Origin of the sequence: Streptomyces halobius, from assembly GCF_023277745.1 — a bacterium.
In the GTDB taxonomy this organism is placed as follows: domain Bacteria; phylum Actinomycetota; class Actinomycetes; order Streptomycetales; family Streptomycetaceae; genus Streptomyces; species Streptomyces halobius.
The window spans coordinates 4,427,823-4,485,112 of record NZ_CP086322.1; the positions used below are offsets into that span (position 1 = coordinate 4,427,823).

General features: G+C 71.6%; 48 protein-coding genes and 2 pseudogenes (2 of these 50 cut by a window edge). 20 read left to right on the top strand and 30 right to left on the bottom strand.

All coding sequences use genetic code 11. The features are described 5' to 3' along the window. Nucleotides 1–276, bottom strand: partial view of a pyrroline-5-carboxylate reductase gene (gene proC / locus K9S39_RS20150; protein WP_248864763.1) — the start only. It extends 534 nt beyond the left edge of the window; the window shows 276 of its 810 coding nt (coding positions 1–276); it begins with the start codon at nt 274–276; its stop codon lies beyond the left edge, outside the window. A 97-nt stretch (nt 277–373) separates the two neighbouring features. Continuing rightward, the gene (locus K9S39_RS20155; protein WP_248864764.1) at nt 374–550 is read right to left on the bottom strand and encodes a hypothetical protein; all 177 of its coding nucleotides are present in this window, start codon (nt 548–550) and stop codon (nt 374–376) included. A gap of 251 nt (nt 551–801) precedes the next feature. Between K9S39_RS20155 and K9S39_RS20160 the strand changes: the two genes are divergently transcribed. The 3 genes from K9S39_RS20160 to K9S39_RS20170 all read left to right on the top strand — a co-directional run bounded on the left by K9S39_RS20160 (nt 802) and on the right by K9S39_RS20170 (nt 4,755). After that, nucleotides 802–1,224: a hypothetical protein gene (locus K9S39_RS20160; protein ID WP_248864765.1), complete on the top strand. Its 423-nt coding sequence runs from the start codon at nt 802–804 to the stop codon at nt 1,222–1,224. Between the two features lie 273 nt (nt 1,225–1,497). Continuing rightward, nucleotides 1,498–3,108 carry a SulP family inorganic anion transporter gene (locus K9S39_RS20165; RefSeq protein WP_248864766.1) on the top strand — a complete coding sequence of 537 codons (1,611 nt, stop codon included), beginning with the start codon at nt 1,498–1,500 and terminating at the stop codon, nt 3,106–3,108. A gap of 204 nt (nt 3,109–3,312) precedes the next feature. Then, nucleotides 3,313–4,755: a M1 family metallopeptidase gene (locus tag K9S39_RS20170; RefSeq protein WP_248864767.1), complete on the top strand. Its 1,443-nt coding sequence runs from the start codon at nt 3,313–3,315 to the stop codon at nt 4,753–4,755. 97 nt (nt 4,756–4,852) lie between these two features. On the opposite strand, the gene K9S39_RS20175 is transcribed toward K9S39_RS20170, so the two are convergent. Both K9S39_RS20175 and K9S39_RS20180 read right to left on the bottom strand, forming a co-directional pair. Further along, nucleotides 4,853–5,383, bottom strand: a complete 531-nt coding sequence (locus K9S39_RS20175; RefSeq protein WP_248864768.1) for a hypothetical protein — start codon at nt 5,381–5,383, stop codon at nt 4,853–4,855. A gap of 202 nt (nt 5,384–5,585) precedes the next feature. Beyond that, on the bottom strand, nt 5,586–5,885 hold the full coding sequence (locus tag K9S39_RS20180; protein ID WP_248864769.1) for a peptidase: 300 nt from the start codon (nt 5,883–5,885) through the stop codon (nt 5,586–5,588). 311 nt (nt 5,886–6,196) lie between these two features. On the opposite strand from K9S39_RS20180, the gene K9S39_RS20185 reads away from it, so the two are divergent. After that, complete coding sequence (locus K9S39_RS20185; RefSeq protein WP_248864770.1) at nt 6,197–8,740, top strand: protein kinase domain-containing protein; 2,544 nt, start codon at nt 6,197–6,199, stop codon at nt 8,738–8,740. A 197-nt stretch (nt 8,741–8,937) separates the two neighbouring features. Here the strand turns inward: K9S39_RS20185 and ilvD are convergent, their stop codons facing one another. From ilvD to K9S39_RS20205, 4 genes and pseudogenes are all read right to left on the bottom strand, one after another. Continuing rightward, a complete protein-coding gene (ilvD, locus tag K9S39_RS20190; protein ID WP_248864771.1) occupies nt 8,938–10,788 on the bottom strand; it encodes a dihydroxy-acid dehydratase in 1,851 nt (616 codons plus the stop codon). Between the two features lie 212 nt (nt 10,789–11,000). Further along, nucleotides 11,001–11,177: pseudogene (locus K9S39_RS20195) on the bottom strand (helix-turn-helix domain-containing protein); the annotation flags it as partial. A gap of 34 nt (nt 11,178–11,211) precedes the next feature. After that, on the bottom strand, nt 11,212–12,024 hold the full coding sequence (locus K9S39_RS20200; protein ID WP_248868868.1) for a sugar phosphate isomerase/epimerase family protein: 813 nt from the start codon (nt 12,022–12,024) through the stop codon (nt 11,212–11,214). Nucleotides 12,025–12,218: 194 nt separating this feature from the next. Continuing rightward, on the bottom strand, nt 12,219–13,157 hold the full coding sequence (locus tag K9S39_RS20205; RefSeq protein ID WP_248864772.1) for a Ppx/GppA phosphatase family protein: 939 nt from the start codon (nt 13,155–13,157) through the stop codon (nt 12,219–12,221). Nucleotides 13,158–13,214: 57 nt separating this feature from the next. Between K9S39_RS20205 and K9S39_RS20210 the strand changes: the two genes are divergently transcribed. Continuing rightward, nucleotides 13,215–14,126 carry a hypothetical protein gene (locus K9S39_RS20210; RefSeq protein ID WP_248864773.1) on the top strand — a complete coding sequence of 304 codons (912 nt, stop codon included), beginning with the start codon at nt 13,215–13,217 and terminating at the stop codon, nt 14,124–14,126. 134 nt (nt 14,127–14,260) lie between these two features. Here K9S39_RS20210 and K9S39_RS20215 read toward each other — a convergent pair whose 3' ends face one another. Beyond that, on the bottom strand, nt 14,261–16,099 hold the full coding sequence (locus K9S39_RS20215; protein ID WP_248864774.1) for a sigma-70 RNA polymerase sigma factor region 4 domain-containing protein: 1,839 nt from the start codon (nt 16,097–16,099) through the stop codon (nt 14,261–14,263). Between the two features lie 251 nt (nt 16,100–16,350). Between K9S39_RS20215 and radA the strand changes: the two genes are divergently transcribed. Together radA and disA are read left to right on the top strand one after the other, a co-directional pair. Further along, complete coding sequence (gene radA / locus K9S39_RS20220) at nt 16,351–17,763, top strand: DNA repair protein RadA (RefSeq protein WP_248864775.1); 1,413 nt, start codon at nt 16,351–16,353, stop codon at nt 17,761–17,763. Nucleotides 17,764–17,885: 122 nt separating this feature from the next. Continuing rightward, a complete protein-coding gene (gene disA, locus K9S39_RS20225; RefSeq protein WP_248864776.1) occupies nt 17,886–19,010 on the top strand; it encodes a DNA integrity scanning diadenylate cyclase DisA in 1,125 nt (374 codons plus the stop codon). Nucleotides 19,011–19,192: 182 nt separating this feature from the next. Here disA and K9S39_RS20230 read toward each other — a convergent pair. The 3 genes and pseudogenes from K9S39_RS20230 to K9S39_RS20240 form a co-directional block, all read right to left on the bottom strand. Beyond that, nucleotides 19,193–20,166 (bottom strand): annotated as a pseudogene (locus tag K9S39_RS20230) (NAD-dependent epimerase/dehydratase family protein). 362 nt (nt 20,167–20,528) lie between these two features. Beyond that, nucleotides 20,529–21,344: a hypothetical protein gene (locus K9S39_RS20235; RefSeq protein ID WP_248864777.1), complete on the bottom strand. Its 816-nt coding sequence runs from the start codon at nt 21,342–21,344 to the stop codon at nt 20,529–20,531. Between the two features lie 398 nt (nt 21,345–21,742). Next, entirely contained in the window at nt 21,743–22,489 is a 747-nt protein-coding gene (locus K9S39_RS20240) for a hypothetical protein (RefSeq protein WP_248864778.1), read from the bottom strand. Between the two features lie 672 nt (nt 22,490–23,161). On the opposite strand from K9S39_RS20240, the gene K9S39_RS20245 reads away from it, so the two are divergent. From K9S39_RS20245 to K9S39_RS20270, 6 genes are all read left to right on the top strand, one after another. Continuing rightward, the gene (locus tag K9S39_RS20245) at nt 23,162–24,118 is read left to right on the top strand and encodes an HhH-GPD family protein (RefSeq protein WP_248864779.1); all 957 of its coding nucleotides are present in this window, start codon (nt 23,162–23,164) and stop codon (nt 24,116–24,118) included. Between the two features lie 481 nt (nt 24,119–24,599). Beyond that, the gene (locus K9S39_RS20250; protein WP_406707975.1) at nt 24,600–25,205 is read left to right on the top strand and encodes a SigE family RNA polymerase sigma factor; all 606 of its coding nucleotides are present in this window, start codon (nt 24,600–24,602) and stop codon (nt 25,203–25,205) included. 370 nt (nt 25,206–25,575) lie between these two features. After that, a complete protein-coding gene (locus tag K9S39_RS20255; RefSeq protein ID WP_248864780.1) occupies nt 25,576–26,214 on the top strand; it encodes an LppP/LprE family lipoprotein in 639 nt (212 codons plus the stop codon). Nucleotides 26,215–26,223: 9 nt separating this feature from the next. Then, the gene (cseB, locus tag K9S39_RS20260) at nt 26,224–26,934 is read left to right on the top strand and encodes a two-component system response regulator CseB (RefSeq protein ID WP_248864781.1); all 711 of its coding nucleotides are present in this window, start codon (nt 26,224–26,226) and stop codon (nt 26,932–26,934) included. Nucleotides 26,935–26,942: 8 nt separating this feature from the next. After that, nucleotides 26,943–28,244: a two-component system sensor histidine kinase CseC gene (gene cseC, locus K9S39_RS20265; RefSeq protein WP_248864782.1), complete on the top strand. Its 1,302-nt coding sequence runs from the start codon at nt 26,943–26,945 to the stop codon at nt 28,242–28,244. Nucleotides 28,245–28,643: 399 nt separating this feature from the next. Next, nucleotides 28,644–28,835: a hypothetical protein gene (locus K9S39_RS20270; RefSeq protein ID WP_406707976.1), complete on the top strand. Its 192-nt coding sequence runs from the start codon at nt 28,644–28,646 to the stop codon at nt 28,833–28,835. Here K9S39_RS20270 and K9S39_RS20275 read toward each other — a convergent pair. Beyond that, a complete protein-coding gene (locus K9S39_RS20275) occupies nt 28,817–29,506 on the bottom strand; it encodes a M23 family metallopeptidase (RefSeq protein ID WP_248864783.1) in 690 nt (229 codons plus the stop codon). The two genes, K9S39_RS20270 and K9S39_RS20275, sit on opposite strands and share 19 nt — an antisense overlap. A gap of 512 nt (nt 29,507–30,018) precedes the next feature. Between K9S39_RS20275 and K9S39_RS20280 the strand changes: the two genes are divergently transcribed. Next, nucleotides 30,019–32,643, top strand: coding sequence for an NACHT domain-containing protein (locus tag K9S39_RS20280; protein WP_248864784.1), 2,625 nt, complete (start codon nt 30,019–30,021; stop codon nt 32,641–32,643). A 123-nt stretch (nt 32,644–32,766) separates the two neighbouring features. Here the strand turns inward: K9S39_RS20280 and K9S39_RS20285 are convergent, their stop codons facing one another. Further along, nucleotides 32,767–35,292 (bottom strand): ATP-dependent Clp protease ATP-binding subunit, encoded by a 2,526-nt coding sequence (locus K9S39_RS20285; RefSeq protein WP_248864785.1) that lies wholly within the window; start codon nt 35,290–35,292, stop codon nt 32,767–32,769. Between the two features lie 502 nt (nt 35,293–35,794). On the opposite strand from K9S39_RS20285, the gene K9S39_RS20290 reads away from it, so the two are divergent. Further along, a complete protein-coding gene (locus K9S39_RS20290; RefSeq protein WP_248864786.1) occupies nt 35,795–36,523 on the top strand; it encodes an SCO3374 family protein in 729 nt (242 codons plus the stop codon). On the opposite strand, the gene K9S39_RS20295 is transcribed toward K9S39_RS20290, so the two are convergent. The 10 genes from K9S39_RS20295 to K9S39_RS20340 all read right to left on the bottom strand — a co-directional run bounded on the left by K9S39_RS20295 (nt 36,454) and on the right by K9S39_RS20340 (nt 44,992). After that, a complete protein-coding gene (locus K9S39_RS20295) occupies nt 36,454–36,789 on the bottom strand; it encodes a histone-like nucleoid-structuring protein Lsr2 (RefSeq protein ID WP_248864787.1) in 336 nt (111 codons plus the stop codon). The two genes, K9S39_RS20290 and K9S39_RS20295, sit on opposite strands and share 70 nt — an antisense overlap. A 156-nt stretch (nt 36,790–36,945) precedes the next feature. Then, a complete protein-coding gene (locus K9S39_RS20300; protein WP_248864788.1) occupies nt 36,946–37,464 on the bottom strand; it encodes an amino-acid N-acetyltransferase in 519 nt (172 codons plus the stop codon). Between the two features lie 9 nt (nt 37,465–37,473). After that, nucleotides 37,474–37,929 carry a BlaI/MecI/CopY family transcriptional regulator gene (locus K9S39_RS20305; RefSeq protein WP_248868869.1) on the bottom strand — a complete coding sequence of 152 codons (456 nt, stop codon included), beginning with the start codon at nt 37,927–37,929 and terminating at the stop codon, nt 37,474–37,476. Between the two features lie 173 nt (nt 37,930–38,102). Next, the gene (locus K9S39_RS20310) at nt 38,103–38,288 is read right to left on the bottom strand and encodes a hypothetical protein (protein WP_248864789.1); all 186 of its coding nucleotides are present in this window, start codon (nt 38,286–38,288) and stop codon (nt 38,103–38,105) included. Between the two features lie 64 nt (nt 38,289–38,352). Then, nucleotides 38,353–39,006: a hypothetical protein gene (locus K9S39_RS20315; protein WP_248864790.1), complete on the bottom strand. Its 654-nt coding sequence runs from the start codon at nt 39,004–39,006 to the stop codon at nt 38,353–38,355. A gap of 153 nt (nt 39,007–39,159) precedes the next feature. Then, entirely contained in the window at nt 39,160–39,957 is a 798-nt protein-coding gene (locus K9S39_RS20320) for a type III pantothenate kinase (protein WP_248864791.1), read from the bottom strand. Nucleotides 39,958–39,961: 4 nt separating this feature from the next. Further along, nucleotides 39,962–41,041: a carboxylating nicotinate-nucleotide diphosphorylase gene (gene nadC / locus K9S39_RS20325; RefSeq protein ID WP_248864792.1), complete on the bottom strand. Its 1,080-nt coding sequence runs from the start codon at nt 41,039–41,041 to the stop codon at nt 39,962–39,964. Continuing rightward, nucleotides 41,038–42,891, bottom strand: a complete 1,854-nt coding sequence (locus K9S39_RS20330) for an L-aspartate oxidase (RefSeq protein ID WP_248864793.1) — start codon at nt 42,889–42,891, stop codon at nt 41,038–41,040. The genes nadC and K9S39_RS20330 overlap by 4 nt, the downstream gene beginning before the upstream one ends. Further along, nucleotides 42,888–44,051 (bottom strand): pantoate--beta-alanine ligase, encoded by a 1,164-nt coding sequence (gene panC, locus K9S39_RS20335; RefSeq protein WP_406707977.1) that lies wholly within the window; start codon nt 44,049–44,051, stop codon nt 42,888–42,890. Before panC ends, K9S39_RS20330 begins: the two co-directional genes overlap by 4 nt. Then, nucleotides 44,048–44,992, bottom strand: coding sequence for a Rossmann-like and DUF2520 domain-containing protein (locus K9S39_RS20340; protein WP_248864794.1), 945 nt, complete (start codon nt 44,990–44,992; stop codon nt 44,048–44,050). The genes panC and K9S39_RS20340 overlap by 4 nt, the downstream gene beginning before the upstream one ends. Before the next feature lie 302 nt (nt 44,993–45,294). On the opposite strand from K9S39_RS20340, the gene K9S39_RS20345 reads away from it, so the two are divergent. After that, nucleotides 45,295–46,563, top strand: a complete 1,269-nt coding sequence (locus K9S39_RS20345; protein ID WP_406707978.1) for a threonine aldolase family protein — start codon at nt 45,295–45,297, stop codon at nt 46,561–46,563. Nucleotides 46,564–46,594: 31 nt separating this feature from the next. Then, nucleotides 46,595–47,347 (top strand): helix-turn-helix domain-containing protein, encoded by a 753-nt coding sequence (locus tag K9S39_RS20350; RefSeq protein ID WP_248864795.1) that lies wholly within the window; start codon nt 46,595–46,597, stop codon nt 47,345–47,347. Between the two features lie 62 nt (nt 47,348–47,409). Here the strand turns inward: K9S39_RS20350 and K9S39_RS20355 are convergent, their stop codons facing one another. Then, nucleotides 47,410–47,649: a hypothetical protein gene (locus K9S39_RS20355; RefSeq protein ID WP_248864796.1), complete on the bottom strand. Its 240-nt coding sequence runs from the start codon at nt 47,647–47,649 to the stop codon at nt 47,410–47,412. 148 nt (nt 47,650–47,797) lie between these two features. Here K9S39_RS20355 and K9S39_RS20360 point away from each other — a divergent pair, with 148 nt between their 5' ends. Continuing rightward, nucleotides 47,798–48,916, top strand: a complete 1,119-nt coding sequence (locus K9S39_RS20360; protein WP_248864797.1) for a DUF5937 family protein — start codon at nt 47,798–47,800, stop codon at nt 48,914–48,916. Between the two features lie 362 nt (nt 48,917–49,278). On the opposite strand, the gene K9S39_RS20365 is transcribed toward K9S39_RS20360, so the two are convergent. Beyond that, on the bottom strand, nt 49,279–49,962 hold the full coding sequence (locus K9S39_RS20365) for a response regulator (protein ID WP_248864798.1): 684 nt from the start codon (nt 49,960–49,962) through the stop codon (nt 49,279–49,281). Between the two features lie 185 nt (nt 49,963–50,147). Then, nucleotides 50,148–51,344 (bottom strand): sensor histidine kinase, encoded by a 1,197-nt coding sequence (locus K9S39_RS20370; RefSeq protein WP_248864799.1) that lies wholly within the window; start codon nt 51,342–51,344, stop codon nt 50,148–50,150. 209 nt (nt 51,345–51,553) lie between these two features. On the opposite strand from K9S39_RS20370, the gene K9S39_RS20375 reads away from it, so the two are divergent. Together K9S39_RS20375 and K9S39_RS20380 are read left to right on the top strand one after the other, a co-directional pair. Beyond that, nucleotides 51,554–52,642 carry an SAM-dependent methyltransferase gene (locus K9S39_RS20375; protein WP_248864800.1) on the top strand — a complete coding sequence of 363 codons (1,089 nt, stop codon included), beginning with the start codon at nt 51,554–51,556 and terminating at the stop codon, nt 52,640–52,642. A gap of 160 nt (nt 52,643–52,802) precedes the next feature. Continuing rightward, a complete protein-coding gene (locus K9S39_RS20380; RefSeq protein ID WP_406708149.1) occupies nt 52,803–53,945 on the top strand; it encodes an NADH-quinone oxidoreductase subunit D in 1,143 nt (380 codons plus the stop codon). Nucleotides 53,946–54,203: 258 nt separating this feature from the next. On the opposite strand, the gene K9S39_RS20385 is transcribed toward K9S39_RS20380, so the two are convergent. The 3 genes from K9S39_RS20385 to K9S39_RS20395 form a co-directional block, all read right to left on the bottom strand. Further along, nucleotides 54,204–55,367 carry a coiled-coil domain-containing protein gene (locus K9S39_RS20385; RefSeq protein ID WP_248864802.1) on the bottom strand — a complete coding sequence of 388 codons (1,164 nt, stop codon included), beginning with the start codon at nt 55,365–55,367 and terminating at the stop codon, nt 54,204–54,206. 64 nt (nt 55,368–55,431) lie between these two features. Further along, nucleotides 55,432–56,394, bottom strand: a complete 963-nt coding sequence (locus K9S39_RS20390) for an ABC transporter substrate-binding protein (RefSeq protein ID WP_248864803.1) — start codon at nt 56,392–56,394, stop codon at nt 55,432–55,434. Between the two features lie 196 nt (nt 56,395–56,590). Next, a protein-coding gene (locus K9S39_RS20395; RefSeq protein WP_248864804.1) for an ABC transporter permease crosses the window boundary here: on the bottom strand, nt 56,591–57,290 show its 3' portion. Its footprint extends 71 nt past the window's final position; the window shows 700 of its 771 coding nt (coding positions 72–771); the start codon falls outside the window, past its right edge; the stop codon is at nt 56,591–56,593.

Consider the following 57,290-nt stretch of genomic DNA (forward strand, 5'->3'; position numbering starts at 1 on the left):
GATGACCAGGCGGTCGGCGGGGACGTGCGGGGCCAGCTCGGTGAGGAGGGCGTCCATGTCCTGGGGCTTGACCGTGAGGATCAGGGTGTCGGCGGACTTGGCGGCCTCGGGGTTGCCGACCGTTTCGACGCCGTAGCGGGTGCGCAGGGTTTCGGCGCGCTCGGGGCGGCGGGCGGTGACCAGGAGGTCGGAGGGGGCCCAGCCGCCTCGGATCATTCCGCTGAGCAGGGCTTCGCCGATCTTTCCGGTGCCGAGGACTGCGACCTTCTGGGTCATCGTGCGGGTTCGCCTTTCCGCTGTGCCGGTCCGTTTCCCGCCATCCTCGCACTTGGGCGGGGTGCGGCGCGGTGGCGTTCCGAGGGCCGGGACGGTCTCACGCCGGACGGCGGCGGGTGGCCGCGCCGAGGGCGAGGACGAGGGCGGCGCAGCCGGTGACGATGAGGGGGTCGCGGACGACGGTGAGGTCGTGGGCGTGGATGGGCGGCAGCCGGGCCGTCGGTCGGGTCGCCTCCAGGGGTGAGCTCAAGGCCGGTGGCGGGGTCGCGTCCACCGTAGGAGGTGAAGGCGGCGACTCAAGAGGTGCGGTCGCCGACGCAGGGGACAAGGCCGACGACTCCGGGGCGGGGCGGCGGCGCGCGATGACTTGCTCTGCGCCCTCAGCGCCCGCCGGAGCGATCGGAATTGATCATTCTTAATCCGATAACTCCACTTTTACGAGACAGTCACGCATTGGGTTGCCCTTGACCAGGCCCGCTTGGACACAATGGGGTCGACTGTCCAGCCACGCCGGAGGGGGCGACGATGGCGAAGATCCAGGTCGGCGTCTTCTGCCGGCTTGTGGCCCTCGCCGCGGCCGTCATCCTGGGCCTCCCCACCGTCGTCCATGGCGTACGCGGCGGCTTCTCGGCACTGACACCGTCCGCCTTCGCCGCCGTCGGCACCTCCCCCGCCTGCCACTGGGAGACGGCCCCGGGCCAACGCGTCGGCCACCCCGCCCGCGCGGCCGATGAGCACCACGGCACCGTCCACTGCCGGCCCCGGCACGGCGGGCGGGCGCTGGCCACGGTGTCCGTGCCGGGCCCGCTGTCCACACCGCTGTCAACGTCCGCGCCGGTACCGGAGGTCGGCGGCCTCGCCGTGACCGCTCCGCTGACCGGCCGTCAGGCCGTACCCCTGTCGAGATCAGGCGAACTACCCGTCCATCACAGCGTTTTCCGCTGCTGAGAGCCTCCCCCAGGGCGTTCCCCGACCCTCGCCCATGTCCTGAGGGCATGGCAGCTCATCCCCATTCGACGGATCCAGCCGTCCCTTCCCCTGGCGCCCGCACGGCGCGGCATCGGTAGCAGACGCGGCATCGGCAGCACCTGCCCGCGTCACTTCACGCGGTCCGCGGACGCATGCACCGCTCTGTCCGCATGCGTCGGCGCGTCCGCTCCCGTGTCCGCGTCCGCGTCCGTGTGCGCACCGCCGTATCCGCATACCACTGGAGGCATCATCATGCAGAGATTCCCCGACCTGACCCGTCGTCTCTCCCCCACCCGCCTCTCCGTCCCCTTCCGGCAATCCCTCCCCCACTGGCGCGCCGATGTCACCGCTTCCCTAGTCGTCTTCCTCGTCGCGGTCCCGTTGTGTGTCGGGATCGCCGTCGCGTCCGGGGTGCCGGCCGAGCTCGGGCTCGTCACCGGCATCGTCGGCGGTCTGCTCACCGGGCTGCTCCCGGGCAGCAGTCTGCAGGTCAGCGGGCCGGCGGCCGGGCTGACGGTGCTGGTCTACGAGGCCGTGAAGGAGTACGGGCTCGGCTCGCTGGGCGTGCTGGTGCTCGCCGCCGGGGTGCTGCAGCTGACCATGGGGATGCTGCGGCTCGGGCGGTGGTTCCGGGCCATCTCCGTCGCGGTCGTCCAGGGCATGCTCGCGGGCATCGGACTGCTGCTGATCGCCGGGCAGCTCTACAAGCTCACGGACGCCGAGGCGCCCGGCAGCGGGCTGTCCAACCTGGGCGGGCTGCCGTCCCTGGTGATCGACACCATCGGATCGGACGCGGCGCTGACGGCGTTCGCCGTGGGGGCCGGGACGATCGCGGTCCTGATGCTGTGGCCGCGCTGGAGGCGGGCGGCGCGGGTGCTGCCGGCGCCGCTGGTGGCGGTGGCGCTGGCGACCCTGGCGGTGTTCGTACTGGACCTTCCGGTGGCCCGGGTCGAAGTGCGGGGCCTGCTGGGTGTCGTACAGCCACCGGGCGGTGCGGACTTCGCACGGCTCACGGAGGCGGGGGCCATCGCCGGAGCGCTGGGCACACTCCTCGCCTTCGCCCTCATCGCGTCCGCGGAGTCGCTGTTCAGCGCGGCCGCGGTGGACCGGCTGCACGAGGGGCCGCGTACCGACTACGACAAGGAGCTGATCGCGCAGGGCGCGGGCAACACGGTGTGCGGGGTGCTCGGCGCGCTGCCGATGACCGCGGTGATCGTACGCAGCGCGGCCAATGTGCACGCCGGAGCGCGGACCAAGGCGTCGCGGGTGCTGCACGGCGTCTGGCTGCTGGCCTTCGCGGCGGCGTTCCCGGCCGCGCTGGGTGTGGTGCCGGTCGCGTCGCTGGCCGGTGTGCTGGTGTTCGCGGGCTGGAAGCTGATCCCGCACAAGGAGCTGGTGCCGCTATGGCGGGATCATCGCGGTGAGGCGGTGGTGCTGGTGACGACGGCGGTGGCCATCCTGGCGACCAATATGTTCGAAGGGGTGCTGCTGGGGCTGCTGATGGCCATCGCCAAGTCGGCGTGGGAGACCTCGCACGTCCACCTGGAGATCGTGGGGCTGGAGGAGCCGGAGGGGTGTGGTGCGGCGGACGTGCCGGCCGGCGCCGATCCGGGAAGCCCGGCGAGGGCTGTCGCCCGGCGTCCCGTTCGAGTACGGGCCGTCGGCCATGCGACGTTCCTGCGGCTGCCGAAACTGCTCGACCAGCTGGAGGCACTGCCCCGGAACCGGGAGATCGAGCTGGATCTTTCCGGGCTGCGGCATCTCGACCACGCCTGTGCGGCGGCGCTCGGCAACTGGGCCGAGCAGCGGCGCCGGGCCGGGAAGGAGGCCGGGGCGCCGCAACCGGCACGCAAGGGTGGTTAGCCATCTGGTGCCGGGCACCGGATCACGTCCGCCACCGTCGCGTTGCCGACTTCCGGCCGTTGCTGACGTTCGGCTGTTGCCGCCGTTCGACCGTTGCCGCCTTCCCGGCCGCTCCAGTAGCACCTTCTGACCGGAAGTGACCGGCGATACAGCGGAAATGACCGTAGGGTCGGACATCCTGTGATCGCCGACCCTGGGAGTCCTGTGAACCGCCGGCCCCTCCGCTGTTGCGGTGCGACCGCCGCCCTGTCCGTCGCCCTGCTGCTGTCCTCCTGCACCGGCGGGACCGCAGTCGAGGGGGCGGACGGCGCGGGCGGGGTCGGCGATCCGCTGTTCCCGGCGCTCGGCAACGGCGGCTATCAGGTCACCCACTACGGGCTCACACTCGACTACGACGTTCCGAAGAAGCGGTTGGACGCGACCGCGGAGATCACCGCGAAGGCCGAGAAGGATCTGCGGTCGTTCAAGCTCGACCTCCAGGGGCTGAAGGTGTCCGGCGTCCGGGTCGACGGCGAGGACGCCCCCTTCACCCGTAAGGGGCACAAGCTGACGGTCCGGCCGGCGGCCGGGCTCACGAAGGGCGCCACGTTCCGTACCACCGTGACATACGGCGGCACACCCCAGGAGATGACGGACCCGGACGGCGCCCACGAGGGGTGGGTCAAGACCCGGGACGGCGCGTTCGTGGCCGGTGAGCCCGCCGGGGCGATGACCTGGTTCCCCGGCAACAACCACCCCGGCGACAAAGCCACCTACGACTTCAGGATCACCGTGCCGCGGCGCTACACCGCCGTCGCCAACGGGGAGCTGCGGTCGCAGAAGACCGCCGACGGCAGGACGACATACGCGTGGCACAACGGCGAGCCGATGGCCAGCTACCTCGCCACCGCCACCATCGGAACGTTCGACATCAGCACCTCCCGTATGCGCGACGGGCTGCCGCTGTATGTCGCGGTGGACCCGGCGGTGGCCGAGGAGAGCACGCCCGCGCTCGACCGGCTGCCGGAGATCATCACGTGGGAACGCGGGCTCTTCGGCGCCTACCCGTTCTCCTCCGCGGGCGCGATCGTCGACAACACGCCCGACCGCATCAACTGGGGCGCCCTGGAGAGCCAGACCAAACCGGTATACGCCGGGGCGACGGACACCGAGACGGTGGTGCACGAGACGGCGCACCAGTGGTTCGGCAACTCGGTCACGCCCAAGACCTGGAAGGACACCTGGCTCAACGAGGGCTTCGCGACCTACGCCGAATGGCTGTGGGAGGAGCGCGAGGGCGGCAGGACGCCCCAGCAGCAGTTCGACGCGCTCTTCGCGGATGACGCGGATCATACGGACGATAAGGACGGTGCGGACGGCGAGGACGACGACCGCTGGGCCTTCCCTCCGGGCAATCCGGGCAAGCCGGAGAACGTCACGGGGACACCCGTCTACGAGCGTGGCGCGATGGTGCTCCAGCAGCTGCGCAATGCCGTCGGCGACAAGACGTTCTTCAAGATCCTCAAGGAGTGGCCCGCCACATACCGCCACGCCAACGCCGATTCGCAGGACTTCATCGACTTCTGCCAGGAACGGACGGACGTGGACCTGACGGATCTCTTCGACGACTGGCTGTACGGCGAGGGCAAGCCGGACTGGGAGTACTGAGGACGGGGAACAGCAAGGGACGCGGGGGGACCAGGGCCGGTCCGGTGGGTCGTCAGAGCCGGTCCGGTGGATGAGGGCCTAGCGGATGGGTCAGGGCCTAGCGGCGCTTCTTGCCCTTCGGCTTGGCCTTTCGTGTCGCCGGGTTGCCCGCGCGGGCGCTGCGGCGGCGGGCGTGGCGCTCGCGGGCCGCCTCGTATTCGGCGCGGCGCAGCTTCTCGCCCGGGGCCTCCACGAGGCTGCGGCAGAAGTAGGCGAGCAGGGAGCCGATGAAGCCGATCAGCATCAGGCTCTGCGCGGACCGGTCGGCCGCGCTCTCGGCGGCCGGGTCCGGGCGGCGGACGAAGCCGTCCCAGGTGCGGCGGAAGGCGAGCGCGCTGCAGATCGCGAAGCCCGCGACGACGAGGATGCCGACGAACCCGCCGACGTCGGCAACCTCCAGCCCCTGGAAGGCGAGGCGCAGTACGGCCGCGCCGGCCGCGGCCAGGACCAGCGAACCGACCGCGACGCCGGTCCGGCGCAGGCCGTAGCCGCCGTCGTGGTGGACCCAGGTGGTACCGAAGAACCGGATCTCCTCCGGCACGGGGCCGCCCCGCTCCGCGCCGCCGGGCGTCGTCTGCTCGTCGCTCATGGAGTCGATTATCCCTGGGGCGGGGATGCCCGGCGGCGTGGGTGGGCGGGTTGTGGGGCCGCTCCTGCCCGCACCTCAGGTCTTGCAGCGCTCGCCCTTGCTGCGTATCAGCTCCGGCAGCGCTTGTCTCTGCCGCGTATCAGCTCCCGCAACGCTTACCTCTGCTGCATCTCAGCTCCCGCAGCGCTTGTCGCGCCCCGCGTCAGCTCGTGCAAGGCGGCGCGACCCGCCCGTCGCTGCCCGTCCACACATAGGCGTCCGAGACATACTGCCCGGGGGCGATGTTGTCCCAGATGTCCGAGGTGCCGTACGGGCCGCTGACCCGCTGGCCGCGCCGCTGGCATCGGATCTGGACGTGCGCGCCCTCTGCCAGCTGCCGGACGATCGGGGTGTCGGTGCCGGGCCCCTGGCGGACGTTGACCTGGTATCCGGGCGCGATCGGGAAGGTGCGGCGGTGGCCGGCGGCCTGGACGGTGGCCGACTGTTCGTCCTGGGTGGTCATTTCGTGTTCCCCCGTTGAATCCTGCGGTGAAATCGTCTGGTGACACTGTGTGTTGCGGCCTGCGTGTTGTGACGTCGCGTGTGGTGGCACGCGTGTCGCGATGCTGCGTTTGTGGTACTACGCGGTGAACCGTGAGGAACCGTGCCGTGGAAAGCACGGTCCCGACACGGCCCCGTACGGGCGTTGCCATAGTGCAACCCGCACGCTAGCAAGCCTCATTCATCTCGTACGCGCCATCGACTAGGCTCCGCGCGTCGCACCTGCGACCGAACGGCACAGGAAATCACAGGGAATGACACGGGGGTGCATCCATGCCGTCGCTGCGCGATCCCGGGGCCGGCCCGGAAGCGGAGCGTCCGGACTACGCTGGGCAATATCGCCTTGAGACGCGTCTGGGCTCCGGTGGTATGGGCGTGGTCCATCTGGCGCGTTCGTCCTCGGGCCTGCTGCTCGCGGTCAAGGTCATTCACGCCGAATTCGCCCAGGACCCGGAATTCCGGGGACGGTTCAGGCAGGAAGTGGCGGCCGCGCGACGGGTCAGCGGGACCTTTACCGCACCGGTCGTGGACGCCGATCCGGATGCCGAGCGACCCTGGATGGCCACCCTCCACATCGCCGGCCCGCCCCTTTCCGAGCATGTGAAGCGGAATGGTCCGCTGCCCCCGGCCGAGGTGCGGCGGCTGGCCTCCGGTCTGGCGGAGGCGCTGCGTGACATCCACCGGGCCGGGGTCGTGCACCGCGATCTCAAGCCGGGAAATGTGCTGCTGGCCACCGACGGCCCGAAAGTCATCGATTTCGGCATTTCGCGGCCGAACGACAGCGAAATGCGTACCGAGACCGGCAAGTTGATCGGCACCCCGCCTTTCATGGCGCCCGAGCAGTTCCAGCGGCCGCGCGAGGTGGGACCGGCGGCGGATGTCTTCGCGCTGGGCTCGGTGCTGGTGCACGCCGCCACCGGAAGCGGGCCGTTCGACTCGGAGAGCCCCTACCTCGTCGCCTATCAGGTGGTACACGACGACGCGGATCTGGCCGGTGTGCCGGAGGAGTTGGCGCCGCTGATCGAGAGCTGCCTGGCGAAGCATCCGGAGGACCGGCCGACACCGGACGCCCTGATGAAGCTGCTGCAGACGGATGTGCCGACAGCGGCGCAGCACCCGTTGCCGCAGGTGCTGCAGCAGTGGCCGGGAGCGGACGGCGTCGATGCGCCGGGAAGCGGGGAAAGCGGTGGGGAGGACGGTGCGGGGGCCGTCTCCGGTGCGGGGGACGGCTCCGGTTCGGGGGACGGCTCCGGTCCCGGTTCCCGTCCCAGCCCCGTGTCCGGCACGCGGATACCGGGCCAGCGGCGGCCGGTAGGCCCCGAGTCCACGCCCATACGCACCCAGCCCACGCCCATACGCACCCAGCCCACGCCCATACGCGCCGAGCCCACGCCGGTACGTGCCGAGCCCGCCCCTTCGCGGGCCGGGGCCACCCATGTCCGTGTCGTGACACCCCGGTCGGCGGGACCCGACACCCCCGCGCCCCCGGCTTCCGGCCCACGTCGCCGTCCCCGTCGCCCCCGCCGCCGGCCCGTCTGGGCCGCCGTGGCGCTGGTCCTCTCCGGGGCCGGGGCTTTCGTGGGCGTCCGGGCGCTGTCTTCCGGGGAGGCGGAAGGGGATCCGGCGCTGCAGACCCGTCCGTCGCGCGCCGCCGCAGGCGACTTCCGCCCATGGCGGACCACTCTCCTTGAGCGCCCCGATGGCCATGCCGCCGAGATGCCGTTCTGCACGACGGGCGACGGCACCCACACGGGCGGCACCACCGGAACGCCCACCGGCAACACCAAGACGTCCCGTACCGACGCCCCCTCAACTCGCTCCGCCCTCTTCTGCGTTCAGTCCGGTATACGGGCCGCCCGCGTAGACCCCGATACCGGCCGGGTGGTGTGGCGCCGTCCGGCCGGCCCGGCCACGAAGTCCGCCGCGCCGCCCACCGCCCCGGTGCTCTCCGGCGGGCTGTTGTACGTCTTCTCCCCCGACGGCAAGCGGTTGGAGGCGCTCGACCCGTCCATCGGCGGGAAGGGCGCCACCCGTTGGACCAAGGACCTCTCCGGGTACGAGGGCGGGGCCACGATCGTCGGCGACCGCGTCCTCCTGGCATCCGGCGACGGTACGGTCACCGCGCTCGACAGCGCCACCCACCAGCAGCGGTGGCGCAAGCGCTACCCCCAGCACAAGCGCGCGTCCTTCAAGTCGTACGGCGACGCCCGCACCGCGTATGCCGTCGGCGGCTCGGTCGACGGCCCCGACACACCGGTCACCGCCATCGATCCCAAGGACGGCGAGGTCCGCTGGACGCGGCGGCTGCCCGGCTCGCTCACCCTGGCCGGCACCGGCACCTCCGGCGCGCTCTATTTCACCGTCGCCGACCCGATGTCCAGCTTCACCACCACCGCCGTCCTCCGCTACGACCCGGACACCGGGCGCACCCGGCGCATCCCGCCGGCCACACCGCTGGACGGCGTCCTGGCCGTGGTGCGCGAGGAGACGGTCTATCTGCTGGCGGAGGGCGGCGGGCTGCACGCCGTCGGGGAGCGGAAGTGGGATCTGGAGACGTCGGTCAGCCGGGCCTCGGCGCCGGTGGTGGCCGGCGACCGGCTGTATGTCACCGCGGCGGACGGGCGGCTGCTGGCCGTCGACACCCGGTCCGGCACGCTGCTCGGGCAGACCCGGGCCCGGCTGGCCGCCGACCGGCACAACGGCTTCCTGGAGACGCTGCCCGCCCCGCTGGTGGACGGGCCCCGGGGACGGATCTACGCTGCGGCGCCGGACGGCACGGTGTTCGTGGCGGAGACGAAGGACCCCGCCCACTGGTGACGGCCGGCCCGCTCGTCATCGTGACAGCGGCAGGCGCAGGCTTCGCGCCAGACGCCCGGGACCACGGTGCTCTCGGGCTCCGGCATGCCCTCGTCGCACGACGTGTGGAAGCGGATATGACACGCCGGCGAAATGTACGGAGTCGGCACGTAGGGCCGTAACGGGCCCGGGGAGCTGCCCCGCACCTGACGCCAGGCTCAGCCCAGCCCGCTCACATCCCGCACCGCACCCTTGTCCGCGCTGGTCGCCATCGCCGCGTACGCCCGCAGCGCCGCCGACACCTTGCGTTCGCGCGACTTGGGCGCGTACGCCCCGCCCAGCGCATCCCGCCGGGCCGCCAACTCCTCCTCGTCCACGAGGAGTTCGATCGAACGGTTCGGGATGTCGATACGGATCCGGTCGCCGTCCTCGACGAGGGCGATGGTGCCGCCGGACGCCGCCTCGGGCGAGGCGTGGCCGATGGACAGGCCGGACGTACCACCGGAGAAGCGGCCGTCGGTGACCAGCGCGCATGCCTTGCCCAGGCCGCGGCCCTTGAGGAACGACGTCGGGTAGAGCATTTCCTGCATGCCGGGCCCGCCCTTGGGGCCCTCGTAGCGGATGACGACGACGTCGCCCTCCTTGACCTGCTTGGACAGGATCTTGTCGACGGCTTCATCCTGCGATTCGCAGACGACGGCCGGGCCCTCGAACGTCCAGATGGACTCGTCGACGCCCGCGGTCTTCACGACGCAGCCGTCCTCGGCGATATTGCCCTTGAGGACCGCCAGACCGCCGTCCTTGGAGTAGGCGTGCTCGACGGAGCGGATGCAGCCGCCCTCGGCGTCCACGTCCAGGGACTCCCAGCGCTCGGACTGGGAGAAGGCGGTCGCCGAGCGCTTGCAGCCGGGGGCGGCGTGCCACAGCTCGACGGACTCGGCGGACGGCGAACCCCCGCGCACGTCCCAGGTCTTGAGCCACTCGTCGAGCGACGCGGAGTGGACGGTGTGGACGTCCTCGTTGAGCAGGCCGCCCCGGTAGAGCTCGCCGAGGATGGCGGGGATGCCGCCGGCGCGGTGCACGTCCTCCATGTAGTACGTGCCGCCGGGGGCCACGTTCGGGGCGACCTTGGCCAGGCAGGGGACGCGGCGCGAGACGGCGTCGATGTCCGTGAGGTCGTAGTCGAGCGCGGCCTCCTGGGCGGCGGCGAGCAGATGCAGGATCGTGTTGGTGGAGCCACCCATGGCGATGTCCAGCGCCATGGCGTTCTCGAAGGCGGCGCGGGTGGCGATGTTGCGCGGCAGGACCGACTCGTCGCCGTCCTCGTAGTAGCGCTTGGTGATCTCCACGACCGTGCGCCCGGCGTTCTCGTACAGCGCGCGGCGGGCGGTGTGGGTGGCGAGCACCGAGCCGTTGCCCGGGAGGGAGAGGCCGATGGCCTCGGTGAGGCAGTTCATCGAGTTGGCGGTGAACATGCCGGAGCAGGAGCCGCAGGTGGGGCAGGCGTTCTCCTCGATGCGCAGGACGTCCTCGTCGGAGACCTGGTCGTTGACGGAGTCGACGATGGCGTTGATCAGGTCGAGCTTGCGGACGGTGCCGTCCACCAGCGTGGCCTGGCCGGCCTCCATCGGGCCGCCGGAGACGAAGACGACCGGGATGTTGAGGCGCATCGCGGCCATCAGCATGCCGGGGGTGATCTTGTCGCAGTTGGAGATGCAGATCAGCGCGTCCGCGCAGTGCGCCTCGACCATGTACTCGACGGAGTCGGCGATCAGGTCGCGGGACGGGAGCGAGTACAGCATGCCGCCGTGGCCCATGGCGATGCCGTCGTCGACGGCGATGGTGTTGAACTCGCGCGGGATCGCGCCCGCGGCCCGGATCGCGTCGGAGACGATCCGGCCGACCGGCGCGAGGTGGGTGTGTCCGGGCACGAACTCGGTGAAGGAGTTCGCCACCGCGATGACCGGCTTGCCGATGTCCTCGCTCGCCACGCCCGAGGCCCGCATAAGGGCGCGGGCGCCCGCCATGTTGCGGCCATGGGTAACGGTGCGGGACCTCAGCTCGGGCACGATGGTCACTCCCTCGGGATGAATAGCGGCTGCAGCCGAGATTACGCGCTTGATCCAAGATCTGGACGGTGACTCCGGTATGTGAGATGGCTGACCGGAGTGCGGACACCGTCGTGGACGGTCGGCCGCCGTGGCCCGTCGGCTCCCATGAACGGCCGACTCCTATTCTATGGACGACGGGCCGGGGTCCGGCCCGCTTACGGCTGGGTCAGATGCACCAGCGCCGGGTCCACCCCGGCCGCCTTGGCGATCCCGCGTACCGACGTCTTGTCGTAGCCGCGCTCGGCGAACTCCGTACGGGCCGCGGCCAGGATCCGCTCCCGGGCGCCGGGACCACCCTCGGCCTCGGCGCGGGCGGGGCGGCCGCGGCGGCGCGGGGGGGGACGGATTCCCCGGGCCGGTTGACGGAATCTCCGGGCCGGCTCACGACCCCGGCACCCAGGTCGGCGAGGCCAGATGCAGCCGGGTGAAGGCCAGCGCCTCGGCGAGGTCGGCCTCCCGTTCGGCGGCGGACATCGCCCGGCGGGTATTGACCTCGACGACGACATGGCCCGCGAAACCGCTCGCGGCCAGGCGTTCCAGCAGGTCGGCGCAGGGCTGGCGGCCGCGGCCGGGCACCAGGTGCTCGTCCTTGGCGGAGCCGTTGCCGTCGGCGAGATGGACGTGCGCCAGCCGGTCGCCCATCCGCGTCACCATCTCCAGCGCGTCATTGCGTGCCGTGGCGGTGTGCGACAGATCGACGGTGAAGTGGCGGTAGTCGTCGTTGGTCGGGTCCCAGTCCGGGGCGTACGCCAGCATCTCGCGGTCCCGGTAGCGCCACGGATACATGTTCTCCACGGCGAACTTCACATCCGTCTCGTGTTCCATCCGCCACACACCGCGGACGAACTCCCGCGCGTAGCTGCGCTGCCACCGGAACGGCGGGTGCACCACGACCGTCGACGCGCCCAGCTTCTCCGCGGCGTTCCGCGCGCGCTGCAGCTTGACCCAGGGGTCCGTGGACCACACCCGCTGCGTGATCAGCAGACAGGGCGCGTGCACCGCCAGCACCGGCACACCGTGGTAGTCCGAGAGCCGGCGCAGCGCCTCGATGTCCTGGCTGACCGGATCGGTCCACACCATGACCTCGACGCCGTCGTAGCCCAGCCGCGCGGCGATCTCGAAGGCCGTCGCCGTCGACTCCGGATACACCGAGGCCGTGGACAGGGCGACCTTCGCATCCGGGATGCGCACCACTGGCTCTGTCACGAGGGACAGCGTACGGGCCGGAACTGGGCGCGGGGCAGGAGGTCCGGACGGGCACGCTCCGCGATGTGACGCTCCTTACACTCGTGCCACCGGCGCCATCCGTGATGTCCGCCCGCACCCGCCGCGCGCCGCCTGCGCCGCCGCGCCACCCGTACCGCCTACAGCGCGCCCCCTACGGCGCCCTACGCGGTCGGCGTCGGCAGATGGTCCAGCCGCCGCAGGATGACACCCTCGCGCAGCGCCCACGGGCAGATCTCCAGCGTCTCGACCCCGAACAGGTCCATCGCCGCCTCCGCCACCAGCGCCCCGGCGAGCAGCTGCAGCGCGCGTCCCTCGGACACGCCGGGCAGCGCGGCGCGCTCCTCCGCCGTCATCCCGGCGAGCCGCGGCACCCACTCCTCCAGCTTCTTGCGGGTCAGCTCCCGCTGGACGTACAGCCCCTCGGCGGAGCGCGCCGCGCCCGCGATCCGGGCCAGCTGCTTGAAGGTCTTGGAGGTCCCGACGACCTGATCGGGCGTCCCGTAGCGGGAGAATTCGCTGACCACCCGGGCGATCTCGGCCCGTACGCGGCGGCGCAGCGCCCGTACGTCGTCGCTCCCGGGCGGATCACCCGGCAGATCGCTGCTGGTCAGCCGGCCGGCGCCGAGCGGCAGCGAGACCGCCGCGTCGGGCTCCTCGTCGAGGCCGTAGGCGATCTCCAGGGAGCCGCCGCCGATGTCCAGGACCAGCAGCCGGCCCGCGGACCAGCCCAGCCAGCGCCGGGCGGCGAGAAAGGTCAGCCGTGCCTCGTCCTCGCCGGACAGCACCCGCAGCTCCACCCCGGTCTCCCGGGCGATCTTGCGCAGCATCTCCTCGCCGTTGGTGGCCTCGCGGATCGCGGAGGTGGCGAACGGCAGCACTTCCTCCACGCCCTTGTCCTCGGCCACCTGCACCGCTTCGTGGAGCGTGGCCTCCAGCCGCTCCACGCCGGCGCCGTTTATGGCGCCGTCCTCGTCGAGCAGCTGGGCGAGGCGCAGATCGGCCTTGTGCGAATAGGCGGGCAGTGGGCGTGCGCCGGGGTGTGCGTCCACCACCAGGAGATGGACGGTATTCGAACCCACATCGAGGACACCGAGTCTCATACGGGGAAACCTACTGCCGCGGCAGGGAACTCTTGTCAGCCGCCTTACGCTGGAGTGGTGGCAAAGACGAAAAAGGCGAAGCAGGAAAAAGCCCTGAAGAAGGAAGAAAAGCGGCGCGCGCGAGCGGCACAGGCAGCGCAGCCCACGCACGGGGCCCAGGCCGACGAGGTCGGCCTCGACTTCGCCCGCGCCTGGGTCACCTTCCCCGACCCGGCCGACGACGAGCAGGTCTTCCGCTGCGATCTGACCTGGCTGACGTCCCGGTGGACGTGCATCTTCGGCAGCGGCTGCCAGGGCATCCAGGCCGGCCGCGCGGACGACGGCTGCTGCACACTCGGCGCGCACTTCTCCGACGAGGACGACGAGAAGCGGGTTGCCGCGCATGTGGCACGTCTCACGCCCGAACTGTGGCAGTTCCACGACGTCGGCACGGAGACCGGCTGGATCCAGGAGGACGAGGACGGCGAGCGGCAGACCCGCCGATGGCAGGGCTCGTGCATCTTCCAGAACCGTCCCGGCTTCGCGGGCGGCGCCGGCTGCTCGCTGCACATCCTCGCACTGCGCGAGGGCCGCGAACCACTGGAGACCAAACCCGACGTCTGCTGGCAACTGCCGGTCCGGCGCACCTTCGAGTGGATCGAGCGGCCCGACGACACCCGTGTGCTGCAGGTGACGATCGGCGAGTACGACCGGCGCGGCTGGGGGCCGGGCGGCCATGATCTGCACTGGTGGTGCACCTCGGCGACCTCGGCGCACGGCGCGGGTGAACCGGTGTATGTCTCGTACCGGCCCGAACTCACCGAGTTGATGGGCGAGAAGGCGTACGCCAGGCTCGTCGAGCTGTGCGAGGAGCGGCTGTCGGCGACGCTGCCGATGGCGCCGCATCCCGCGGACCCGCGTCCGGCGGTTGCCACGTCCGGCGGACCCACTGCCGGCGGAGCCTCGGAAGTAGCCGAGCCTCGGAAGTAGCGGAGCCTCGGAAGTAGCGGAGCCTCGGAAGTAGACGTGTGCCCGCTCGGCATGGCCGTCGGACACCTCTGTAACGGCGTCACAGTCGGCCGCGTCTCTGTACCGCCCGTACCGCCCCTCGCCACCCGTCCCGTTCAGCGAGCGGGACGGGTGGTGTGCGACGGCCGCGGTGCGGGACCGGTGCCGGTGGGAGCCGGGCTCGCGGTGGGGGTGGGCGTCGCGCTCGGCTGTGTGGGCGTGGGGCTGGGCGTGTGGTGGGTCGGCGTCGGCCTGGGGTGGCCGGACGTCGGCTTCGGGTCCGCCGGCTTCGGGGGTTCCGGGGGCTTGGGCTTCGGGTGCGTGGGTGACGGGTGGGACGGGCCGGGGTCGGTGGCGCCGTGGCCTTCCAGCGTGACGGCGGCGGTCCCCGGATCGATGCCGATACGGGCCCGCCAGTGGCCCTCGGGCTCCCGGTCGTGGTCGATCAGGACCACAATCGTCGTGGACTCCCGCGGCCGCAGCGTGCCCGCCGTCCGGCTCATCTGCACCCACGGCGCGGCCGCCGACGCCGTCCAGCGCACCGGAGCCCCGCCGGACGCGCCGATCGTGATCACCGTCGAGTCGCCGCTCGGCTGCGCGGTGACGGTCAGCCGCCCCGGCCCCGGTCGCTCCCGGCCCGGCTCGCCGGGCCGCTGCCGGGTGCCGTCCGCGCTGATCACCTCCACCGACACATCGGGCGACTCGGCACCGGCCGCGAAGCTCGGATCGGCGGACGTCCGGGCGTTGCCGGCATTCTTGTACGGACGGCCGTCCAGCCGCCCGCTGTCCGACTCGTTGGCGGTCACCGCGGGGGCGTCCATCTCGCCAGTCGTGGGGGCGTTGCGGTACGCCGCCCACACCGCCAGCACCGGCGCCGCCAGCACCGTCGCGACGACCGTGGTGGTCAGCGCCCGGCTGCGCAGCCTGCGCCGGCGGGCGGCCCGGTCCGTGGGGCCCACGGGGAAGCCGCCGCGGTCGTAGCGAGGCGAACCGTTTGGCCCGCCGGAGCGGCCGCCCCTGGCCACGGTCACCGCGCCGGGCACCCCCTCCGCCCGCCCCGACCGCGACCGCCGAGCCGCCTCCAACGCCCGCGTCACAGCCGCGCGCTCCGCGCTGACCAGCGGCAACGTGCCCTGGGCCGCGGGCGCGGTGCCCGGCCACGGCCCGGCGGCGGTGGCCCGCTCGGCCGTCCGCCGGCACTCGGCGCACTCGTCGACATGGCGCACCAGCTCACGGCGGAGCGCCACCCCCAGCAGCATCTGGCCGTCCCCCGCCAGCCGCGCCACATCGGGACACCGGCCGCTGTCGACGACGGCCAGCGCGGCCCGGGTCCGCTCGACCTCGCAGGACGCGGCGGCCAGCAGCGCACGGGTGGCGACCGGCTCCGCGCCGAGCACGGCGGCGACCTCATGGGCCGGCAGGCGATGGCGTACCGACAGCTCCAGCGCCTCACGCTGCTCCGGGGTCGTCCCGGCGGCCTCCGGCCAGGCCAGCGCGGCGAGTTCGTGCTGCCGCCGCGCGTCGGTGTCCGCCTCGTCGTCCGGGCCGGCGGACCTGGGGGCGGCCGAGGACGTCTGGGGGGCCTCGGCGAGCCGGCGCAGACAGGCCCAGCGGGCCAGTGCGTAGAGCCACGGGCGGTAGAGGGCCGGGTCGGAGGGCCGCCGGGCGTGCTGCCGCTCGGCGAGCGCAAGGGTCTCGCCGAGCACCACGGTCGCCGCGTCGTGCTCGCACAGGACGGACAGACAGTAGGTGAACAGCCCGTCCAGACAGGGCTCGTAGGGTGCCTGGCGGTCCGCGCCGGGCGGTCCGCCGTCGCCGACGGACCGGTCCGACAGGTCGCGCAGGTCGGACCGGTCGGGCCGCTCGGAGGACCGCGGCCGGCTCCGGCCCGGAGCGCCGCTGCGCGACCGGTGTGCGCCGGTGGTGTGCCTGGGGTGCTCTGGCCTGCTGCTCATCACCCGGCGACGGTAGGCGGATGATGCAGCCGCACTCCCTCCCCTTCGGCACTTTTAACCCATACGGGTGACCTTCTCCCTCAAAAGGGGACACGAATCGCCTTTTCCGCGTCCGACGCGCTCGGGTTACGTCACCCGGTTGGCGCAACGATCGCGCGCGGCGCGGGTTCCGCGACGGCGGATTCCGCGAGCGCCTCCGCTCCTTGAGAGGTCGGCGGAGCACTGTCGGACCCCGCCGATACGGTGACCACATGGCATCCCGAAAAACCTCGGCCAAGGAGCGTCCCTCCTACCGCTGCACCGAATGCGGCTGGACCACCGCGAAGTGGCTCGGCCGCTGCCCCGAGTGCCAGGCGTGGGGCACGGTCGAGGAGTTCGGCGGCGCCCCCGCGGTGCGGACGACCGCCCCCGGCCGGGTCACCACCGCCGCGCTGCCCATCGGCCAGGTCGACGGCAGACAGGCCACCGCCCGCTCCACGGGCGTGCCCGAGCTCGACCGCGTCCTCGGCGGCGGGCTGGTCCCCGGCGCGGTCGCGCTGCTGGCCGGCGAGCCCGGCGTCGGCAAATCCACCCTCCTCCTGGACGTCGCCGCCAAGGCCGCCTCCGGCAACCACCGCACGCTCTACGTCACCGGCGAGGAGTCCGCGAGCCAGGTCCGGCTGCGCGCCGACCGCATCGGCGCCCTCGACGACCACCTCTACCTGGCCGCCGAAACCGACCTCTCCGCCGTCCTGGGCCACCTCGACACCGTCAAGCCGTCCCTCCTCGTCCTCGACTCCGTCCAGACCGTCGCCTCCCCGGAGATCGACGGCGCGCCCGGCGGCATGGCCCAGGTCCGCGAGGTGGCCGGCGCACTGATCCGCGCCTCCAAGGAACGCGCCATGTCCACCCTCCTGGTCGGCCATGTCACCAAGGACGGCGCGATCGCCGGCCCCCGCCTCCTGGAACACCTCGTCGACGTCGTCCTGCACTTCGAAGGCGACCGGCACGCCCGCCTCCGCCTGGTCCGCGGCGTCAAGAACCGCTACGGCACCACCGACGAGGTCGGCTGCTTCGAGCTGCACGACGAGGGCATCACCGGCCTCGCCGACCCCTCCGGCCTCTTCCTGACCCGCCGCGCCGAGCCGGTGCCCGGCACCTGTCTGACCGTGACCCTGGAAGGCCGCCGCCCCCTGGTCGCCGAGGTCCAGGCGCTGACCGTCGACTCCCAGATCCCCTCCCCCCGGCGCACCACTTCCGGCCTGGAGACCTCCCGGGTCTCGATGATGCTCGCCGTCCTGGAGCAGCGCGGCCGGATCAGCGCCCTGGGAAAACGCGACATCTACAGCGCGACGGTCGGCGGCGTGAAGCTCTCCGAACCCGCCGCCGACCTCGCCGTGGCCCTCGCCCTGGCCAGCGCGGCCAGCGACACCCCCCTCCCCAAGAATCTGGTCGCCATCGGCGAAGTCGGGCTCGCGGGCGAGGTCAGACGGGTCACCGGCGTCCAGCGCAGGCTCTCCGAAGCGGCCCGGCTCGGCTTCACCCACGCCCTCGTCCCCTCCGATCCGGGCAGGATCCCCGACGGGATGCGGGTGCTGGAGGTGGCCGATGTCGGCCAGGCGCTGAGCGTCCTTCCCAAGCGCGTGCGGCGGGAGGCCCCACGGGAAGAGGAGCAGCGCCGGTAGACTTTGCCCTGGTCTCGCCCGTCATCGCAGTCCTGCCGTCGGCCACGTACGCTCCTCTGGTACGTCACCCCGGCAGGTGCCGGGCGGCCGTGGACCGACAGACCGTGCGACGGAGGAGTGCAGTGGCAGCCAACGACCGGGCATCGTCTCCCGGCAGGTCGGGTGGAAGCTCCGGCACCGACAGCCTGATGCGCGCCTCACTGAGCGCCGTTGCGCCCGGCACCGCGCTGCGCGACGGCCTGGAGCGCATCCTCCGCGGCAACACCGGCGGGCTGATAGTGCTGGGCTTCGACAAAACCGTCGAGTCCATGTGCACCGGCGGCTTCGTACTGGACGTGGAGTTCACCGCGACCCGTCTGCGCGAGCTGTGCAAACTCGACGGCGCCCTCGTCCTCGACAAGGACATCACCAAGATCCTCCGGGCCGGAGTGCAGCTCGTCCCGGACGCCTCCATCCCGACGGAGGAGACCGGCACCCGCCACCGCACCGCCCAGCGCGTCTCGATCCAGGCGGGTTTCCCGGTCGTCTCCGTCAGCCAGTCCATGCGCCTGATCGCCCTCTACGTCGACGGCGAACGCCGCGTCCTGGAGGAGTCGGCCGCGATCCTCTCGCGCGCCAACCAGGCCCTCGCCACCCTGGAGCGCTACAAACTCCGCCTCGACGAGGTCGCCGGCACCCTCTCCGCCCTGGAGATCGAGGATCTGGTGACCGTCCGCGATGTCACCGCCGTCGCCCAGCGGCTGGAAATGGTCCGCCGGATCGCCACGGAAATCGCCGAGTACGTCGTCGAGCTGGGCACGGACGGCCGGCTGCTCACCCTCCAGCTCGACGAGCTGATCGCCGGCGTCGAGCCCGAGCGCGAACTGGTCGTCCGCGACTACGTCCCCGAGCCGACCGCCAAGCGCTCCCGCACGGTCGCCGAGGCGCTCTCCGAACTGGACGCGCTCAGCCACACCGAACTGCTCGAACTCCCCATCGTGGCCCGCGCTCTGGGCTACAGCGGCGCCCCCGAAACACTGGACTCCGCGGTCTCCCCGCGCGGCTTCCGCCTGCTGGCGAAGGTCCCCCGGCTGCCCGGCACGGTCATCGACCGCCTCGTCGACCACTTCGGCGGCCTGCAGAAGCTGCTCGCGGCGAGCGTGGACGACCTCCAGACGGTCGACGGCGTCGGCGAGGCCCGCGCCCGCTCGGTACGCGAGGGCCTGTCCCGCCTGGCGGAGTCGTCGATCCTGGAGCGGTACGTCTAGCCCTGTGGGCCTCTCGCCGGTCTGAGCACGCCCGGGCTTCACCGGGTGCCCTCAGCGCGTCCGGCCCGATACGCATGCCCCCTCACCAGCCACGGATCCCCGTACGAGTTACGGCTCCCCGTACGAGTTACGGCTCCCCGTACGAGTTACGGCTCCCCGTACGAGCCGTGGCCGCCGCCACTTCACCCGCGCAGCGCCCGCGCCTCCTTCTCCGCTGAGAGGCCGTGCGCGGGCCGGTCGGGCCGCTGCGGCGCGGCCCCACCGACGGCCTGGAGCCAGGCCCAGGTGTCCGCCACGATTTCGCCGACGGGACGGCATTCCAGCCCGGCGGCAAGGGCCTTGGACACATCGCCGCCGTGGATCGCGTCGTAGAGCTCGCCCGGCGCCAGCCAGATGGGCAGCTCCGTCCATGGCTCGATACCGGCGGCGAGCACGTCTTCCGGCGCGGCCCAGCGCAGTTCGGCGTCCGAGCCGGTGGCCCTCACACAGCTCTCCAGCAGCTCGACCATCGTGGTGTGCCCCGGCGCACTGACCACGTTGTACGCGCCGCCCAGGCCCGCCCGTACCGCCTCCAGCGCCCATGCGGCGAGGTCGCGGGCGTCGATGTACTGCAGGGCCAGCTCCCGCGGGCCGGGGGCGAGGACGGGGCCGCCGCGGGCGATCCGGGCCAGCCACCACGGCAGCCGCCCGAGGTTCTCGTAGGGCCCGAGGATCAGTCCCGCCCGCAGCAGCAGCGCCCGGTCCCCGAACACCTCGGTCGCGGCCAGCTCGCCGCCCCGCTTGGCGCGCGCGTAGTCGTCGGCGTCCGTGGCGTCCGGGGAGCCGGTCACCAGCGGGCCCTCCTCATCCAGCCCAGGCGCCGCCGGAAACGCGTACACCGACCGGCTGGAGACATACACATACGTCCCGACCCGCCCGGCCAGCAGCCGCGCCGCGTCCCGTACGGCCGACGGCGCGCCGGTCCAGGTGTCGACGACGACGTCCCACTCGCCCCGCTCCAGGGCCGCGAGCCCGCCCCGTCCCCACGGTCGCCCCGCAGGTCCGTCGCACCTTCCGGCGCGGCGTGGTGCCCGCGGTGGAACACCGTCACCTGCCAACCCCGCGCCAGCGCGGCCTCCGTGACCACCCGCCCCACGAACTCCGTACCACCCAGCATCAGTAGCCTCATGACGCGACTGTGCCCCCAGGCCCACCAACCGGGCCAGCCAACACGCTCTCAGCGTAATGAGCACAGAGCGGGGTTCCGGGGTGGGCGGGTGCGCCGGGACGGGCGAGGCACCGCCGACGAGCGGACAGGTGACGACGCCTCCGGGCGGTTGACGGGATCCGGGCGGATCCGGTCCGGCCCACGTCCGGTGGGCCGAGACCCGGTCCGGCCGACACCCGGTGGGCCGACACCCGGTGGGTAGTCAGGGGCTGAAACCAGCCACTCAGCCCACGGCAAGCACGAAGCAGGCGCTCACCCTTGGCGAGGACTCTGCCGGCAGGGACAGTGCACGGGACGGTGCACGTACGTGCTCACCCTTTGGCGAGCACGAAGTACGTGTGGACCGGGGACAGTCCCGGCACCTCGGCCTCGATGCGGTACTTGCCGGCCGGGACCGCGGCCGCGCTCGGCGTCGCGCACTGAGGGGCGCTCGCCCGGCGGTCCCACTCGATGGTGCGCTTCACGGAGTCCTTGGCCGGAACCTGCAGCAGCGCGGAGCCGGTACCCGACGGGCAGTCGTCGGAGGCCCACACCCGGTCGTCATCCGCGGTGTCGTCGGTGATGGTGAGCACCGTGGCCTTCCGGCCAAGGTCCACCTTGCAGGCGGAACCCGCCGTGTTCTTCACGATCAGCTCGAACTTCGGCTTCTCGTCCGGCCGGTAGGAGTCCTTGACGCTGCGCAACGTCAACTTTCCTGTCCCGGATGTGCAGTTGGGGAGCGGCGAGCCGGCCGGTACCACGTCACTACCCGGGCCCTCGCCGATCGGCAGGCTCCCGCCGGAGCCGGAACCGTCGCCGGCGCCACCCGATCCGGCGCCGCCGCCCGAAGCCCCCGCTCCCCCGCCGGAGTCCGAGCCCGATTCACCGCCGCCGCCCGAAGTGTCACGCCCGCCTGGCTTTTGACTGATCGCCGGCCCGGTACCGGAGGGGCCGGGCGTGATCGACGCCGCAGGCCCGGAGCCCTTGGCACCCTTGCCCTCATTGGCCGTCTTCCCGGTGTTTCCGCCCAAGTTGAGCGCCCACACGACCAGGAGGATGAGCAGTGCGACGATGGCCAGCGCAACGGCCCTCCGCCGCCAGTAGATGGAGGAGGGAAGCGGCCCGATCGGATTGCGCAGTGATCCCACGCGGAAACTCTACGAGAGATCCGAAGCCGCACCGGCCACTACCCGCCGCACAAAGCTGCAACTTTTCCCATCATCAGCCCGGAGACGCACCCCCGACCGCTTTCCCCCACCCCCCTCACACCCCCTCCACACCCCCGCCAAGCCCCCCTCCCCGCCACCACCACAACACCCACCCCTCACATCACCACCGCCACATCCAAAAACCCGGATCACTCCCGCCACACCCAAACACCCACATCACCATCGCCACACCAAACACCCACATCACCATCGCCACACCAGACACCTGCATCACCACCGTCACACCCAACCCTCACGTCACTACTGCCACACCCGCCCCTCTCGTCTCTACCGCCGCCACATCCCCTTCCACGGGCCTGAGCTCATCGGGCCTGAGCTCATCGCCGCCACTCCTCCTTGTGCCCGAAGCCCTGGCCGTTGTCGATCAGCCGCAGCCAGTCGGGACGCAGCTCCCACAGCGTGGTCCGCTCCAAGGCCGCGCGGAGTTGCTCACTGGCCTCGACGAAGGGGAAGCGCTCGGTGTAGACCCGCCAGCCGGCCGCTCGCTCGGCGCCGGACAGCGGGCGGCAGCCGCCCCGCCCCTGCAGGCCGGTCAGCCCGCTCCACTCCTGGCCGTCCTTCTGTGCCGTGAACGCCACCCGCGCGCCGGGCTCCGCGAGGGCCCGGCCGTGCCGCGTCGTGGTCGCGCTGACGAAGTACAGCGCGGGCCCGGCGCCGACAACCGCAGGCCCGGCACCCACGGCCCCGCCCTGCCGCACCGCCTCCGCGGCATTCTCTCCAGCACTCGCAGCCGCACCTGCCCCCGCAGCGCCCTCTGTCACCTCTGCCGCGGTCACCTCTGCCGCGTACAGCACCGCGCACGCCTGCGGTCCGTCCTCGTCCGCGTACGCCAGCGTCATCGTCGTATGCGCGGCCAGCGCCCGGAGGATCCCCTCCGGGCAGGCCGTGCCGCCCGCCCTCGCCTCGTCGCCCGCCCCCGCCGCGCCGTTCGCGCCTCCGGCCCCGACACTCGCGTCGTCCGGCGCACCGCTGGCACCTACCCGCGCGCCGTGCGCGCCTTCCGCTGCGCCGCTCGTGCCTTCCCTCGCGCCGCGCGCACCGCCCCTACGGCTCGTCTCCGCCATGTCTGACCGCTCGTCTCCGCCATGTTCGCTGTCTCGCCCGCCTCGCCCGCCGCCTTCACTTGTTACGGCAACGATTACGGAGCGTAATTCGTTCCCTCGGATCGTAATCGCCGGGTGAGTCTGTGGATAAGGGTGAGGCGGAGGCGGCGGTCTGTGGATAACTTCAGCGGACGGGTCAGTGGTCGGGGCAGTCGGGCAGGAGGTCCGGGCAATGGGCAGGGCAGGGTGCGGCAGTCGCAGGGGCCGGGCAGTGGGCAGGACAGGGTGCGGCAGTCGTGACGTGAGGGTTGGGTGTGACGGTCGCGGCAGCGGTGGTCGGGTGCGTCGCAGCGGTGGTCGGGGTGCGTCGGTGAATGAGCGGGTGATCAGTGGTCGGGTCGGTCCGCCGGTGGGCGGACGGTGGACGTTGGCCGGGCAGAGGGAAGGCCGGACGGGCTCAAGGACCCTCGGTACGGGCTCGGGGATCCTCGGCCACGGGCTCGGGGATCCTCGGCGCGTTCGCGTTGTGCCGTCGGCCGGTCGCGCGCGCCCGGCGGTAAACCGTTGCCCGTCGTACCGGCGGTAAGCCCCCACCCGTGCGTGTCCGGCCGTGCTGCGTGCGGGTGGGCGCGCGGCGGGGCGGGCCCGGTGCGTTACGCGGGTGCCGGTCGGCGTGCCAGGATCGGTGGTGCCATGACTTCGACTCCTGCCACCACCACCGCCCCGTCCGCCGCCACCGAGACCGTTTCCGTCGTTCCGGCCGCGGAGACCGCCGATGGGACCGGCCTGCACGGCCCGGTCACCGACTGGTTCGCCGAGCATGCCCGCGATCTTCCCTGGCGCCGCCCCGAGGCGGGTGCCTGGGGCGTGATGGTCAGCGAGTTCATGCTGCAGCAGACGCCGGTCAGCAGAGTGCTGCCGGTGTATGAGCAGTGGCTGGCCCGCTGGCCGCGCCCCGCCGACCTGGCCGCCGAGGCGCCGGGCGAGGCGGTCCGCGCCTGGGGCCGGCTCGGCTACCCGCGGCGCGCGCTGCGCCTGCACGCCGCCGCGTCCGCCATACAAGAGCGGCACGGCGGCGATGTACCGCGCGAGCACGCCCAGTTGTTGGCGCTCCCCGGCGTCGGTGAGTACACGGCCGCCGCCGTCGCATCCTTTGCGTACGGGCAGCGGCATGCGGTGCTGGACACCAATGTGCGCCGCGTGTTCGCGCGCGCCGTCGTCGGCCGTCAGTACCCGCCGAACGCCACCACCGCCGCCGAACGCAAGCTCGCCCGCGCGCTGCTGCCCCGGGACGAGACGCTCGCGGCGCGCTGGGCGGCGGCCACGATGGAGCTGGGCGCGCTGGTGTGCACGGCGCGCGGCCCCGAGTGTGTGCGCTGCCCGATCGCCACACAGTGCGCGTGGCGCCTGGCCGGTTGTCCGGCGCACGAGGGCCCGGCGCGCCGTACCCAGACGTACGCCGGCACCGACCGTCAGGTGCGCGGCAAGCTGCTCGCCGTCCTGCGGGAGGCCGCGTCGCCGGTGCCGCAGGTCGTGCTGGACGCGGTCTGGGACGAGCCCGTGCAGCGGGCCCGTGCGCTGGACGGGCTGGTAGCGGACGGTCTCGTCGAGCCGCTCAGCGGTGGCCGATACCGCCTGCCGCAGACGTAGGCCGCCCTGCTGTCGGCAGGGGACGAGGCAACCCCTTCCGCCTGCCGCAGACGTCACGCCCGTTGCCGCGAGCTGCGGTGATGTAGCGGTGATGGCGACAGTCGCGGCGGTGAGGTGGATGGTGTGCTGCGTTCGCAAGCAGTTGTGGCGCGGCGGCCCCCGCGAGCCTCGGTGGCGTCCGGTCCGGCACGTCCGTCCGTAACACCGACTCGTCACAAACGCCCGCCCGACCGGCCGAAAAGCGCCCCCGAACAGGCTCGATCGCTGCCCACCCGAGCCGGACGCGGCCACCCGATCGCTCATAGGTCTTCCGGCGGGGGTACCCGTCCGCCCGGAGTATGACCCGCCAGGGCCCTCCGTCCGTCCGAGGTATGACCCCTGGAGCGCTGTTACACAACCGAGGGATTTCCGTGCATTCGCTGTGGGGCCGACGCACATTACGTCGCAACACCCCCTCCGTAGCGTCTCCCCCGTGCTGGAGATGACTGCCAGCGCAGTCAACGTGGGGAACGCAAAGCGGATCGGAGGCGTCGAGATGGCGACCAGCGGCGGCAAGGTACTGGACTTCGAAGAGTACGTACGTACGCGGCAGGAGGCTCTGCTGCGCAGTGCCCGGCGTCTGGTGCCCGACCCGGTCGACGCCCAGGACCTGCTCCAGACGGCCCTGGTCCGCACCTACGGCCGCTGGGACGGCATAGCGGACAAGTCGCTGGCGGACGCCTACCTCCGCCGCGTCATGATCAACACTCGGACGGAGTGGTGGCGGGCGCGCAAGCTGGAGGAGGTGCCCACCGAGCAGCTCCCGGACGCGAGTGTGGACGACGGCACCGAGCAGCGGGCCGACCGTGCCCTGCTGATGGACATCCTCGGGGTGCTGGCTCCGAAGCAGCGCAGCGTCGTGGTACTGCGGCACTGGGAGCAGATGAGCACCGAGGAGACCGCCGCGGCGCTCGGTATGTCCACCGGAACGGTCAAGAGCACGCTGCACCGCGCGCTGGCCCGGCTGCGTCAGGAGCTGGAGAACCGCGACATCGACGCGCGGATCCTGGAGCGTGGCGAGCAGGAGCGGGAGCGGTGCGCGGCCTGACCGGCACCGGCGGCCCACGGAACCCGGGGATGGCCGGTCCGGCGGCCGGACCGGCCGGCAGGTCGGCAGATACGTCAGCGGCCAGGTCGGCGCCACGCACGCCGACAGACGAGTCGGCGCGTACGCCGGCAGCCCGACCGGCACGCACATCGGTACACGCATCGGCGGGCACGGCCGTGCTGCGCCATAGTGGTGTGATCAGGACAGCGGGTGTCTCGGCACGGCGGTCGGCGCCTGCCTCAGGGTCCACGACACGGCGCACAGGGTTACGCGCCACAACCACCCCAGGAACAGCGGCGGGAGCAGCGGCTGTGCGAGCGGCACGGTGAGCGGGAGCGGATTGTCCAGGAACAGGTTGACCAGGAGCGGGTTGACCAAAGGCGGCGCGGCCACGGCGGGGGTGGCCGCCGTCGGTCTTTTGCTGGCCGGATGCAATCCGGGGAGCGACGGGGTGCGCACCGAGGGGGCGGCGAGCAGCACTCCGGGGCCCCATGGGTCGCTGAGTGCCGCGCCCGGGCCGACGCCGTCGGCCGGCTATCGCAAGGTCGACGCGGTGGCGCTGCTGAAGGCGGACCCGAAGGTCGGCGGCTATGTGAAGAAGTCGCTGGCCAAGCCGTGTGCGGCCGACGCGTATCCGGTGGAGGTGACGTATGCGTCGCTGACCGGCGCCAAGTCTCCCGATGTGATCGTGAACGTGATCACCTGTGCGGACTCCGTGGGTATCGGCTCGTACGTCTACCGTAGGGACAAGGGCGCGCCGGGCGGCTACGAGAATGTGTTCGCCGATGAGCAGCCGTCGGTCAACGCCGGGGTCGACAAGGACGAGCTGGAGGTCTCCACGCACACCTACAAGACGGGTGACAAGGTGTGCTGCCCATCCGGTGAGGATGTGACGACCTACCGTTGGGCGGACGGGCGTTTCGTCGAGTACGCCCATCGTCATACCGATTACAGCAAGACCACCGTCGACGGCGCGGCGCCGGAGGACGGCACGGGATCGGAGGATTGAGACAACCGCATGGCCGATACCCATGTGCTCTTTGTCGAGGACGACGATGTGATCCGCGAGGCCACCCAGCTGGCGCTGGAGCGGGACGGTTTCGCGGTGACCGCGATGCCCGACGGGCTGGCGGGGCTGGAGGCGTTCCGTGCCAACCGTCCGGACATCGCGCTGCTGGATGTGATGGTGCCGGGGCTCGACGGGGTGAGTCTGTGCCGTCGGATCCGTGATGAGTCCACGGTCCCCGTGATCATGCTGTCGGCGCGTGCCGACTCGATCGATGTGGTGCTCGGCCTGGAGGCGGGTGCCGATGACTATGTGACCAAGCCGTTCGACGGTGCGGTGCTGGTCGCCCGGATAAGGGCGGTGCTGCGCCGTTTCGGGCATGCGAGCGGTCCGGAGGGCACGGGTGCGGGCGCGGTGGAGCCGGAGGTGCCCGCCGAGGCGGTGCTGCGCTTCGGTGATCTTGAGGTGGACACCGAGGGCATGGAGGTCCGCAAAGATGGCCGCCCGGTGGCGCTGACGCCGACCGAGATGCGTCTGCTGCTGGAGTTCTCGCATGCGCCGGGGACGGTGCTGTCGCGGGACCGGCTGCTGGAGCGGGTGTGGGATTACGGCTGGGGCGGTGACACCCGGGTCGTGGACGTCCATGTGCAGCGGTTGCGCGGCAAGGTCGGCCAGGACCGGATCGAGACGGTCCGTGGCTTCGGATACAAGCTGAGAGGCTGACGCCCGCGGTGGTCAGGGTGGCCCTGCGGACGGGTCTGAGGTGGAAGCTCAGTGCCGCGATCGCGCTCGTCGGAGCGCTGGTCGCGGTCGCGCTGAGCCTTGTCGTGCATAACGAGGCCCGGAGTTCGATGCTCGACAACAGCCGGGACATGCAGATCAAGCAGCTGGATTTCACGCAGAAGTTCTTCGAGTCCACCCATCGGCTGCAGTTCGGCGCGAAGATCGACGATCCGGCGCTGCCGCGGGAGCTGCGGGACAAGGTCAGCGCGGGTGAACGTGCCACCTACCTCCAGGACACCGGGGAGACCGTCCCCGAGGTGTGGGCGGCGACGCCGCTCGGCGACGGCCGGGTGTTGTCGATGCACGGCCGGGACCCGGACCAGTTCGCCGTTCTGGACGATCTGGACAAGGCGCTGCTCATCGGTTCGGCGGCGGTGGTGGTCGGCGGGTGTGCGCTGGGTGTGCTGGTCGGCGGGCGGCTCTCGAAGCGGCTGCGGACGGCGGCGGCCGCGGTGGGCAGGCTGGCCGACGGCGACACCTCGGTCCGTATCCGTGACGAGGTCGGTGGCCGGGTCCGGGATGAGACCGATGATCTGGCGTGGGCCGTGGACGCGATGTCGGACGCCCTCCAGGAGCGCATCGAGGCGGAGCGGCGGGTGACCGCGGATATCGCGCACGAGCTGCGGACGCCGGTCACCGGTCTGCTGACCGCGGCCGAGCTGCTGCCGCCGGGCCGGCCGTCCGAGCTGGTACGGGACCGGGCGCAGGCGATGCGCACGCTCGTCGAGGATGTGCTGGAGGTGGCGCGGCTGGACGGCTATGCGGAGCGGGCCGAGCTGCAGGACGTCGCCCTCGGCGAGTTCGTCACCCGCCGGGTGCGTTCCCTCGACCCGGATATCAGCATCGATGTCGTACGGGACGCGGAGGTCACGACGGATCCGCGTCGCCTGGAGCGGATTCTGGGGAATCTCATCGCCAATGCGTCGCGGCACGGCGAACCGCCGATAGAGGTGACCGTCGAGGGCCGGATGCTGCGGGTTCGTGATCACGGCGCGGGCTTTCCGGAGGCGTTGCTGCGGGAGGGGCCGAGCCGGTTCCGTACCGGCAGCAGTGATCGGTCGGGCCGTGGTCACGGGCTGGGGCTGACGATCGCGGCCGGTCAGGCGCGGGTGCTGGGGGCCCGGCTGACGTTCCGTAACGCGGACGCGCTGACGGATGGGTCGACCGGTGCGGTCTCCGTCCTGTGGCTGCCGGAGAACGCTCCGACGTCCACGGGCAGCTTCCCGGTGATCCAGCTTCCGGATCGGTGACGGGGCGTTTCCCTCTTCCAGGGCCACGCGGCGATGGCTCCACGGCGAAGGCTCGATGACGAAGGCCACATGGCGAAGGCCAGACGGCGAGCGGCCCCCGGCGTATATGCCTGAGTTCTGGTGGTCGCCGTCTGGCCCTTGTCGGGGGCCGGTTCTCAGACGGTCTCCGCGACCGCCCGGTCCGCCGGGGCGGGCGTCCCCGCCCGTCGGTGCCTCGGCGGGGCGCCACGCAGCGAGACCCTCCTTGAGGAACCGGGCCGCGGCGAAGCCGATGACGCTGATCGCCGCGCCCCACAGGAAGGCTCTTCGGGTCCAGCTGATCGCCCAGAACAGCGTCGAGATGAAGGACATGGGCGTCGGCCCCTCTTCGACTTCCTCCGGGAGCCCGACTCCGAGCTGGTGGATCAGGTGCGCTGCATCACGGCGCTGCTCTCGATGCACGCGGGCATGTTCGCGATGCAGAACGTAGCGGGCGACCCCGAGGAAAAGCGCGAGGCCCTCCTCAGGGTCGCCACAGAACTGGTCACGGCGGCCAACCCGCCGGGCCGCCGGCCAGCCCGGCCGGACTCGACTCAGACGGAAGCGCCGTGAGCCCGCAGGAATCCGGTCGGCTCGATGCCCGTCCCGTAGTTGGGACCGGTACGGACCTCGAAGTGCAGGTGGGGGCCGGACGAGTTGCCGGTGGAGCCGACCAGACCGATCTTCTGGTCGGTGCCGACCTTCTGGCCGACCTGGACGTGTATCGCTGACAGGTGCGCGTACTGGGTGTACTTGCCGTTGGCGTGCTTGATCACGATGGCGTTGCCGTACGCCGGGCCGTCGCCGCCGCCGTTGGGGCCGGCCTTCACCACGGTGCCCTTGGACGCGGACTTCACGGGGGTACCGGACGGCACGACGAAGTCCTGGCCGCTGTGCTTGGCCGACCACATGTTGCCGGCCAGGCCGAAGGTCGAGCCGAGGGTGTACTTGTCGAGCGGGGCCACCCAGGCGCCGGCCTTCTTCGCTGCGGCCCTCTTGGCGGCGGCCTTGGCCTGCTGGGCCTTCGCGGCCTTCTTTGCGTCGGCGGCGGCCTTGACCTGCGCGTCGGCCTGCTTGCTGAGCGCCGGGGCGACACCCGAGGCGACATTCGTCAGGTTGGATCCGGCGGCGTTGGCGACACCGGCGCCGAGGGCGGCGGTCATGCCCAGACCGGCGGCCACCACGGCGACGCGGGTGTGCAGAGCGGGCTTCTTGGAATTGCGGATGGCGGCGAACTTCGACATGCGGGTTATTTCCTCCAGGGATCTGGAATCAGGAATTGATTCGCCTATCCCGGCTGCGGTCCGGGTTGGCCATCCCTTGGTAACCCGCATTCAGCAACCCGCCAAACTCTCTTCGCTACTACCCGACGCCGTATCCAACGGAATGTAATTCAGGTCATAGCGGGCGGCCGAATCCGCTTACCACGACCACTCCACTCGTGGTCACATACTCTCTGACCTGGCGTTTTGTCGGTGCACCCCAGAGCGCCGCGCACCCTCCGGCGGTACCGCCGCGATCCCCGCCACCCCATCCCCATAATCCCCTACCTTTTCTAGTAGGCGGCCAATTCCATGTGTGCCATGTCACCGGCACATAAGCCCTGACCCACATTCGGTGAAGCATTTTGTGACCTGGATAACGTGACATGGGTTACTCGAAAAGCCGGAATTAGTCGAATAGGCCACCTGTCCGCCGGCGGGCGCGTAACCTGGCTGAGGCAACGTCAGCAGCCACGGGGGAGGCCGTCCGCGCGATGGAACCGTCAGCAGTCGGGATACGGCTCGCCTCCGGCGTCGTCGCACCGCTCGTCAGGAAGCTGTTCGTCAAGGAGGGGCCGGGGGCCGGGCTGGTGACGCGGCCCGTAAGGATCTCCGGACTGGTCTCCTTCAAGGGCGAGAAGCGGACCCTCTCCGACAAGGACCTGCGCAAACTGGCGGCGGAGCTGGTGACCCGCGCCGTACGGGCCGCCGGCCCCGGCGAACGCCCCCTCCCCGAGGACGAGGAATCCGCCCTGGCCGACGCCCTCGCCACCACCCTGCGCGGCCTCGGCGAGCTGGACATGGACGACGTACAGGCCGTCCTGCTCGGCCACAGCGCCCTCGCCGAACGCCTCGCCCTCGCCGCCCCGCACACCCCCCGCGCCCTCTCCCGGGACGCCGAGCTGCTGCATCACGCCCTGCTCGGCACGGCCTGCCTGCACATCGTGCACTTCTTCACCCAGCGGTCGACGTTCGTGGCCCGCACCCTGGTCGAGCAGACCCGGACCCTGGACGGCGTCATCACCAAGATCGACGAGTTCCTGGACGGGCACCCGTCCCCGCGGACCGCCGACCTCGCCTTCGAGCGCACCTACCTCCCCTACATCGCCCGCAAGCACAGCCGCCTGACCATCTACGGCATCGACCTCGCCCACTCCCCGGACCGGTGGCCGCTGGACTCCACCTATCTGAGCCTGGGGGCGACAAGCCCGCGGCCGCGCACTGCGTTCGGACTCTCCGACGAGTGGCTGGTCGGCGGGGGCCCACCCCTTCCGCCCCAACGCGCCGACCGGGCCCTCGCCGACTTCGACCGCGTCCTGCTGCGCGGCGTCGCCGGCTCCGGCAAGACGACCCTCATCCATTGGCTGGCCGTCTCCTGCACCAAGGACCCCGCCGACACCCCCCTCCCCCACCTCTACGGCCGCATCCCCTTCGTCCTCCCCCTGCGCACCCTCACCCGCTCCGGCGGCGCCCTGCCCACCCCCGACCGCTTCCTCGCCGCCGTCGGGTGCCCGCTCTCCGGCGCCCAGCCCGACGGCTGGGCCGAGCGCGTCCTGAGCCAGGGCCGGGCGCTGCTGCTGATCGACGGGATCGACGAGGCCCCGGAGGACGACCGCGAGGCGGTGCGCGGCCGGCTCCGTGACTGGGCGGCCCGCTACCCGGACACCGTCTGCATCGTCACGTCCCGCCCCTCCGCCGTCCCGTACGAGTGGCTCGCCGACGACGGCTTCACCGAGCTGTCCCTGGCGCCGATGAGCCGCGAGGACGTGGCCGCGTTCATCCAGCGCTGGCACCGGGCCGCCGCCCAGCAGAACCCCGCCGACCTCGACCGCCTCGGCCACTACGAGCACACCCTGCTCAACGCCGTCCGCATCACCCGCGACCTGGGCCGGCTGGCCACCAACCCGCTGATGTGCGGGCTGCTGTGCGCACTGCACCGCGACCGGCGCGGCTATCTGCCCCATGGCCGTAAGGAGCTGTACGACGCCGCGCTGTCGATGCTGCTGGAGCGGCGGGACCGGGAGCGGGCGATGGTCCCTACGGACGGTGTGGAGCTGACCCGGCAGCCCAAGATCCAGCTGCTGCAGAAGCTCGCCCACTGGATGCTGATCAACGGGCGTTCGGAGATGGACCGGGAGACGGCCATCGCGACCCTCGCCGCGCATCTGCCCGCCGTCCCGGACGCGGCCCGTCAGGGCGGCCCGGAGGAGGTCTTCCGCCACCTCCTCAACCGGACCGGGCTGCTGCGGGAGCCCACCCCGAGCACGGTCGACTTCGTCCACCGCACCTTTCAGGACTATCTCGCGGCGCGTGCCACCGTCCAGCAGCACGACTTCGCGCTGCTGCTGGAGCATGCCCACCATGACGCCTGGGAGGACGTCATACGGATGGCGGTGGCCCTGGCCCGGCCCGACGAGTGTGCGGCCCTCCTGGACGGCCTGCTGGCCCCGCACGCGGGCATCCGCGCCGCCGAGGCCCGGCACCGCAAGCTGCTGGCGGCCGCCTGCCTGGAACACGCGGCCGAGCTGGCCCCGGACGTCCGGGCCCGGGTGCGGCGCTTCACCCGGGACATGGTGCGGCCCAGCACGCCCGCCGCGGCCCGCGCCCTGGGCTGGATCGGGTCGATCGTGCTGGAGATGCTGCCCGACCCCGCGCATGCCTCCGACGACGAGGCCCTCCTGCTCGCCATCACCGCGACCTCCATCGCCGACGACATGGCCATCGACTATCTGACGGGTCTGCGGGACCGCGCGCACCACGACATCCGGGCACAGCTCGCGGGGGCCTGGCGGCACTACGACACCGCCCGCTACGCCCGCGACATCATCGCCCACCTCGAACCGGAGGAGCTGTACTTCCCGGTCACCGATCTGGAGGAGCTGCACACCCTGCGCCGACTCGGCGGCCGCCCGCATCTGCGGATCGCCGGGCACTTCACCCCCGAGCAGCTCATCGAGGGCATCGCCCCGGCCGAGGGCCTGACCCGGCTGTGGCTCGCCTATGACCTGGGCGCCTCGATGGAGTGGCTGTCGGCCTTCCCCAAACTGGACACCCTCAGGGTCGGCCGTCGGCTTCCGCCGGTGACCGGTGTCCCTGACGGCATCCGGGTCATCCAGTAGCGGGCCGTTCCCACGGGGAACACGGCCCGGCACCGCGCAGATACGGCACCGTCCGGATACGGCACCGCCCCGGAACCGTGGGTAACGGTTCCGGGGCAGTCGCCTTGCCGTATGCCGGGCGCCTCAGGCGTCCTTGCTCAGGTTCGGGCCCGAGCCGCCGGCGGCGGACTCGATCGGCGGGGCGTCCGGCAGGGCCGACTTCTCCTCGCCGCGGAAGGTGAACTTGGCTGTCTCACCCTCGCCCTCGACATCGACGACCACGATGTGGCCCGGACGCAGCTCGGTGAAGAGGATCTTCTCCGAGAGGGCGTCCTCGATCTCCCGCTGGATCGTGCGGCGCAGCGGCCGGGCGCCGAGCACCGGGTCGTATCCGCGCTTGGCGAGCAGCTTCTTGGCGTCGCCGCTGAGCTCGATGCCCATGTCGCGGTCCTTGAGCCGCTCGTCCACCTTGGCGATCATGAGGTCGACGATCTGGATGATGTCGTCCTCGGTCAGCTGGTGGAAGACGACGGTGTCGTCCACACGGTTGAGGAACTCGGGGCGGAAGTGCTGCTTGAGCTCTTCGTTGACCTTGTTCTTCATCCGCTCGTAGGTGGACTTGGTGTCGCCCTGGGCCGCGAAGCCGAGGTTGAAGCCCTTGGAGATGTCCCGGGTGCCGAGGTTGGTCGTCATGATGATGACCGTGTTCTTGAAGTCCACGACCCGGCCCTGGGAGTCGGTCAGCCGACCGTCCTCCAGGATCTGCAGCAGCGAGTTGAAGATGTCCGGGTGGGCCTTCTCGACCTCGTCGAAGAGCACGACGGAGAACGGCTTGCGGCGCACCTTCTCGGTGAGCTGGCCGCCCTCTTCGTAGCCGACGTAGCCGGGAGGCGAACCGAACAGCCGCGAGACCGTGTGCTTCTCGCTGAACTCCGACATGTCGAGGGAGATCAGCGCGTCCTCGTCGCCGAACAGGAACTCCGCGAGCGTCTTGGACAGCTCGGTCTTACCGACACCGGACGGGCCGGCGAAGATGAACGAGCCACCGGGACGCTTCGGGTCCTTCAGGCCGGCACGGGTACGGCGGATGGCCTGGGAGAGCGCCTTGATGGCGTCCTTCTGGCCGATGACGCGCTTGTGCAGCTCGTCCTCCATCCGCAGCAGCCGCGAGGACTCCTCCTCGGTGAGCTTGAAGACGGGGATGCCGGTGGCCGTGGCCAGGACCTCGGCGATCAGCTCCTCGTCCACCTCGGCGACGACGTCCATGTCGCCGGCCTTCCACTCCTTCTCCCGCTTCGCCTTGGCGGCCAGGAGCTGCTTCTCCTTGTCGCGCAGGCCCGCGGCCATCTCGAAGTCCTGCGAGTCGATCGCGGACTCCTTCTCCCGGCGCACATCGGCGATCTTCTCGTCGAATTCGCGCAGGTCCGGCGGTGCGGTCATGCGGCGGATCCGCATCCGGGAGCCGGCCTCGTCGATCAGGTCGATCGCCTTGTCCGGCAGGAAGCGGTCGGAGATGTAGCGGTCGGCGAGGGTGGCCGCGGCGACCAGCGCGGAGTCCGTGATGGAGACACGGTGGTGCGCCTCGTAGCGGTCCCGCAGGCCCTTGAGGATCTCGATGGTGTGCGGCAGCGACGGCTCCGCGACCTGGATGGGCTGGAAGCGGCGCTCCAGGGCCGCGTCCTTCTCCAGGTGCTTGCGGTACTCGTCGAGCGTGGTGGCACCGATGGTCTGCAGCTCGCCCCGCGCCAGCATCGGCTTGAGGATGCTGGCGGCGTCGATCGCGCCCTCGGCGGCGCCCGCACCCACCAGGGTGTGGAGCTCGTCGATGAACAGGATGATGTCGCCGCGGGTGCGGATCTCCTTGAGGACCTTCTTCAGGCGCTCCTCGAAGTCACCGCGGTAGCGGGAGCCGGCGACCAGGGCACCGAGGTCGAGGGTGTAGAGGTGCTTGTCCTTGAGGGTCTCGGGCACCTCGCCCTTGACGATGGCCTGCGCCAGGCCCTCGACGACCGCCGTCTTGCCGACGCCGGGCTCGCCGATGAGGACCGGGTTGTTCTTGGTACGGCGGGACAGCACCTGCATGACCCGCTCGATTTCCTTCTCGCGCCCGATGACCGGGTCGAGCTTGGTTTCCCGGGCGGCCTGGGTCAGGTTGCGCCCGAACTGGTCCAGGACGAGCGAGGTCGAGGGGGTGCCCTCGGCCGGGCCGCCGGCGGTGGCGGCTTCCTTGCCCTGGTAGCCGGAGAGCAGCTGGATGACCTGCTGCCGCACCCGGTTGAGATCGGCGCCCAGCTTCACGAGGACCTGGGCGGCGACGCCCTCGCCCTCGCGGATCAGGCCGAGCAGGATGTGCTCGGTGCCGATGTAGTTGTGGCCGAGCTGGAGGGCCTCCCGGAGCGACAGCTCCAGGACCTTCTTGGCACGGGGGGTGAAGGGAATGTGCCCGGACGGGGCCTGCTGGCCCTGGCCGATGATCTCCTCCACCTGCTGGCGGACCGCCTCGAGCGAAATCCCGAGGCTCTCCAGGGCCTTAGCGGCGACACCCTCACCCTCGTGGATCAGGCCCAGGAGGATGTGCTCGGTGCCGATGTAGTTGTGGTTGAGCATCCGGGCTTCTTCCTGAGCCAGGACGACAACCCGCCGCGCACGGTCGGTGAACCTCTCGAACATCGTTAATCGCTCCTCAGAGCGGTCAGAAAGATCGGGGACGATCCCCTCCCTGTCCTTCCGCATGCTAGTCCCGCGGGGCGGGACAGCTCATTCCAACTGCCGACACCCGTCCGGATCACCCCGCGCTGGCGGGGAAATTTACTGCCTGCCGAACAGCTGACATCTGCTCCAACTCGATGGTGCGAGACGATGTTCCCGCAGGCCAGGCATATACGCCCTCCGCTACTACGCCCATGGCGAACGCGAGGGCCGTCGACACACCCGGCCACCGCCCGCCGTCAGCACGAGCGGCGCGCATTATGCGCGGTCACACCGTTTTTCCCCACTGAGACTGTCCTACCCGCTGCCACTGACACTCCATGCGGCGCGGGGCCCTTCCATCCGCTACGGGCGAACATCAACACGCCACTGAGCGCGCCTTCACGCCCCCTCCTTCGCGCACCCTGGGTATTTGCCTGTCAACCCAGCGTAACTTCACGGGTGCGGAGGAGTTGCACCGTGCATGGCCCGCGCCCTTCCGCGACCCCGTACGCCTCTTGCCGCCGTCCGCCGGTGGTACGAGGACGAGCTGGGCTGGCCGACCACCGGCACGGAGCCGGTGGAGCTGCTCACGGGGGTGTGCTTCGACGTCCTGGAGATGCCGGCCGACGCGGGGAGCGCCGTACTGCGGCGGCTTCCGTACACCGGTCCGGTGGCGCTGCTGCGGGCCGGAGGGGGCGGGAAACACACGGTTCATCGGCCGAAATTGCTCATGCTGATCGCGGCCGGCGGCGCCGAGGAACTTCCCGGAATCCTGGAATGGCTGGAATGGGGCGCCCTGGCGCCGGATCTCACCGCGCGGGGAACCGGAGAGCGGGTGCCCGCCCCGTCGCTCCCCACCGCGGCACCGCCGTCGTACAGGCCGTCGAACGGCCCGTACGTCATGCCGTCATCCCCCGGATTCGGCTCACGGGAGGCCGCCGGATGGTTGCGGCCTCCCGAGCCCGGCCGCGAGATGGTGAATTCCCTGCCCGCTCCGCGGCTCATGGCGGCCGGGGCGGGAAACGGGGACGGTGGGGGCGCCCCCGATCTCGTGCGACTCGTGAGCACGGCAGCGACGGAATGCCACCGGGCCCGGCTGCTGCGTGCTCGTGATTGTCAATCGGATCGCGCGCGCGGCGATCAGGCGTTGGCCTTCTCGTATGCCTCGCGAATGTCGGCGGGAACACGGCCGCGGTCATTGACGCTGTAGCCGTTTTCCTTGGCCCACGCACGGATCTTCGCGGTGTCCTGGCTGCCGGCCGCGGAAGCCGTACGGCCCTTGCCGCGGCCGCCGGAACGGCCACCGGTCTTGCGGCCCGACTTCACGAACTCCGCGAGAGACTCACGCAGCTTCTCCGCGTTGGCGTCGGAGAGGTCGATCTCGTAGGACTTGCCGTCGAGAGCGAACGTCACGGTCTCGTGCGCCTCGCCGCCGTCGAGGTCGTCGACAAGAAGAACCTGAACCTTCTGTGCCACCGGGAATCCCTTTCATCGAATGCGGATTACACAGAAAGCAAACCGCTTTTCCGGGAAAAACACAAACCCTTGGGTAGGGTTCAGTTGCCGCCCGGCCGGGGAACACTTGCTTCCGTACCCATGAGATAGGGGAGCGATTCGGACATAGAACACTGATCACAGGTGCAGAAGCATGCGGCTGTTACCCAGGGTGTTGGGCTTCACTCGTTCGAGACCGAGGAACTCGGCAACGCCCTCGTCATAGGAACGCAGGAGCTCACTGTAGACATCACCGTCTACCGGAGTCTCGCCGATCTCCACGAAGCCGTGCTTGACGAAGAAGTCGACTTCGAAGGTGAGACAGAAAATGCGCCGTACTCCGAGCCGGCGCGCGGTACGCAGCAGCCTGTCCAGGACCTGGTGGCCGACTCCGGACCCCTTGAGCTGCGGATCCACCGCGAGAGTGCGCACCTCGGCCAGGTCTTCCCACATCACGTGGAGCGCCCCGCAGCCGACCACCTCGCCATCTTCGTCCCGCTCGGCCACCCAGAACTCCTGGATGTCCTCGTAAAGCGTGACGGTGGCTTTGTCGAGCAGGATCCCGTCACGCGAGTAGGCGTCGATGAGGCGGCGCACGGCGGGCACATCGCCGGTCCTGGCGCGGCGGACGGTGAGCCCTTTTGAATGCGGAGGCATGCCCGGACGCTATCGCTCCTTGTCGGCGGTGCCCGCGTCGGGTTCTTCCCCGTCGGCGGATGTGGCCGCCGCTTCTGCTTCCGCATCCCGTGCGGGTTCCCGTTCACCGACTTCCGCGGGATCGTCCGCTTCCGGCGGTTCATCGACTTGAACCATCCGTACGGCATCCCGCAGTGCTTGTCGTTGTTCCGGCGACATCATGCCGAAGAAGGCGACAAGAGCGGCGGCGGGGTTGTCACTGGCGGACCAGGCTTCGTTCATCAGTGCGGCCGAGTAGGCGGCGCGAGTGGAGACCGCCTCATATCGATAGGCGCGGCCTTCTGCTTCGCGGCGCACCCAGCCCTTCTGATGCAGGTTGTCCAATACGGTCATCACCGTCGTGTAGGCGATCGACCGTTCCTTCTGCAGATCTTCCAGGACTTCGCGAACGGTGACCGGGCGGTTCCACTCCCAGACCCGCGTCATCACCGCGTCTTCCAGATCACCCAAGGCTCTCGGCACACTAAGAAGAATAGTGGGAGATGTCGCGAATGCCGGTTGATCTCGTTGCGTTTGTGCGGGAAAAGGATGTACGACCCGAGGCAGGCAATCCCGGGTCGTACCGTGCGCACCTGCCGCGTGAATAAGCGGCGGCCTGTTCAGGCGCCGTGTGCGTTGGGTTCCTGGTGTACCGCCGCCGCTTCGGTGCGGTGGACTGCGGCGTCCACGGCGGCGTCTTCCTTGGATTTGTTCTGGCCGCCCTGGCTCTTCACGATCGTCACGATCAGAGCGGTGAAGGCCACGGCCATCACGACGGGCGGAAGCAGCGCTGCGACGTAGTCCATGGACGTGGGGCCTCCTTTTGAGGCGTGAGCCTGACGAGACGTACGCAGCCAGGGTACGCAGCGCTCAGGCGGTGCGGCTTTCGGGGGGCGGGGTGGGCTTGCGGCGGGGCGGGAAGACCTCACCGGGCGTGGGGACGGGGCGGTCCCGCCGCGGGGTCTTCGGCCGGGGCTTCGGCTCCGGGCGCCGGGCCGGCCGCGGCGCGCCCTCCCGCTCCGGCTCACGCTTCCGCTCGCGCTCCGGCTCGTGCGCCGAGCGTCCGCCGGGCAGCGCGTGCAGCCGGGTGCGCACCGAGCGCTCGGCGAGCCGCTCGCAGTGGCGGAGCAGGGTGGTACGGCTGTCGCTCTCGGCTGCTCCGGCGCACCGTGTGCTGAGGTCGCGCAGGGCGGCGAGGTCGGCGGGCCCGGGGACGTAGCCGCCCCTGAGGGCCTCCCGGAGCCGTGCGAGGTAGCCGGCGGCCGAGCCGGGCAGGGCGTCGCGGTAGCGGGCGAGGTCGGCGCGCAGGAAGGTGCGCAGCCGGCCACCTTCGCGGACCGCCTCGTCCACCGCCTCGGCCAGCCGGAGATAGTCCTGGTTGTCGTCCGCCCCCTGCGGGCGGAGGGCGGACGGCGGGGCGGGGTGGGACGTCGACTGCAAGGCATGGGCGAGGGCGCGACGGAGGACACGCAACTCTTCGGCGCCGAACGCCATGCCGCCGCGGGATCCGTATGGCATAGGCATGCCGCGACTTTACGACTAATTCGGACAAAAGCCACTTAATTCGTGTGTGGCGGCGCGGACGATCATCGATGAACCGCGGACAACACCACGGAATCGCGGACAACGACACGTTGAAAGATGGACGAAAACCGCGTCACCGCAGACCCGCGGCATTCATGACCGGGCGATATTCCGCTCGTAGACCAGCCGCAGCCCGATGAGGGTCAGCCAGGGCTCATGCGCGTCGATCACCGAGGATTCGCCGAGCACCATCGGGGCCAGCCCTCCGGTGGCGATCACCGTCACCTCGTCCGGATCCTCCGCCAGCTCCCGGGCCATCCGGTGCACCACACCGTCGACCTGGCCCGCGAAGCCGTAGAGGATGCCGGACTGCATCGCCTCGACCGTGTTCTTGCCGATGACGCTGCGCGGCCGGGCCAGTTCGATCTTGCGGAGCTGGGCGCCCTTGACGCCCAGCGCCTCCACCGAGATCTCGATGCCCGGGGCGATCACACCGCCGACGTACTCGCCGCGCGCGCTGACCGCGTCGAAGGTGGTGGCCGTACCGAAGTCGACGACCACCGCGGGCCCGCCGTACAGCTCGACCGCCGCCAGGGCGTTGATGATCCGGTCGGCGCCGACCTCCTTCGGGTTGTCCATGAGGATCGGCACACCCGTCTTGACGCCCGGCTCCACCAGGACCGCCGGAACGTCCCCGTAGTAGCGGCGGGTGACCTCGCGCAGTTCGTGCAGGACGGAGGGGACGGTGGAGCAGATGGCGATGCCCTCGATGCCGTCGCCCAGCTCCTCGCCGAGCAGCGGGTGCATCCCCATCAGGCCCTGGAGGAGGACGGCCAGTTCGTCGGCGGTACGGCGGGCGTCGGTGGAGATCCGCCAGTGCTCGACGATGTCGTCGCCGTCGAAGAGGCCGAGGACGGTGTGCGTGTTTCCTACGTCGATGGTCAGGAGCATGGCGTCAGCGGTCCTCGTGCGGGTCGGCGTCCTGGGAGCCCGCCGCGTCCTCGCCCTCGACCGCGGCCTCGCCCTCGCGCAGGTCGAGGCCGATGTCGAGGATCGGCGAGGAGTGCGTGAGCGCGCCCACGGCCAGGTAGTCCACGCCGGTTTCGGCGTAGGCGCGGGCGTCGGCGAGAGTGAGGCGGCCGGAGGACTCCAGGAGAGCCCGGCCGGCGACCAGTTCCACGGCCTCCCGGGTCTGCTCCGGGGTGAAGTTGTCCAGCAGGATCAGATCGGCGCCCTCGGCGAGGATCGGCGGGATCTGGTCGAGCCGGTCCACCTCCACCTCGATCGGCACCCCGGGGAAGCCGTCCCGTACGGCCGTGAACGCCGCGGCGACACCGCCCGCCGCGACGACGTGGTTGTCCTTGATCAGCGCCGCGTCCGACAGCGACATCCGGTGGTTGACACCGCCACCGCAGCGCACCGCGAACTTCTCCAGGGAACGCAGTCCCGGCGTCGTCTTACGGGTGTCCCGGACCCTGGCCCTGGTGCCCTCCAGGGCATCGGCCCACTTCCGGGTCGCCGTCGCGATGCCCGACAGCCGGCACAGGATGTTCAGCGCGCTGCGCTCGGCGGTGAGCAGATCGCGGGTGCGGGTGGTGACGGACAGCAGCTTCTGGCCGGCCCCGACCCGGTCCCCGTCCTCGACGTGCCGCTCCACCGCGAACTCGTCGGTGCACACGATCGACAGCACCGCCTCGGCGATCCGCAGCCCGGCGACCGTACCGGCCTCGCGGGCCGTGAAGTCGCCGGTGGCCACCGCGTCTTCGGGGACGGTCGCCACGGTCGTGACGTCCACGCCCTGGTCGAGGTCCTCCTCGACGGCCATGTGCGCGATGTCCTCGACCTGGACGGGGTCGAGCCCGGCGGCCACCAGGAGCGCGGCGAGATCGGGGTCCAGGCCGCAGGTGAGCGGGTCGAGGTCGTACGCGGCGTCGTCGCCGGCGCAGCCGCAGGAGTCGCCGCAGCCACCGGCGGTGGCGGGCTCGCCGGTCTGGCCGATCTGCAGGAGGGGCAGGTCGTCGGAGGTGCTGTTCACGGGGTGGGCTCCGTATCGGGAGAGGTGAGGGCGGGGGCGGGGATCTGGGGCTCTTCGGTTGTCGCCGGGAAATCGGCGGTCTCCGTGGTGTGGACGTTCAGCGCGCGGTCCGTGTCGAGTGTGATGCGGAAGTGGCGGCGCCAGAGAGTGTCGTCCCGGTCAGGGTGATCCTCGCGCCAATGGCAGCCGCGGGTCTCCTCCCGGCGGTACGCCGCGGCGACCAGCACCCGGGCGACGCACAGCAGGTTGGTGGCCTCCCATGCCTCGACACCTGGTTCGGGCGCCTTGCCGGCGGCAGGACCCCCGGCAGGACCCCCGGCAGGACCCTCCCCCGAGCTCTCGGCTTCCCGGTGGAGGAGGTCGAGTTCCGCGCCGGCGCGGGCCAGGCTGCGGGCGCTGCGCAGCACACCGGCGCCGGTGGTCATGATCTGCTGCACGGCCGTACGGGCCTCCGGCGCGAGCAGGCGCAGCGCTGCGGGCAGCGCTTCGGGCGCGGGGTCTGCGTCCGGCGAGTGGCTGAGCGGCGCTTCGGGCGCGGGGGCGGTGGTGGTTGCGGACGCGTCGGGGGCGGGCCGCGCCGCGATGTCCGCGGCGATCCGCTCCGCGAACACCAGGCCCTCCAGAAGGGAGTTGGAGGCGAGCCGGTTGGCGCCGTGGACGCCGGTGCAGGCGACCTCGCCGCAGGCGTAGAGGCCGGGCACCGTCGTCCGGCCGTGCAGATCGGTGCGGACGCCGCCGGAGGCGTAGTGCGCGGCCGGGGCTACCGGGATGGGCCGGGTGACCGGATCGATGCCATGGGCGCGGCAGGCGGCGAGGATCGTCGGGAAACGGCGCTCCCACATCTCGGCGCCGAAGTGCCGGGCGTCCAAGTACATGTGGTCGACGCCCTGTTCCTGGGCCCGGCGCATGATCGCCTTGGCGACGATGTCGCGCGGGGCGAGTTCGGCGAGTTCGTGCTGCCCGGCCATGAAGCGGATGCCGTCGGCGTCGACGAGATGGGCGCCCTCGCCCCGTACCGCTTCGGAGATCAGCGGCTGCTGGCCCTCCGCGTCCGGCCCCAAGTACAGGACGGTGGGGTGGAATTGGACGAATTCGAGGTCGGAGATCTCGGCGCCGGCGCGCAGCGCGAGGGCCACCCCGTCGCCGGTGGAGACGGCCGGGTTGGTGGTCGCGGAGAAGACCTGCCCCATGCCGCCGGTGGCCAGGACCACGGCCGGGGCGTGCACCGCTCCGACGCCGTCGTGCTGGCCCTCGCCCATCACATGCAGGGTGACGCCGGACGTCCGGCCCTCGGCGTCGGTGAGGAGGTCCAGGACGAGCGCGTGCTCGATGGTGCGCAGTCCGGCGGCGCGGACGGCCTGGACGAGCGCGCGGGTGATCTCGGCCCCGGTGGCGTCGCCGCCGGCGTGCGCGATACGGCTGCGGTGGTGGCCGCCCTCGCGGGTGAGCGCGATCCGGTCGGTGCCGGGAGCGGTGTCGAAGCGGGCGCCGCTGCCGATCAGCCGGTGGACGGCGTCCGGGCCCTCGGTGACCAGGGTCCGCACAGCCGCCTCGTCGCACAGTCCGGCGCCCGCGACGAGGGTGTCGTCCCGATGCTGCTCGGGGGTGTCACCGTCCCCGAGGGCCGCCGCGATGCCGCCCTGCGCCCACCGGGTGGAGCCGTCGTCGAGGCGTGCCTTGGTGACGACGACGGTCCTGCGGCCGGCGGCGGCGCAGCGCAGCGCGGCGGTCAGACCGGCCACTCCGGAGCCCACGACGACGACATCCGCGTCGATCGACCAGCCCGGGTCGGGGGCGGTCAGGCGTATGCCGGTGGCGCCGGGGCCGGTGCCTGGTCCAGTGGCGGTCATCGGGTCGCTCCGAGGGGGCCTTGGGGGCCGGTGGGGGGTGTGGGGCTGGTGGGATCGGCGGGTTCGGCCGTGTCGTGGTGCGGCGGCGTCCTGGGGACGGCCTGGGGGCCAAAGGTGAGGCGGATGTTGTCGATGAGGCGGGTGGTGCCGACCTTGGCGGCGACCGCCATCACCGCCTCGCCCTCGTAGGCATCCGGGATCTCGGTGAAGTCGGACGGCTCGACCAGAGCCAGATAGTCGAGTTCGAGCGGCGGGTCGAGACGGGCGGCGTCGTCGAGGACCACGCGGGCCGCGGCGCGTGCCACGGACGGGCCGGGCGGCAGCGCGGCGGCGTAGGCGACGGCGTGCGCGTCGGCGGCGGCCCGCTCCTCGCCGAGGGCGGCGAGCGCCGCCGACCGGCGCTGTGCGGCCTGGCCCCCGGCGGCGGCGCGGGCACGCAGCGCTTCCTCGGCGGTGAGCCGGTCGCGGGCCGCGAAGAGCGCCGCGGAGAGCGCGAGCGCGGTGCGCCGCTCGGCGGCGGAGAGGTAGCGGTTACGGCTGGAGAGGGCCAGCCCGTCCTCCTCGCGGACCGTGGGAACGCCGACGATCTCGACGGGAAAGTTGAGGTCGGCGGCCATCCGCGTGATGACGGCCAGCTGCTGGGCGTCCTTCTGCCCGAAGAACGCGAGGTCCGGCGTCGTCAGGTGCAGCAGCTTGGCGACGACGGTCAGCACGCCGTCGAAGTGCCCGGGACGGCTGGCGCCTTCCAGGAGGGTGCCCATGGGGCCCGCGGTGATCCGGACCTGAGGCTTCCCCCCGGACTTCGTCCGGGCGGACCCCCAGCCCGGGTAGACCTCGCCGACGGACGGCGCGAAGACGACGTCCGCGCCCGCCTCGGCGGCCAGCGCGACATCCGCGTCCAGGGTGCGCGGGTAGCGGTCGAGGTCCTCGGAGGGACCGAACTGCAGCGGATTGACGAAGACCGTGACGACGACCTGCCCCTGCGGCCCGACCCGCCGGCGGGCGGCGCGGATCAAGGTGGCATGGCCCTCGTGCAGCGCGCCCATGGTCATCACGACCGCCCGCCGGCCGCTGCCGCGCGGCAGGTCACGCAGGGCGGCGGCGGTGTGCACCAGCCTCGAGGGCACAGCCGCCCGCCGGCCCGGGGGCGGGGTGGTCATCGGTCGCCTCCGTCGGGGTGCGTGGTGTCGTCGGGGGTGTCCGGGGCGGCGAGGACGCCCAGCAGGTCCTCGGCCAGTTCCGGCTTGAGCAGCCCATGGGCCAGCGCCCGGTCCGCGGTCGTACGGGCCATGGCGAGATATCCGGCGACGCTCCCCGGGGCGTGCTTGCGCAGCTCCGCGACATGGGCGGCCACGGTGCCCGCGTCACCGCGTGCGACCGGGCCGGTCAGGGCGGCGTCGCCGGACCGCAGCGCGTTGTCCAGGGCGGCGCCGAGCAGCGGGCCGAGCATCCGGTCCGGAGCCTGCACCCCCGCCTCCCGTAGCAGCTCCATCGACTGGGCGACGAGCGTGACCAGGTGGTTCGCGCCGATGGCGAGGGCCGCGTGGTAGAGCGGACGGGCGGACTCCGCGATCCACTCGGGCTCCCCGCCCATCTCGATGACCAGCGCCTCGGCGGCCATCCGCAGCTCCTCGGGCGCGGTCACGCCGAACGAGCAGCCCGCCAGCCGCTGGACGTCCACCGCGGTGCCGGTGAACGTCATGGCCGGATGCAGCGCGAGCGGCAGGGCGCCGGCGCGGGTGGCCGGGTCCAGCACCGCGGTGCCGAAGCGTCCCGAGGTGTGCACCAGCAGCTGGCCGGGCTGTACCGCACCGGTCTCCGCGAGGCCGCTCACCAGGCCGCCGAGGACGTCGTCGGGGACGGTCAGCAGCACGAGATCGGCACGGGCGAGGACCTCGGCGGGGGTGACCAGCGGGACGTCGGGCAGCAGCGCGGCGGCCCGCCGGACGGAGGCGTCGGAGACCCCGGAAACGGCGACCGGGCGGTGCCCCGCGAGCTGCAGCGAGGCGGCGAGGGCAGGCCCCACACGGCCGGCGCCGACGACTCCTACGGTGAGCCGGGCGGGGCGGTCCTGGGCCTCGATGGGCGGGTTTGCGTTCACGCGGCGATGGCCTTCCGTTCCAGTCCGCGGGGGGTACCGGACGATTCATCGCCATGCTACGCGAGTGCTTCGGGCGGGCTTGAGGGCCGTCGGAGGGGTGAGACGGGGCCGGCCTGCCCGCTCGCGAGGGCTGTCGGAAGGGTGGGACGGGGACCGGGCCTGCCCGCCCGCGACGTCCCACGTCATGCACGGTCGACCTCCCACGTCATGCGCATCCCAAGAGTTATCCACAGGGGTCGCGGGGCGACGCGAGGGTGAGCCATGCTCGATGCCACGACGCGGACGAGAGACGGGTGGGGGCCTTGGACGAGACCGTACGGACGCAGGAGCCGGGGCGCGATCGGGAGCGCGAGCGGAGCAGGGGAAGCAGAGGCGGCAGGGGAAGCTCGGACAGCGGCCCGGGCGGGGAGAGCGGGGGCGCGGCGGATCAGGGCAGCGCCCCGGCCGACCGGGCACGGCTGCTCGCGGCGTGGCACGACTCGACGCGGATGCTGGCGGGCGGCTCGTCGGGGGAGACGGTCCGCGAGCGGCTGAACCGTCTGCTGGCCGACGCCCCGGGCTCCTACGACCTGGACGACTGGCTCGATATGTACGGCAACGGCGACGGTGTGGTCGGCGAGCTGGAGCGCCGTACCGCCGACGCCCTGGGAACGGAGGCCGCCGCTTTCTTCCCGACCGGCACGATGGCGCAGCAGGTGGCGCTGCGCTGCTGGGCCGGCCGTACCGGCAACCCCACGGTCGCCGGGCACCCGCTCTCCCATCTGGAAGTGCATGAGCGCGATGCGTACGCGGTGGTCAGCGGGCTGCGCATGGTGCATCCCACGACCGGACCACGGCTGCCGACCGCCGCCGAGATCCATGACCTGCAGGAGCCCTTCGGCGCCCTCGTCCTTGAACTGCCCCTCCGTGACGCCGGGTTCGTGCTCCCGGAGTGGGACGAGCTGACGGCCGTCGTGGAGGTGGCGCAGGAGCACGATGCGGTGGTGCACTTCGACGGAGCGCGGATATGGGAGTGCGGCTCGTACTTCGGACGTTCACTCCCCGAAATAGCCACCCTCGCCGACAGCGTCTACGTCTCCTACTACAAGTCGCTGGACGGCATATCCGGCGCCGCCCTGGCGGGCACGGAGGACTTCGTCGAGGAGGCGCGGGCCTGGCGGCACCGGTACGGCGGGCAGCTGTTCCAGCAGTGGCCGGCGGCGCTGGCCGCGCTCGCCGGGCTGGACCGCGAACTGCCCCGCCTGCCGGAGTACGTGGCGCACGCCAAGATCGTCGCGCAGGCGCTACGAGACGGCTTGGCCGAGGCCGGTTTGCCGTGGTTCAGGGTGCTTCCGGAGGTACCGCACACCCATGAGTTCCAGGTGTGGCTGCCCTACCGGGCCGACGCACTGAACGAGGCCGCCGTGCGCCAGGCGGAGGAGACCAGAACGACGCTGTTCCGCAAGTGGTACGAGGAGGGCCCCCTCGGACTGTCGATGACGGAGGTGTCGGTCCGCTCATCGGCGCTGGACTGGACGACCGGGGACGTACGGACGGCGCTGGGGGACTTCTTGGGTCGGGTGGGGGCGTGAGGTCGTAAATCGGCCGGGAGAGGGGCCAGCCATGGTCAGTGAGCGAAGGCGTCAGTTCGGCGAACACCTGGCACGGCTCCGGCGTGATGCCGGGAAGAGCCAGCGGCAGCTTGCCGAGTTCCTGTGCGCCGTCTCGTGTGTCCGCTCGTCCGTCACACGGAACGAGGTCTCCCGCTGGGAGCGCGCCGAGCGCATCCCGGATTCCTGGCTTCCAGCACTTGCCGAGGCGCTGAACGTCCCACTGGACACCTTGGAGCGGGCGGCGGCCTACGCGCGCGGAGAGAGCAGTGGCGTTCCGTTCGACCCTGCCGCCACGCTCGCCGAATTACTGCCAGAGGGCGACCCGTTGGCTCCGCTCACCGCGATGACCGCACTTGGGAAAGCTCACGACGCCTTGTCCGAGCAGGACGACGAGCAGGCGCCCTTGTGGGCCTACTGGATATGCCGTGAAGAGTTGGACGTCATGGACGCGCGGGTCTTCACCGAGCTGCGTCGGCCGCTGCGGGCGGTGCCGCTGCTGACGGACGTTCTGAGCCGGTACGACGCCACTCACGCCCTAGAGGTGGCGCTGTACCGGTCATGGCTTGCTGTCGCACTCATGGATGCCGATGAGCCCGAGCAGGCCGCTGCGGAAGCCCGACGGGTCGTCGCCCGGTCGTCCGGCCTGGCGAGCGACCGCGCCGCCGGGAGGGCCCGCGCCGTACTGCACCAGTTGCGCGACTGCCGAGACGTGCCCGAGGTGCGCAGCCTGTTGCACGATCACGGACATCTGCTGAGCGCGTAAGGTCGTCGTCATATCGGCGCGCTGCCGTAGCAGGGCTTCGGAGGTCCGCCTGACCGCCGGTTCTACCGGCACCGGCCGTGTGCCTCCGGGACGCGGCCCAAGGCCGCCGTCATCCGGCGTACGGCACGTCCTGTGCGCCCCGGGAACCGGTTGGCGGGCGCCGTGACGACCGCCCGGAAGCGTCGCCACTCGCGGATCTCCCGGGCGGTCTGCACGGTGGCCGCGCCCGGGAGGACGGGGGCGGTTTCGCCGTGTTGGGCGGCGCGGTAGGCGTCGAGCATGTGCTGCTGGGATGCGTTCATGGCAGTCAGCCTGCGGCCCGTCCGCCGCCCGTGGCACGTCGATTGACGAGAGCAGTCAATCGACGTCGTCGCAGGTCGGGCGCGCATGTATGAGGGACGATGAAGGTCAGGAAGACGCGGAAGACCAGGGATTGAACGGGGCGGGTTCATGAGTGTGTGGATCGATATCGCGGGGCTGCCCGGCGAGCGGATCGTCTTCAGCCCCTCGCCGCTGGCGGAACTGGGTTTCGCCCTGCACACGTTGGCCGAACCGGCCCACCATCCGGGCCTGCACGGCTGGACCACCGCGACCGCCGCCGCCCTCAAGCCCGATCTCGCCGACCGGCTGCATGAAGCGGTCTTCCTCTGGGGTTCGACGTTCTCCGACATCACCTTCGCGTTCGCCGCGCTCCCGGACCGTGCCGGGCAGCCGGGGACGACGCTCGCGGAGGACCTGGACCTGCTGGACCGGCTGGACGACGAGCGGTATGTGGCCGCGGCGCTGGAGATCTCCTGCACCGATTCCTACTGCCAGGGCGGTCCGTCACCGCTCGTCGACGCCCGCGCCCGCGAACAGGCACTGGAGCGGGCCACCGTCCGCGGCCCGCGCCAGGCGGACTTCGCCCGGCGACTGCTCGCCGACCCGCCCGCCGTACGTGCCTGGATCCGTCGGCTGTTCGAGGACTGTGACCAGGCATTCTTCGCGGACGTCTGGCGGCGCGTCGGGGTGCAACTGGCCGCCGACGCCCGGCACAAGACGGAGGTGCTGCGCCGCAAGGGGCTGGCCGAGGCGCTGGCGGAGGTGTCGCCCGCGGTGTCGCTGGACGAGGAGCGGTCCCGGATCGTCATCGACAAGATGGCCCATGGCCGGACCACGGCGGGCGACCCGGCGGTCGGCCCGGGGGTGACGCTCGTACCGTCCTCCTTCGGCTGGCCGCATGTGCTGGCGCTGCACGCGCCCGGCTGGCGGCCGGGGATCGTCTATCCGGTGGCGGCTCCGGAGGTGGCCGACCCACCGTCGGTGGAGCTGCTGGAGAGCCGGCTGACGGCGCTCGCCCACCCGATGCGCGTCCGGATCTGCCGCAACCTGGCGCGTACCGCCTTCACCACCGGCGAGCTGGCCAAGGCCAACGGCATCAGCGCGCCGGAGGTCTCCCGGCATCTGGCGATCCTCAAGAAGGCCGGGCTGATCCAGACACGGCGCCGTGGGCGGTATGTGCTGCATCAGCTGGACCTCATGGTGGTGGCACGGCTGGGCAGCGACTTCCTTGAGGGCATCTTGCGGTGAACGGCCGGGCGGGCAGGGCCTGTCGTCGGGGTCCCGCCCGCATTCAGTCAGGCGTTTTCACGCCTTGGCAGGGTCGCGGCCCGGTCGGCTCGAACGCGGAACGCGGGGCCGGCCACGGAGAACGCGGTGAAGAACGGGGTGTCCGGGGGGATATGACGGGCACGGACACCTGGCGCGTCGTGGAATCCCCCATGCGGAACAAGGGCGCGGGGGCCTCACGCGGTGACGTGATCACCGTCGTGGCCGTCGAAGAGGTCACCCCGGGCTGACCAGCCCGCCAGGGGCCCGCCGGACCCCTGGCCACCCCTGGCAGCGGAGACCGCCGCCAGGGCCTGTCCGCGCCTGACCCGTCGGACCGGCCCCTACGCCCCCGCACCCCCGGCCCGCACCAGCCCCGTCTCATACGCGAGCACCACCGCCTGGACCCGGTCCCGCAGGTTCAACTTCGTGAGGATCCGCCCCACATGGGTCTTCACCGTGGCCTCGGACAGCACCAGCCGCTCCGCGATCTCCCCGTTCGACAGGCCCTGCGCGACCAGCAGCAGCACCTCCCGCTCACGGTCCGTCAGCCGTTCCAGCTCGGGGCGCACCGGCTCGGCGGAGGTGGTCGGCAGCATCGGCGTGAAGCGGTCCAGCAGCCGGCGGGTGGTGGACGGCGCGACGACCGCGTCGCCGCTCTCCACCGCCCGGATCGCGGCGAGCAGTTCGCTCGGCGGCACGTCCTTGAGCATGAATCCGCTGGCCCCGGCCTTCAGCGCGGAGAAGGCGTATTCGTCCAGGTCGAAGGTGGTCAGGATGAGGACCTTGGGCGCGCCTTCCTGCTGCCCGCCCGCGCAGATCCGCCGGGTGGCCTCCACCCCGTCCAGATGCGGCATCCGGACGTCCATGAGGATCACGTCGACCTGGGTGGAGCGCAGCACCTCCAGCGCCTCCACGCCGTCGCCCGCCTCCGCGACAACCTCCATGTCGGGCTGCGCGGCGAGCACCATCCGGAAGCCGGTACGGAGCAGCACCTGGTCGTCGACGAGCATCACTCGGATGGTCATGGCAGGGGGATCCCTTCATGTGTGGGGCTACAGCGTACGGAGGGACGGGACGGGCCGGAGGTAGGGAGGTAGGGAGATGAGGCGGGTAGGTAGGGGATGGGCCGGGGTGGGTGGGATGAGTGGGCCGTCCAGGACGGCCAGGGGGTGCCACAGGCGGGACGGACGCGACGCGCGGGGCTCGTCCCTCACCGTTCCGGTTTGAGCGGCAGCACCGCACCGATCCGGAAGCCGCCGCCCTGCCGCGGCCCCGCGTCCAGGCTGCCGCCGACCATGCCGACCCGTTCGCGCATCCCGATGAGGCCGTGTCCGAGGCCGTCCGCCCCGCCCGCCTCGTAGCGCTCGTGCTCCGCGCCCCGCCCGTCGTCCTCGACCAGCACATCGAGTTCGTCGTCCTTGTAGGAGAGCCGGACGGTCGCCCCGACGTCCGGGCCGCCGTGCTTACGGGTGTTGGTGAGCGCTTCCTGCACGATGCGGTACGCGGTCAGCTCGACGCTGCTGGGCAGCGGCCGCGGCTCGCCCTCCACCCGGAAGTCGACCGGCAGTCCCGCGCCCCGCACCTGGTCGACGAGGTCGGCGAGCTGCTCGACGCCCGGCTGGGGGACGTACTCACCGCCCTCGGGCTGTTCGCCGGTGCGCAGCACGCCCAGCAGCCGTCGCATCTCGGCCAGCGCCTGCCGGCCCGTGCCGGAGATCGTCTGCAGCGCCTGGCGGGCCTGGTCGGGCGCGGCGTCGAGGACATACGCGGCGCCGTCCGCCTGCACGACCATCACCGAGACGTTGTGTGCGACGACGTCGTGCAGCTCGCGGGCGATCCGGGCGCGCTCGGCCGCGACCGCGATCCGGGACTGTGCCTCGCGCTCCTTCTCCAGCCGGTCGGCCTTCTCCTCCAGCTGTGCCCAGTATGCGCGGCGGGTGCGCACGGAGTCGCCGAGCACCCAGGCGAGGACGAGCGGCAGGGTGACCAGCGCGGCGCCCATCAGCAGGTCGCGCCCCATCGTGAGCGTCCACATGCGCCACAAGGCGAGAGTGGGGCCGACGAGGGCACCGGCGAGGGCGCTGCGGGAGGCCCAGCGGGGGACGGCCGGGCTGGAGGCGACGGTGTAGGCGATCACGAACATCGCGAGGTTGGCGAAGAGGGGCAGGATGTTGAAGATCACTTGGCCGACGCCGATAGCGAGGGTCAGCAGCAGCATCTTCACGGGGGCCTTGCGGCGCAGCGCCACGGCGAGGCAGAGGCCGACCGTGAGGCTCGCGGCGACGGCCTGGTTGACGTCTTCGACGTCGGACGCGACCGACAGTCCGCTGAACCCGAGCAGGAGGAGGGCCCAGAAGGTGTCCACTCCCGTCGGGTGCCTGCGGAGGAAGTCGTAGAGGCGGTGCACGTAACCCAGCGTAGGCAGGCGATATAGGTGTACGGGTCAACCGGAGGAGCGATCCTGTGGGCGGGGCCCTACTCCCCAAGGTGGAGACCGGTTGCGCCAGGGTGCCGGCCCCGGGGTACGCCGTGCCGCCGAGGCGTACGCCGTGGTGTCCCGCCTGCGGGGCCCGCCCCGGAGCCGCGCCGTGTGCCGCCCGTACCGTGGTGCGTGTGATGAGCGAGTGGTGCGGCTGGCGGGAAGCGACGGAGCGGGCGCTGTACGGGCCGGACGGCTTCTACACGCGTTCCGGCGGGCCGGGCCCCGCCGGCCACTTCCGTACCTCCGTGCACGTCTCTCCCCGCTACGCGGATGCCGTCGCCACCCTCCTCCGCCGCGTCGACACGGCACTGGGCCACCCGGATGAGCTGGCCGTCGTCGATGTGGGCGCCGGGCGTGGTGAGCTGCTGACCGGTGTGCTGGCCGCGCTCCCCGACGAGGTGGGCGCGCGGGTCCGCCCGTACGCCGTCGAGCGCGCCGCACGGCCCGAGGGTCTGGATCCGCGCATCGAGTGGCGGGACGGGCTGCCCGCCCCCGGCTCGCTCACCGGGCTGCTGTTCGCCAACGAGTGGCTGGACAATGTGCCGGTCGATGTCGTCGAGACGGACGCGGACGGTGTGCCGCGCCGGGTTCTGGTCCGCGCCGACGGCACGGAACGCCTGGGCGAGCCGGTCGACGGCGCGGACGCGGAGTGGCTGCGCCGGTGGTGGACGCCGCCGCTGGGGCCGTACGAACCCGCCCCGGGCGCGACCGCCGCCCCGGGCGGCACCGCGTCCGGCCCCACCCTCGCCACCCCCGACCACGTCCCCGCCCCGGCCCCCGGCCTGCGCGCGGAGATCGGCCGGCCGCGCGACGCCGCCTGGGCGCGGGCCGTCCGCACGCTGCGCGCCGGGCTCGCCGTCGCCGCCGACTACGCGCACGACCGCGCCGACCGCCCGCTCTTCGGCACGCTCACCGGGTTCCGCGAGGGCCGCGAGGTGCGCCCCGTCCCGGACGGCAGCTGCGACATCACGGCACATGTCGCCCTGGACGCCTGCGCCGGTCCGTCGGCCGAGCTGCTGTCCCAGCGCGCGGCGCTGCACGCCCTCGGGGTCTCCGGCCGGCGCCCGCCGCTCGCCCTCGCCTCCACCGACCCGGCCGCCTACGTACGGGCCCTGAGCTCGGCGGGCGCGGCGGCGGAGCTGACCGACCCGGCGGGCCTCGGCGGCTTCGGCTGGCTCCTGCAGCCGGTGGGCGAGGCATGCCGGGGCCTGCTCACCCCCTGAGCAGGCCCGACATCGGGATCAACTGAGCAGGCCCGATGTCGGAGCAACCGGGCAACCAGCCCGTTCACGCCCGTCGGTCGGCCCGTCCGCCGACGCCTTCCCGCTCTCCTGCGACACTGTCCCCATGACGGATACGACGGAGAGTCGGCGACGGGCAGCCGTGCACGAGACGACTGTCGGCATCGGCGGGGCGGCCGAGAGCACCGACATGGTGCTCAACATCGGCCCGCAGCACCCCTCCACGCACGGCGTGCTGCGGCTGCGCCTCGTCCTGAACGGCGAGCGTGTCCAGCGCGCCGAGCCGGTGATCGGCTATATGCACCGCGGCGCCGAGAAGCTCTTCGAGGCGCGCGACTACCGCCAGATCATCATGCTCGCCAACCGTCACGACTGGCTGTCGGCCTTCTCCAACGAGCTGGGCGTGGTGCTGGGCGTCGAGCGGATGCTGGGCATGGAGGTCCCCGAGCGCGCCGTGTGGACCCGTACGCTCCTCGCCGAGCTGAACCGCGTCCTCAACCACCTGATGTTCCTCGGCTCGTACCCGCTGGAGCTGGGCGGCATCACCCCCGTCTTCCACGCCTTCCGCGAGCGCGAAGAGCTGCAGAACATCATGGAGGAGATCTCCGGCGGCCGGATGCACTACATGTTCAACCGCGTCGGCGGCCTCAAGGAGGACCTGCCGGCCGGCTGGCTCGGCCGCGCCCGGCGGACCGTCGCCGATGTCCGCTCCCGGATGGACGTCTTCGACAACCTGGTCCTGGGCAACGAGATCTTCCGCGGCCGTACCCGGGGCGTGGGTGTCCTGGCACCCGAGACGGTGCGTGCGTACGGCGTCTCCGGGCCGATAGCCCGCGCGTCCGGGGTCGACTTCGATCTGCGGCGCGACGAGCCGTATCTCGCCTACGCCGATCTGGCGTCCACGCTCAAGGTCGTCACCCGTGAGGAGGGCGACTGCCTGGCCCGCTTCGAGTGTCTGCTGGAGCAGAGCCACAACTCCCTCGACCTCGCGGACGCCTGCCTGGACCGCATCGAGGAGCTGCCGCCGGGGCCGATCAACCAGCGGCTCCCCAAGGTGCTGAAGGCCCCGGAGGGCGCGACCTACACCTGGACCGAGAACCCGCTCGGGATCAACGGCTACTACCTCGTCTCCAAGGGCGAGAAGACCCCGTACCGCCTCAAGCTGCGCTCCGCGTCGTACAACAACATCCAGGCGCTGACGGAGCTGCTGCCGGGCACGCTGGTCGCCGACATGGTCGCTATTCTCGGCTCGCTGTTCTTCGTGGTCGGGGATATCGACAAGTGAGTCGGCGACATCGATAAGTGAGCGGGCCGGAGGATCGGGCGCGCGGGTGTCATCCCTCCCGGCGGAGGGTCTCCAGATGCCGCCGCAGGACGGCCGCGGTTCAGGGCGCGTACGGGTAACGCGACGACCGGCAGACCATGTGGTCCGCGGTCGTCGCCGTCCCCGTGGTCGACTCACGGGACCCGGCCACCTGCCGTGGTGCCGAATGCCAAGGTGCCGAACTCGCTCGGGGCCGGCGGTCGTCCGTCGTCCGGTCGTTCAGGAGATGGCCGTGCGCAGGCCGGCGACGTCGAGCTGCTCGGTCTCGTCGTGCGCGGTCAGATCGATGACCTCACCGGCGCCGTCGGCCCCCGCCTCTTCCCCGGTGTCCCCGGCACCCCCGGCGTCCCCGGTGTGCTCCGGTGTCTCCCCCGCAGCCGCGTCCGCTCCGGCGTCCGTACCTGCCTGCGCACCGGACGTACCGGGCTCACCGGGCTCCTGTCGGCGCGCCGCCTGTTCGGCGAGCGCCTCGTCGCCCACCACGTCCGCCAGGTCGTCGGCCAGCGGCGCGGTCAGCTGCCGGGGCCCTGCGGCGGTCGAGGTGCCGAAGAAGTCGAAGCCGCCCACTGCGCGGGCCGCGGCGGGGCGGGTTGCGGACGGCGGTACGACGGCGGCGGCCGGGACCGGGCGGAGCGCGGGCGCGGCGCCGGTGTCCGTACGGGCGTGGCGTGCACCGCCGTCGCCCTGCCCGGCGGCCGCCTCGGACTTCCCCCGGCCCTTCTCACCGTCCTGGCCGCCCTGGCTGCCCTGGGCGCTCTGGGTGGCGTTGCGGACCGCATCGCGCTGCCGGGCGGCGTTACGGGCCAGCTGCCGCAGCGCCTGGTCCGCCTGCGCGTACGCGGCGGACGCCGGGGCCGACTGGCGCTGCGCGGGAATCCGGTCCGCGGGAAGGCCGTGCGCGGCGGCCGGCAGTTCCTTGGCCGGGACCGCGGCTTCGATCGCGAGCAGGCGGCGGCCCTCCAGGGCGCTGGCCCGCTCGGTCTCGGCGGTGGCGTAACGGCGCAGCAGATCGGCGTGCTCACCGCGCAGCCGGGCCAATTCGGCGCGCCTGGCACGCAGTTTGGCGTCCAGCGCGGTACGGATCTCGCGGGACTCCTCGACATCCGTTTCGAGCTCGGCTATCCGCTCCTCGGTGCGCCATTCGTCGCGCACCCGGGCGCGGGTGAGTTCGGCGACCTGTTTGCCGGCCTTGCGGTCCCAGCTCCGCAGAAGAACGGCGCCCGTGATCGCGGCGGCAGCGGCGCCCGCGGCGAGCACCCGCTGGACCAGGTCGTCGCCGACGAACCACGCGCCGGCGGCACAAACAATCGACGCACCGGCGACCGTGGCGGGAGGAAGCAGCCGGTGGAGGGGTGGTGAATGGCGGTGGCGTCCTCGTGGCATGGCCAGAAACTTACCGTGCGTGCGGGACTTATGGGGCCCCGCACGCGAATCCGTTTCGTGGTGGTTACTTCTTCAGCAGCCCCTTGGACTCCAAATACGCCTGTGCGACATCGGCGGGCTTGAGGCGCTCGGCATCGACCTTACGGTTCAAGTTGATCAAGTCTTCGGTCGTCAACACCCTTGTGAGCTTGCCGAGAGCCGTCTCGATCTCCTTGTCGCCGGCGCTCTCGGCATTCACCACCGGCAGCACGTTGTCGGCGTTCTGCAGCTTCTTGTCGTCCTCCAGAAGCACCAGGCCGAAGTTGTCGAGCGTGGCGTCGGTGGTCGTGGTGAGCACCATCTGGTCGGCGCCGTCCTTGACGGCCTGCTTGGCCTGCGGTGTCCCGACGCCCTTGGGGTCGAGGCCGGTGATGTCGATACCGTAGGTCTTCTCCAGACCCGGTTTGCAGAACGGCCGGGTCTCGCACTCCTCACCCGACGCGAGTTTGATCTTCTGCTTCGACCTGCCCAGGTCGGAGAGTGTCTTCAGCTTGTGCTTCGCGGCGAATTCCTTGGTCACCGCGAAGGCGTTCTGGTCGGCGGCCGCACCGGCCGCCAGGACCTTGAGACCGCGCGGCCCGGCGAGCTTCTTCAGCGCCGCCACCGTCTTGTCGACGTCACTGGAGGCGACGGGCTTCGCCTTCGGACCGTTCTGCTTCGCGTTGAGGAATTCGGCGAGCGTGGAGGCATATTCCGGAACGACATCGATCTGGCCCTTCTCCAGGGCCGGTTCATACAGTTCGCGATTGGCCAGGGTCTGTACCCGGGCTTGGTAACCGGCGTCGTCAAGGATCTTGGAATAGATCTCGGCGAGCACCTTGGACTCGGTGAAACCGGCCGCGCCGATGACGATCTCGCCCTTCCCGCCCTTGCCGTTGCTGCCGCCCTTGTCCTCCAGGCTCTGGCCGCACGCGGCCAGCCCGGCCGCCAACGCGATCACGGTGCCCGCGACGAGCGCGGTGCGTGCCGCGCGCGACTTGCTGCTCATGGAATTCACCATTCAGTTCGTTCGGATCGGATCAGGTGGTGGGTGCGGTGATGGGTGGGTGTTGGTGATGGGTGGACGTGGGGACAGTGGTGACACCAGGGATCGGGGTGGGTGCGGTGACACCGGATCGGTGGCGCCGGGACGTGTGGTGCCGCGTTGGCTCGCTACGGCAGGATGGCAAAGCCGCGTCACCGCGTCAGGCGGGTTTTCCCAACGCGACCACCTCGTCATCGCCGACTGAGCCGCCCGGCCCGTCCGCGCCCGGTCCCGGTCCCGTCCCCTTTGTCGCACGCCGCCCGCGCCGCCGCCCCCGCATCGGGTCGAAGAGCCGGTCCGCCAGGACGAGGACGCCCTCAACCAGCAGTGCCAGGACGGCCACCAGCAGCGCGCCCGCGACCACCTGAGCGGTGTCGTAGTTGCCGAAGCCCGCCGTGATGATCCGGCCCAGTCCCCCGCCGCCGGCCAGCGCGGCGAGCGTCGCCGTCGCCACCACCTGCACCGTGGCCGACCGCAGGCCCGTCATGATCAGCGGATACGCGAGGGGTATCTCGACCCGCAGCAGGAGTTGAGGCCCCGACATCCCCATCCCGCGCGCCGCCTCGACCACATCACGGTCCGCCTCCCGCATCCCCAGATACGCGTTGGTCAGCAGCGGCGGCACCGCGAACAGCACCAGCGCGATGATCGTCGGCCAGTCCCCTCGCGTCCCCAGCGGAGTGAGCGTCAGCAGCACCAGGACCGCGAAGGTCGGCACCGCGCGCCCCACATTGGAGAGGTTGACCGCCAGCGCTCCGCCCTTGCCGATGTGCCCGAGCCAGAGCGCCACCGGCAGGGCTATCAGGCAGGCGAGGGCCAGACACAGGGCACTGAGATACACATGCTCACCGAGCCGGTGC

What these genes read in the sequence shown, in the direction of transcription:
- K9S39_RS20205 (WP_248864772.1), bottom strand. Translation starts at nt 13,157, where the DNA reads ATGAGACTCGGTGTCCTCGATGTGGGTTCGAATACCGTCCATCTCCTG.
- K9S39_RS20350 (WP_248864795.1), top strand. Translation starts at nt 46,595, where the DNA reads ATGGTCAGTGAGCGAAGGCGTCAGTTCGGCGAACACCTGGCACGGCTC.
- K9S39_RS20290 (WP_248864786.1), top strand. Translation starts at nt 35,795, where the DNA reads ATGGCCCGCGCCCTTCCGCGACCCCGTACGCCTCTTGCCGCCGTCCGC.
- K9S39_RS20320 (WP_248864791.1), bottom strand. Translation starts at nt 39,957, where the DNA reads ATGCTCCTGACCATCGACGTAGGAAACACGCACACCGTCCTCGGCCTC.
- K9S39_RS20185 (WP_248864770.1), top strand. Translation starts at nt 6,197, where the DNA reads ATGCCGTCGCTGCGCGATCCCGGGGCCGGCCCGGAAGCGGAGCGTCCG.
- K9S39_RS20315 (WP_248864790.1), bottom strand. Translation starts at nt 39,006, where the DNA reads ATGCCTATGCCATACGGATCCCGCGGCGGCATGGCGTTCGGCGCCGAA.
- K9S39_RS20385 (WP_248864802.1), bottom strand. Translation starts at nt 55,367, where the DNA reads ATGCCACGAGGACGCCACCGCCATTCACCACCCCTCCACCGGCTGCTT.
- K9S39_RS20330 (WP_248864793.1), bottom strand. Translation starts at nt 42,891, where the DNA reads ATGACCGCCACTGGACCAGGCACCGGCCCCGGCGCCACCGGCATACGC.
- K9S39_RS20165 (WP_248864766.1), top strand. Translation starts at nt 1,498, where the DNA reads ATGCAGAGATTCCCCGACCTGACCCGTCGTCTCTCCCCCACCCGCCTC.
- K9S39_RS20175 (WP_248864768.1), bottom strand. Translation starts at nt 5,383, where the DNA reads ATGAGCGACGAGCAGACGACGCCCGGCGGCGCGGAGCGGGGCGGCCCC.
- K9S39_RS20310 (WP_248864789.1), bottom strand. Translation starts at nt 38,288, where the DNA reads ATGGACTACGTCGCAGCGCTGCTTCCGCCCGTCGTGATGGCCGTGGCC.
- cseB (WP_248864781.1), top strand. Translation starts at nt 26,224, where the DNA reads ATGGCCGATACCCATGTGCTCTTTGTCGAGGACGACGATGTGATCCGC.
- K9S39_RS20215 (WP_248864774.1), bottom strand. Translation starts at nt 16,099, where the DNA reads ATGAGCAGCAGGCCAGAGCACCCCAGGCACACCACCGGCGCACACCGG.
- K9S39_RS20285 (WP_248864785.1), bottom strand. Translation starts at nt 35,292, where the DNA reads ATGTTCGAGAGGTTCACCGACCGTGCGCGGCGGGTTGTCGTCCTGGCT.
- K9S39_RS20280 (WP_248864784.1), top strand. Translation starts at nt 30,019, where the DNA reads ATGGAACCGTCAGCAGTCGGGATACGGCTCGCCTCCGGCGTCGTCGCA.
- K9S39_RS20245 (WP_248864779.1), top strand. Translation starts at nt 23,162, where the DNA reads ATGACTTCGACTCCTGCCACCACCACCGCCCCGTCCGCCGCCACCGAG.
- K9S39_RS20390 (WP_248864803.1), bottom strand. Translation starts at nt 56,394, where the DNA reads ATGAGCAGCAAGTCGCGCGCGGCACGCACCGCGCTCGTCGCGGGCACC.
- K9S39_RS20240 (WP_248864778.1), bottom strand. Translation starts at nt 22,489, where the DNA reads ATGGCGGAGACGAGCCGTAGGGGCGGTGCGCGCGGCGCGAGGGAAGGC.
- K9S39_RS20160 (WP_248864765.1), top strand. Translation starts at nt 802, where the DNA reads ATGGCGAAGATCCAGGTCGGCGTCTTCTGCCGGCTTGTGGCCCTCGCC.
- radA (WP_248864775.1), top strand. Translation starts at nt 16,351, where the DNA reads ATGGCATCCCGAAAAACCTCGGCCAAGGAGCGTCCCTCCTACCGCTGC.
- K9S39_RS20250 (WP_406707975.1), top strand. Translation starts at nt 24,600, where the DNA reads ATGACTGCCAGCGCAGTCAACGTGGGGAACGCAAAGCGGATCGGAGGC.
- K9S39_RS20365 (WP_248864798.1), bottom strand. Translation starts at nt 49,962, where the DNA reads ATGACCATCCGAGTGATGCTCGTCGACGACCAGGTGCTGCTCCGTACC.
- panC (WP_406707977.1), bottom strand. Translation starts at nt 44,051, where the DNA reads ATGACCACCCCGCCCCCGGGCCGGCGGGCGGCTGTGCCCTCGAGGCTG.
- K9S39_RS20305 (WP_248868869.1), bottom strand. Translation starts at nt 37,929, where the DNA reads ATGACGCGGGTCTGGGAGTGGAACCGCCCGGTCACCGTTCGCGAAGTC.
- K9S39_RS20355 (WP_248864796.1), bottom strand. Translation starts at nt 47,649, where the DNA reads ATGAACGCATCCCAGCAGCACATGCTCGACGCCTACCGCGCCGCCCAA.
- K9S39_RS20375 (WP_248864800.1), top strand. Translation starts at nt 51,554, where the DNA reads ATGAGCGAGTGGTGCGGCTGGCGGGAAGCGACGGAGCGGGCGCTGTAC.
- K9S39_RS20300 (WP_248864788.1), bottom strand. Translation starts at nt 37,464, where the DNA reads ATGCCTCCGCATTCAAAAGGGCTCACCGTCCGCCGCGCCAGGACCGGC.
- K9S39_RS20275 (WP_248864783.1), bottom strand. Translation starts at nt 29,506, where the DNA reads ATGTCGAAGTTCGCCGCCATCCGCAATTCCAAGAAGCCCGCTCTGCAC.
- K9S39_RS20360 (WP_248864797.1), top strand. Translation starts at nt 47,798, where the DNA reads ATGAGTGTGTGGATCGATATCGCGGGGCTGCCCGGCGAGCGGATCGTC.
- K9S39_RS20180 (WP_248864769.1), bottom strand. Translation starts at nt 5,885, where the DNA reads ATGACCACCCAGGACGAACAGTCGGCCACCGTCCAGGCCGCCGGCCAC.